General features: G+C 71.2%; 53 protein-coding genes and 1 pseudogene (1 of these 54 only partly in view). 24 read left to right on the forward strand and 30 right to left on the reverse strand.

Annotation, left to right across the window (positions count from 1 at the left end):
- Positions 1–20 precede the first annotated feature (20 nt).
- Genes V6R91_RS34290 through V6R91_RS34300 form a run of 3 tightly spaced genes read right to left on the reverse strand, consistent with a single transcriptional unit; the run spans position 21 to position 2135 of the window.
- On the reverse strand, positions 21–785 hold the full coding sequence (locus V6R91_RS34290; RefSeq protein WP_336399038.1) for an SDR family NAD(P)-dependent oxidoreductase: 765 nt from the start codon (positions 783–785) through the stop codon (positions 21–23).
- 19 nt (positions 786–804) lie between these two features.
- Positions 805–1329 carry a dihydrofolate reductase gene (locus tag V6R91_RS34295; RefSeq protein WP_336399039.1) on the reverse strand — a complete coding sequence of 175 codons (525 nt, stop codon included), beginning with the start codon at positions 1327–1329 and terminating at the stop codon, positions 805–807.
- A complete protein-coding gene (locus V6R91_RS34300) occupies positions 1326–2135 on the reverse strand; it encodes a thymidylate synthase (protein WP_336399040.1) in 810 nt (269 codons plus the stop codon). The genes V6R91_RS34295 and V6R91_RS34300 overlap by 4 nt, the downstream gene beginning before the upstream one ends.
- A 128-nt stretch (positions 2136–2263) precedes the next feature.
- Here V6R91_RS34300 and V6R91_RS34305 point away from each other — a divergent pair, with 128 nt between their 5' ends.
- The 4 genes from V6R91_RS34305 (at position 2264) to V6R91_RS34320 (ending at position 4696) form a co-directional block, all read left to right on the forward strand.
- Entirely contained in the window at positions 2264–2701 is a 438-nt protein-coding gene (locus tag V6R91_RS34305) for a TlpA family protein disulfide reductase (protein WP_336399041.1), read from the forward strand.
- Positions 2694–3236: a DUF4395 domain-containing protein gene (locus tag V6R91_RS34310; RefSeq protein ID WP_336399042.1), complete on the forward strand. Its 543-nt coding sequence runs from the start codon at positions 2694–2696 to the stop codon at positions 3234–3236. The genes V6R91_RS34305 and V6R91_RS34310 overlap by 8 nt, the downstream gene beginning before the upstream one ends.
- A 103-nt stretch (positions 3237–3339) precedes the next feature.
- Positions 3340–3765: an OsmC family peroxiredoxin gene (locus tag V6R91_RS34315; protein WP_336399043.1), complete on the forward strand. Its 426-nt coding sequence runs from the start codon at positions 3340–3342 to the stop codon at positions 3763–3765.
- Positions 3758–4696, forward strand: a complete 939-nt coding sequence (locus V6R91_RS34320; RefSeq protein ID WP_336399044.1) for a TIGR01777 family oxidoreductase — start codon at positions 3758–3760, stop codon at positions 4694–4696. Before V6R91_RS34315 ends, V6R91_RS34320 begins: the two co-directional genes overlap by 8 nt.
- A 15-nt stretch (positions 4697–4711) precedes the next feature.
- Here the strand turns inward: V6R91_RS34320 and V6R91_RS34325 are convergent, their stop codons facing one another.
- Together V6R91_RS34325 and V6R91_RS34330 are read right to left on the reverse strand one after the other, a co-directional pair.
- Positions 4712–5161 (reverse strand): hypothetical protein, encoded by a 450-nt coding sequence (locus V6R91_RS34325; RefSeq protein ID WP_336399045.1) that lies wholly within the window; start codon positions 5159–5161, stop codon positions 4712–4714.
- Complete coding sequence (locus V6R91_RS34330; protein ID WP_336399046.1) at positions 5158–5973, reverse strand: 4-hydroxy-tetrahydrodipicolinate reductase; 816 nt, start codon at positions 5971–5973, stop codon at positions 5158–5160. Before V6R91_RS34330 ends, V6R91_RS34325 begins: the two co-directional genes overlap by 4 nt.
- A 71-nt stretch (positions 5974–6044) precedes the next feature.
- Here V6R91_RS34330 and V6R91_RS34335 point away from each other — a divergent pair, with 71 nt between their 5' ends.
- Positions 6045–6518, forward strand: a complete 474-nt coding sequence (locus V6R91_RS34335) for a GNAT family N-acetyltransferase (RefSeq protein ID WP_336399047.1) — start codon at positions 6045–6047, stop codon at positions 6516–6518.
- Between the two features lie 10 nt (positions 6519–6528).
- On the opposite strand, the gene V6R91_RS34340 is transcribed toward V6R91_RS34335, so the two are convergent.
- The 3 genes from V6R91_RS34340 to V6R91_RS34350 all read right to left on the reverse strand — a co-directional run bounded on the left by V6R91_RS34340 (position 6529) and on the right by V6R91_RS34350 (position 10862).
- Positions 6529–7131: a histidine phosphatase family protein gene (locus V6R91_RS34340; RefSeq protein ID WP_336399048.1), complete on the reverse strand. Its 603-nt coding sequence runs from the start codon at positions 7129–7131 to the stop codon at positions 6529–6531.
- Positions 7132–7253: 122 nt separating this feature from the next.
- Entirely contained in the window at positions 7254–8291 is a 1038-nt protein-coding gene (locus V6R91_RS34345) for an aldo/keto reductase (RefSeq protein WP_336399049.1), read from the reverse strand.
- Positions 8292–8582: 291 nt separating this feature from the next.
- Positions 8583–10862 carry a polyribonucleotide nucleotidyltransferase gene (locus tag V6R91_RS34350; RefSeq protein WP_336399050.1) on the reverse strand — a complete coding sequence of 760 codons (2280 nt, stop codon included), beginning with the start codon at positions 10860–10862 and terminating at the stop codon, positions 8583–8585.
- 331 nt (positions 10863–11193) lie between these two features.
- On the opposite strand from V6R91_RS34350, the gene V6R91_RS34355 reads away from it, so the two are divergent.
- Positions 11194–11376 carry a DUF5302 domain-containing protein gene (locus tag V6R91_RS34355; protein WP_336399051.1) on the forward strand — a complete coding sequence of 61 codons (183 nt, stop codon included), beginning with the start codon at positions 11194–11196 and terminating at the stop codon, positions 11374–11376.
- Positions 11377–11440: 64 nt separating this feature from the next.
- Positions 11441–11626 carry a hypothetical protein gene (locus tag V6R91_RS34360; RefSeq protein ID WP_336399052.1) on the forward strand — a complete coding sequence of 62 codons (186 nt, stop codon included), beginning with the start codon at positions 11441–11443 and terminating at the stop codon, positions 11624–11626.
- A 51-nt stretch (positions 11627–11677) separates the two neighbouring features.
- On the opposite strand, the gene V6R91_RS34365 is transcribed toward V6R91_RS34360, so the two are convergent.
- Positions 11678–13129, reverse strand: a complete 1452-nt coding sequence (locus tag V6R91_RS34365; protein ID WP_336399053.1) for a cation:dicarboxylate symporter family transporter — start codon at positions 13127–13129, stop codon at positions 11678–11680.
- A 182-nt stretch (positions 13130–13311) separates the two neighbouring features.
- Here V6R91_RS34365 and V6R91_RS34370 point away from each other — a divergent pair, with 182 nt between their 5' ends.
- Both V6R91_RS34370 and V6R91_RS34375 read left to right on the forward strand, forming a co-directional pair.
- Positions 13312–14580: a sensor histidine kinase gene (locus V6R91_RS34370; protein ID WP_336399054.1), complete on the forward strand. Its 1269-nt coding sequence runs from the start codon at positions 13312–13314 to the stop codon at positions 14578–14580.
- Entirely contained in the window at positions 14577–15287 is a 711-nt protein-coding gene (locus V6R91_RS34375; RefSeq protein WP_336399055.1) for a response regulator, read from the forward strand. Before V6R91_RS34370 ends, V6R91_RS34375 begins: the two co-directional genes overlap by 4 nt.
- Positions 15288–15296: 9 nt before the next feature.
- Here the strand turns inward: V6R91_RS34375 and V6R91_RS34380 are convergent, their stop codons facing one another.
- Complete coding sequence (locus tag V6R91_RS34380) at positions 15297–16841, reverse strand: GDSL-type esterase/lipase family protein (protein WP_336399056.1); 1545 nt, start codon at positions 16839–16841, stop codon at positions 15297–15299.
- A gap of 139 nt (positions 16842–16980) precedes the next feature.
- On the opposite strand from V6R91_RS34380, the gene V6R91_RS34385 reads away from it, so the two are divergent.
- Together V6R91_RS34385 and V6R91_RS34390 are read left to right on the forward strand one after the other, a co-directional pair.
- A complete protein-coding gene (locus V6R91_RS34385) occupies positions 16981–17589 on the forward strand; it encodes a DedA family protein (RefSeq protein WP_336399057.1) in 609 nt (202 codons plus the stop codon).
- 26 nt (positions 17590–17615) lie between these two features.
- The gene (locus V6R91_RS34390) at positions 17616–18458 is read left to right on the forward strand and encodes a DNA/RNA non-specific endonuclease (protein ID WP_336399058.1); all 843 of its coding nucleotides are present in this window, start codon (positions 17616–17618) and stop codon (positions 18456–18458) included.
- Positions 18459–18467: 9 nt separating this feature from the next.
- On the opposite strand, the gene V6R91_RS34395 is transcribed toward V6R91_RS34390, so the two are convergent.
- From V6R91_RS34395 to V6R91_RS34405, 3 genes are all read right to left on the reverse strand, one after another.
- On the reverse strand, positions 18468–19115 hold the full coding sequence (locus V6R91_RS34395; protein ID WP_336399059.1) for an FMN reductase: 648 nt from the start codon (positions 19113–19115) through the stop codon (positions 18468–18470).
- 1 nt (position 19116) lies between these two features.
- Positions 19117–20328: an LLM class flavin-dependent oxidoreductase gene (locus V6R91_RS34400; RefSeq protein WP_336399102.1), complete on the reverse strand. Its 1212-nt coding sequence runs from the start codon at positions 20326–20328 to the stop codon at positions 19117–19119.
- Between the two features lie 126 nt (positions 20329–20454).
- Positions 20455–21570, reverse strand: a complete 1116-nt coding sequence (locus V6R91_RS34405) for an ROK family transcriptional regulator (protein ID WP_336399060.1) — start codon at positions 21568–21570, stop codon at positions 20455–20457.
- Between the two features lie 126 nt (positions 21571–21696).
- Here V6R91_RS34405 and V6R91_RS34410 point away from each other — a divergent pair, with 126 nt between their 5' ends.
- The 5 genes from V6R91_RS34410 (at position 21697) to V6R91_RS34430 (ending at position 28324) form a co-directional block, all read left to right on the forward strand.
- Positions 21697–23865, forward strand: a complete 2169-nt coding sequence (locus V6R91_RS34410; protein ID WP_336399061.1) for an alpha-galactosidase — start codon at positions 21697–21699, stop codon at positions 23863–23865.
- A gap of 37 nt (positions 23866–23902) precedes the next feature.
- Positions 23903–25189, forward strand: coding sequence for an ABC transporter substrate-binding protein (locus tag V6R91_RS34415; RefSeq protein ID WP_336399062.1), 1287 nt, complete (start codon positions 23903–23905; stop codon positions 25187–25189).
- 1 nt (position 25190) lies between these two features.
- Positions 25191–26126 carry a carbohydrate ABC transporter permease gene (locus V6R91_RS34420; protein WP_336399063.1) on the forward strand — a complete coding sequence of 312 codons (936 nt, stop codon included), beginning with the start codon at positions 25191–25193 and terminating at the stop codon, positions 26124–26126.
- A complete protein-coding gene (locus tag V6R91_RS34425) occupies positions 26126–27043 on the forward strand; it encodes a carbohydrate ABC transporter permease (RefSeq protein ID WP_336399064.1) in 918 nt (305 codons plus the stop codon). The genes V6R91_RS34420 and V6R91_RS34425 overlap by 1 nt, the downstream gene beginning before the upstream one ends.
- 105 nt (positions 27044–27148) lie before the next feature.
- Positions 27149–28324, forward strand: coding sequence for an acyltransferase family protein (locus tag V6R91_RS34430; protein WP_336399065.1), 1176 nt, complete (start codon positions 27149–27151; stop codon positions 28322–28324).
- Positions 28325–28336: 12 nt separating this feature from the next.
- On the opposite strand, the gene V6R91_RS34435 is transcribed toward V6R91_RS34430, so the two are convergent.
- The gene (locus V6R91_RS34435) at positions 28337–29287 is read right to left on the reverse strand and encodes a helix-turn-helix transcriptional regulator (RefSeq protein ID WP_336399066.1); all 951 of its coding nucleotides are present in this window, start codon (positions 29285–29287) and stop codon (positions 28337–28339) included.
- Positions 29288–29356: 69 nt separating this feature from the next.
- Between V6R91_RS34435 and V6R91_RS34440 the strand changes: the two genes are divergently transcribed.
- On the forward strand, positions 29357–30499 hold the full coding sequence (locus tag V6R91_RS34440; RefSeq protein WP_336399067.1) for an epoxide hydrolase family protein: 1143 nt from the start codon (positions 29357–29359) through the stop codon (positions 30497–30499).
- Between the two features lie 71 nt (positions 30500–30570).
- Complete coding sequence (locus V6R91_RS34445) at positions 30571–31590, forward strand: isopenicillin N synthase family dioxygenase (RefSeq protein WP_336399068.1); 1020 nt, start codon at positions 30571–30573, stop codon at positions 31588–31590.
- Between the two features lie 117 nt (positions 31591–31707).
- On the opposite strand, the gene rpsO is transcribed toward V6R91_RS34445, so the two are convergent.
- Positions 31708–31977: a 30S ribosomal protein S15 gene (gene rpsO, locus V6R91_RS34450; RefSeq protein WP_039401864.1), complete on the reverse strand. Its 270-nt coding sequence runs from the start codon at positions 31975–31977 to the stop codon at positions 31708–31710.
- Positions 31978–32154: 177 nt separating this feature from the next.
- On the opposite strand from rpsO, the gene V6R91_RS34455 reads away from it, so the two are divergent.
- Together V6R91_RS34455 and V6R91_RS34460 are read left to right on the forward strand one after the other, a co-directional pair.
- Positions 32155–33468: an MFS transporter gene (locus V6R91_RS34455; RefSeq protein WP_336399069.1), complete on the forward strand. Its 1314-nt coding sequence runs from the start codon at positions 32155–32157 to the stop codon at positions 33466–33468.
- 84 nt (positions 33469–33552) lie between these two features.
- Positions 33553–34488 carry a DMT family transporter gene (locus V6R91_RS34460; RefSeq protein WP_336399070.1) on the forward strand — a complete coding sequence of 312 codons (936 nt, stop codon included), beginning with the start codon at positions 33553–33555 and terminating at the stop codon, positions 34486–34488.
- 97 nt (positions 34489–34585) lie between these two features.
- Here V6R91_RS34460 and V6R91_RS34465 read toward each other — a convergent pair.
- The 3 genes and pseudogenes from V6R91_RS34465 to V6R91_RS34475 all read right to left on the reverse strand — a co-directional run.
- Positions 34586–35134 (reverse strand): annotated as a pseudogene (locus V6R91_RS34465) (YceI family protein); the annotation flags it as partial.
- Between the two features lie 164 nt (positions 35135–35298).
- Complete coding sequence (locus V6R91_RS34470) at positions 35299–35667, reverse strand: FKBP-type peptidyl-prolyl cis-trans isomerase (RefSeq protein ID WP_336399071.1); 369 nt, start codon at positions 35665–35667, stop codon at positions 35299–35301.
- A gap of 170 nt (positions 35668–35837) precedes the next feature.
- A complete protein-coding gene (locus V6R91_RS34475; protein WP_336399072.1) occupies positions 35838–37067 on the reverse strand; it encodes a PrsW family intramembrane metalloprotease in 1230 nt (409 codons plus the stop codon).
- Between the two features lie 85 nt (positions 37068–37152).
- On the opposite strand from V6R91_RS34475, the gene V6R91_RS34480 reads away from it, so the two are divergent.
- Positions 37153–38016 carry a fumarylacetoacetate hydrolase family protein gene (locus tag V6R91_RS34480; protein WP_336399073.1) on the forward strand — a complete coding sequence of 288 codons (864 nt, stop codon included), beginning with the start codon at positions 37153–37155 and terminating at the stop codon, positions 38014–38016.
- A 70-nt stretch (positions 38017–38086) separates the two neighbouring features.
- Here the strand turns inward: V6R91_RS34480 and V6R91_RS34485 are convergent, their stop codons facing one another.
- From V6R91_RS34485 to V6R91_RS34505, 5 genes are all read right to left on the reverse strand, one after another.
- Positions 38087–38563, reverse strand: a complete 477-nt coding sequence (locus V6R91_RS34485; RefSeq protein ID WP_336399074.1) for a DUF4190 domain-containing protein — start codon at positions 38561–38563, stop codon at positions 38087–38089.
- Positions 38564–38624: 61 nt separating this feature from the next.
- Positions 38625–40109 (reverse strand): aspartate ammonia-lyase, encoded by a 1485-nt coding sequence (locus tag V6R91_RS34490; RefSeq protein ID WP_336399075.1) that lies wholly within the window; start codon positions 40107–40109, stop codon positions 38625–38627.
- A 146-nt stretch (positions 40110–40255) separates the two neighbouring features.
- Positions 40256–41161 carry a phosphodiesterase gene (locus V6R91_RS34495; protein WP_336399076.1) on the reverse strand — a complete coding sequence of 302 codons (906 nt, stop codon included), beginning with the start codon at positions 41159–41161 and terminating at the stop codon, positions 40256–40258.
- A gap of 44 nt (positions 41162–41205) precedes the next feature.
- The gene (locus tag V6R91_RS34500) at positions 41206–41535 is read right to left on the reverse strand and encodes a peptidase (protein ID WP_336399077.1); all 330 of its coding nucleotides are present in this window, start codon (positions 41533–41535) and stop codon (positions 41206–41208) included.
- The gene (locus V6R91_RS34505; RefSeq protein WP_336399078.1) at positions 41532–42842 is read right to left on the reverse strand and encodes an inorganic phosphate transporter; all 1311 of its coding nucleotides are present in this window, start codon (positions 42840–42842) and stop codon (positions 41532–41534) included. Before V6R91_RS34505 ends, V6R91_RS34500 begins: the two co-directional genes overlap by 4 nt.
- A 160-nt stretch (positions 42843–43002) precedes the next feature.
- Between V6R91_RS34505 and V6R91_RS34510 the strand changes: the two genes are divergently transcribed.
- Positions 43003–45141, forward strand: a complete 2139-nt coding sequence (locus V6R91_RS34510) for a S9 family peptidase (protein WP_442928214.1) — start codon at positions 43003–43005, stop codon at positions 45139–45141.
- A gap of 265 nt (positions 45142–45406) precedes the next feature.
- Complete coding sequence (locus tag V6R91_RS34515) at positions 45407–46246, forward strand: hypothetical protein (protein ID WP_336399080.1); 840 nt, start codon at positions 45407–45409, stop codon at positions 46244–46246.
- A 343-nt stretch (positions 46247–46589) separates the two neighbouring features.
- Here the strand turns inward: V6R91_RS34515 and V6R91_RS34520 are convergent, their stop codons facing one another.
- From V6R91_RS34520 to coaBC, 5 genes are all read right to left on the reverse strand, one after another.
- Positions 46590–47618, reverse strand: coding sequence for a 6-phosphofructokinase (locus V6R91_RS34520; protein ID WP_336399081.1), 1029 nt, complete (start codon positions 47616–47618; stop codon positions 46590–46592).
- Between the two features lie 144 nt (positions 47619–47762).
- A complete protein-coding gene (locus tag V6R91_RS34525; protein WP_336399082.1) occupies positions 47763–49916 on the reverse strand; it encodes a DEAD/DEAH box helicase in 2154 nt (717 codons plus the stop codon).
- A gap of 202 nt (positions 49917–50118) precedes the next feature.
- Positions 50119–50769, reverse strand: coding sequence for a hypothetical protein (locus V6R91_RS34530; protein ID WP_336399083.1), 651 nt, complete (start codon positions 50767–50769; stop codon positions 50119–50121).
- A 113-nt stretch (positions 50770–50882) separates the two neighbouring features.
- Positions 50883–51779: a glycerophosphodiester phosphodiesterase gene (locus V6R91_RS34535; protein WP_336399084.1), complete on the reverse strand. Its 897-nt coding sequence runs from the start codon at positions 51777–51779 to the stop codon at positions 50883–50885.
- Between the two features lie 80 nt (positions 51780–51859).
- Positions 51860–53083, reverse strand: coding sequence for a bifunctional phosphopantothenoylcysteine decarboxylase/phosphopantothenate--cysteine ligase CoaBC (gene coaBC, locus V6R91_RS34540; RefSeq protein WP_336399085.1), 1224 nt, complete (start codon positions 53081–53083; stop codon positions 51860–51862).
- A gap of 64 nt (positions 53084–53147) precedes the next feature.
- Between coaBC and V6R91_RS34545 the strand changes: the two genes are divergently transcribed.
- Positions 53148–53864 carry an NRDE family protein gene (locus tag V6R91_RS34545; protein ID WP_336399086.1) on the forward strand — a complete coding sequence of 239 codons (717 nt, stop codon included), beginning with the start codon at positions 53148–53150 and terminating at the stop codon, positions 53862–53864.
- A gap of 117 nt (positions 53865–53981) precedes the next feature.
- On the opposite strand, the gene V6R91_RS34550 is transcribed toward V6R91_RS34545, so the two are convergent.
- Both V6R91_RS34550 and V6R91_RS34555 read right to left on the reverse strand, forming a co-directional pair.
- Positions 53982–54845, reverse strand: a complete 864-nt coding sequence (locus tag V6R91_RS34550) for an aldehyde dehydrogenase family protein (RefSeq protein ID WP_336399087.1) — start codon at positions 54843–54845, stop codon at positions 53982–53984.
- Positions 54842–56139, reverse strand: the 3' portion of a protein-coding gene (locus V6R91_RS34555) for an aldehyde dehydrogenase family protein (protein ID WP_336399088.1). 199 nt of this gene lie beyond the right edge of the window; 1298 of the gene's 1497 nt are visible here — the last part of the coding sequence; its start codon lies off the right edge, out of view; it ends in the stop codon at positions 54842–54844. Before V6R91_RS34555 ends, V6R91_RS34550 begins: the two co-directional genes overlap by 4 nt.

Genomic DNA, 56139 nt, shown 5'->3' on the forward strand with positions numbered 1-56139 from the left:
CCCGTGTGGCTCGCGCGCGCTCAGCGCCCGCGCTCGGCGATGCGGGCGGCGAGCGCCGGCGGGGCGAATCGGGCACCCCACACCAGCAGCTTGTACCGCAGGGACGGGATGGAGACGGGCACGCCGCGCGCGGCGTCGCGCAGGGACGCCGCCACGACGTCCCGCGCGTCCAGCCAGAGGGCGTCCGGCACGCCCTCCTGTCCCGGCGGGAGGCCGAGGCGCTCGTGGAAGCTCGTGTGCGTCCAGCCGGGGCAGACGGCGGTCACGGTCACTCCGCGCGGTCCGTAGCGACCGTTCGCCCAGCGGCTGAAGCTGACCAGCCACCCCTTGCACGCGCCGTAGGTCGAGCGCGGGATGAACGCCGCGACCGACGCCACGTTGAGGATGCGGCCCCGGCCGCGCGCCAGCATTCCACCGAGCGCCGCGTGGGTGAGGCGCATGGGCACGTCGACGTGCAGGCGCAGGTGGCTGACCTCGTCGGCGATGTCGTTGCTCTCGAACGCCAGCGGCAGCCCGAACCCCGCGTTGTTGACCAGGATCTCGATCGGGCGGGCTTCGTCGGCCACCCGCTCGATCACGCGGTCCCGCTGCCGGGGCTTCAGCAGGTCCGCGGCCAGCACCTCGACCTCCACGCCGTACACGGCGCGCAGGCGGGACGCGAGGGCCTCGAGCGCGGAGCGGTCGCGCGCCACGAGCACGAGGTCGGCGCCCTTGGCGGCGAGCTGGCGGGCGTACTCGGCGCCGAGGCCCGAGCTCGCGCCGGTGATGAGAGCGGTCTTCGCCACGTCGCCTCGTCCCGCCGCTCTACTGCGCCCGCACGAGCGTCAGGAACCGATAGCGGATGCCGGAGCTCGACGTGTGCCAGCCCTCCGGCGGATCGATCCTCGACGGGATCCACCCCTCGCGCTCGGGCGCGGTGGTGTCGCCGGGCACCTGCAGGTCGAACTCGGTGACCTCCAGGAGATCCGCCTGCCCGATCGCCTCGCGGAACAGCTCCCCGCCGCCGATCACCCAGATCCGGTCGGGGTCGCCCTCCGCCGCCAGCGCGAGCGCGGCCTCGAGCGACCCGGCGGGTTCGGCGCCGGCCTCCGCCCAGTCGTCCCGGCGCGTGACCACGATGTTGCGCCGCCCGGGCAGCGGCCGGAAGCGGGCGGGGAACGACTCCCACGTGCGCCTGCCCATCACCACCGGCGCGCCGAGCGTCGCCGCCTTGAAATGGGCGAGATCCTCGGGGACGTGCCACGGCATGCCCCCCTGCGCGCCGATCACGCGGTCGCGGGCCTCGGCCCAGATCAGGCCGATCGGGCGACGCGGGTCAGCGGCGGTCATACCGCGACCGCGCCGCGGATCGCGGGGTGGTGCTGGTAGTGCTCGAGCACGAAATCCTCGTACCGGTAGTCGAAGATCGAGCCGGGTGTGCGCGCGAGGCGCAGCGTCGGGTACGGGTAGGGGTCGCGGGTCAGCTGCTCGCGCACCTGCTCGAGGTGGTTGTCGTAGATGTGGCAGTCGCCGCCGGTCCACACGAAGTCGCCCGGCTCGAGGCCCGCCTGCTGCGCCACCATGAGGGTCAGCAGCGCGTAGGAGGCGATGTTGAACGGGACGCCGAGGAAGAGGTCGGCGCTGCGCTGGTACAGCTGGCACGACAGCCGGCCGTCGGCGACGTAGAACTGGAACATCGCGTGGCACGGCGCGAGGGCCATGTCGGGGATGTCGGCGGGGTTCCACGCCGAGACGATGAGCCGCCGCGAGTCGGGATTCGCGCGGAGCTGGTCGAGCACGAGCGCGATCTGGTCGATGTGCTCGCCCGACGGCGTCGGCCACGAGCGCCACTGCACCCCGTAGACGGGACCGAGCTCCCCGTCGGCATCGGCCCACTCGTCCCAGATCGTGACGCCGTTCTCCTGCAGCCAGGCGACGTTCGACTCACCGCGGAGGAACCACAGCAGCTCGTAGGCGACCGACTTGAAGTGAACCCGCTTCGTGGTGACGAGGGGGAACCCCTGCGACAGGTCGAAGCGGATCTGACGGCCGAAGGCGCTCGTCGTCCCGGTGCCGGTGCGGTCGTCCTTGTGGGTGCCGTTCTCGAGCACGTCGCGCAGGAGGTCTTCGTACGGAGTCGGGATCGGCGTCGTCACGGCTGCCACGATACCCGCCGCCAGCACGTCCGGCCCGGCAGCCGCGCAGCGCTTCGCGTCACGCCGCGTCGCGTCATCTGAGCGATCGGCGCGTCCTCGGCGGCGGAAAGGGGTTAGCCTGGTCTGCTGTGACCCTCGTCGGCGCCCTCATCGCACTCGCCGTGCTCCTCGCGGCGACGATCGCGCTCGGCGCGTACCTGAACTGGCGCCAGTCGCACGCTCGCCGCAACGTGGCCCACGAAGTCGTCGAGCCCCACCGGCTCGGGGCCGAGGGGCTGGGCGAAGTCGCCACGCTGCTGCAGTTCAGCACCGAGATGTGCGCCCGCTGCCCCGGGGTGCACCGCACGCTCGCGGCCATCGCCGACGATCACGAGGGTGTGCTGCACCTCGACGTCGACCTCACGCATCGCCCCGACATCGCCAAGCACTTCCACGTCCTGCAGACCCCCACCACCCTCGTGCTGGACCGCAACGGGGTGGTGCGGACCCGCTTCGGCGGCACCCCGGGGCGCGATGTGCTCGAGCTCGAGCTGAACCGGCTGAGTGCGGAGGGTGCGAGTGTCTGAGAGAGCGGATGCCGCGACCCCGCGCGGCATCGATCCGCGCGGACCGCGGTTCGTGGCAGGCATCACCGCCGTGCTGCTCCTCGTCGACGTGTTCCTCGGGCTGACGGGCCTGTCCACCGCGCGCACCGCCGACGGCTGGGCGATCGCCTCGGCGACGCCCGGCGAGCGGTTCCTGGACCCTGCCTTCCTCCTCCTCCTCGCGATCGCCGTGCTGTTCGCCTGGGGAGTGGCCTCGCCGCGCACGGCGCCGTGGGGCGCGCTGTACCGCGCGCTCGTCGCGCCCCGCCTCGGCGCCCCGACCGAGCTCGAGGACCCGCGCCCGCCGCGCTTCGCGCAGGGCGTCGGTCTCCTCGTCGCCGTCATCGGACTCGCGCTGCACCTGCTCGGCGTGCCCTGGGGCCTCACCATCGCGGCCGCCGCAGCTTTCGTCGCGGCCTTCCTCAACGCGGTCTTCGGCCTCTGCCTGGGGTGCCAGCTGTACCTGCTGCTGCAGCGCGCGGGCATCGTCGGCCGCGCCCGGCCGGCCTCCGCCTGACACGTCGCGCATCGCCGCGCAACCGTCGCGGCGCGGCATCCGTGTTGATTAGGCTGACGCGAGACGCCTGCGACGCAGGCGCACCGCGAGCGAGGAGGCCCCCATGACCGTCACGAGCGAAGCGACCACCGCCTGGAACGGCGGACTGTTCGACGGCTCCGGAGAGACCACCTTCGTCTCGTCGGGCCTGGGCACGTTCCCGGTCAACTGGAAGGCGCGCAGCGAGGGATCCACCTCGGTCACGACGCCCGAGGAGCTGATCGCCGCCGCGCACTCGTCCTGCTTCAGCATGGCGTTCTCGCTCGCCCTCGCTGAGAACGGCACCCCGCCCGAGTCGATCGACACCACGGCGTCGGTGACCTTCAAGCCCGGCACCGGCATCACCGGCAGCCATCTCAACGTCAACGCCGTCGTCCCGGGCATCGAGCCCGAGGAGTTCGAGCGCATCGCGCAGGAGGCGAAGGCCGGCTGCCCGGTCTCGCAGGCCCTCGCGGGCGTCGAGATCACCATCGAGGCCACGCTTGCCTGATTCCCCGGGCGCCGCCGACGCCCCGGCGACCCCGCGGAAGGTGGTCGTCTCCGGCGCGTCGGGGCTGATCGGAGCGGCCCTCGTCGAGAGCCTGCGGGCCGATGGGATCGAGGTCGTCACACTCGTGCGGCGCCCGCCCGTCGAGGCCGGAGAGATCGAGTGGCTCACGACGGACGAGCCGCTCGACCCCGCGGTGCTCGACGGCGTCGACGCCGTCGTCGGGCTGAACGGCGCGAACATCGGACGGTTCCCGTGGACGCCCTCGTACAAGAGCACGCTGCTGTGGTCGCGCGTCACGCCGACGCGTGCGCTGGCCCGCGCCGTGCGGGAGCGGGGAGCGGATGCCCCGCACTTCGTCGCGGCCTCCGCCGTGGGCTACTACGGCTCGGCCCCGGGGGCCCGGCTGACCGAGGATTCGCCGCGCGGTGACACGTTCCTCGCCGATCTGTGCGGGGAGTGGGAGGCGGCAGCGCTCGGGGCGGGGCCCGATGCCGCGGTGTCATTGCTGCGCACGGCGCCCGTGGTGCACGCGGACGGCGTGCTGAAGCCGCTGCTGCTCCTCACGCGCTTCGGGCTCGGCGGGCCGATCGGCCCCGGCACGCAGGCCTGGCCGTGGATCTCGCTCGAAGACTCGGTGCGCGCGATCCGGCACATCATCGACGCGCGACTGACAGGCCCGGTGAACCTCACGGGCCCGACGCGCGCGACGGCGAACGACCTCGGATTCGCGCTGGCGCTGCGGATGAACCGCCCGTTCCTGCTGCGTGCTCCGGTGTGGGGCATGAAGCTGGTGCTCGGGGCCGACGCCACGGAGGCGATCCTCACCGCCGACGCGCACGTCGTGCCCGCCGCGCTCACGGCATCCGGGTTCGTCTTCGCGCACCCGACCGTCGAGGACGCCGTCGCCGCCGCCGTGCCGGCGCGCGTCTGAGCCCGGCCGTCCGCGTCAGCGGGCTCGCTCGGCCGACTCGAGGCGGATCGCCGTGCGCACCGCCTCGCGCGCGCGCCGACGATCACCGGCGGCGTCGTACGCGAGGCCGAGCCGGAACCACACCCGCCAGTCGTCGGGGTGCGCCTCGGCATCGGCGCGGTAGGCGGGGAACACCGCGTCGCCGTCGGCGCGGACGACCCGGCCGCTCGGCAGCACCGCCACCTCGTCCTCGGGCAGTCCCCCCTCTGCCTCGAGTCGACGCCCCAGCTGCTCGGCGCGCACGCCGAACCACAGCTCGCGCCCCAGCGCCCATGCCGCGATGAGCGGCAGCACCACGAGGGCGATCCCGATCGCGACGCCGACGGCCTCGCCGCTGGTCATCAGGAGCCATGCGCGCTGTCCCACCAGCACGATGTACAGCGCGAGCAGCACCGCCATGACGGCGACGCCGATCCGGGCGGTCATGCGGACGTGGTGCGGGCGACCTGCCCCGTGACGCCGCCCTCGTCCAGCGGGCGCGCTTCGGTGTGCGCCGCGCGCCGGCCGATCCCGATGTCGATCAGGCTGTCCAGGCCGATGGTCACACCCGTGGCGTCGCGCGCGGCCGCCAGTGCCAGCCGGATGCCGGGACCGTACGCCCTCGCCGGCTCGACGGTGTCGTGCACGATCGCGAGGGACTCCCCCGGTCCCGACAGGATCGTCTCCTGCCGGGCGAGGACGCCGGGGCGGCGCAGCGAGTGGATGGGGATGCTCGCGACCTGCTGCCCGCGGGCGCGCTGGTCGACGTGCGGCGATTCGACGGGCCCGACGCCCTCCCGCGCCGCCGCGATCAGCTCCGCCGTGCGCACGGCGGTGCCGCTGGGCGAGTCGATCTTCGTCTCGCGGTGCGCTTCGACGATCTCGATCGAGGGGAAGAACGGGGCGGCGGCGGCGGCCAGCGCGGAGCCCAGCACGGAGCCGATGGAGAAGTTCGGGATGAAGACGGCGCCGGTCGCCGCGGCGTCGACGAGCGGTCGCACCAGCGCGATGCGCTCGGCCGACCAGCCGGACGTGCCGACGAGCACGTTGATCCCGCGCTCGATGGCGGCCCGGACGACGTCGATCGACACGGCAGGCGTGGACGCGTCGACGACGAGGTCGGCGCCGTCGAGGTCGGAGAGGTCCGAACGCGAGGTGAGCACGGCGGTCAGCTCGAAGCCGGGCTCCGCCTCGACCACGTCGCGGATGATGCCGCCGAGCTTCCCGGTGCCGCCGACGATGGCCACGCGTGTCGTCATGCGTCCATCCTAGGCGGGCGCCCTGCACCCGGCCGGGCGGCCGCGGGGTAACCGGCGCCTACGCTGGAGAGGTGGTGACACTGCGCCCCTCCCCCGCTGACGCCCCCGACGCCCACGAGCTGCTCGCCGAGTACTTCCGCGCGCGCACCGAGGGGTTCGCGCTCATGGACGTCTCCTACCGCACCTCCTTCCCCGACCCCGCGGCATTCGTCCCGCCGGCGGGCGTCTTCGTCGTGCTGGACGACGACGAGGGCGTCGCGCAGGGCTGCGGCGGCATCCGTCTCATCCCCCCGGGTGCGCTCGGCATCCGTTACGAGCTCAAGCACCTGTATCTGCGACCGGGCACGCGAGGGCGGGGATGGGGCCGGCTGCTGGTCGAGGACCTCGAGCGCCGGGCGCGCGGGTTCGGGGCCGCCGAGCTCGTGCTGGACACGCACCACTCCCTCGAGGCGGCGGGAGCGCTGTACGCCCGCACCGGCTTCACGCCGATCGATCCCTACAACGACAACCCCAACGCGACGCGGTGGTACGGCAAGACGCTGTGAGCGTCCGGCGTCAGACGGGATAGATCTCGGGCAGACCCGTACGCAGCTCGACCGGCAGGTGCGCCATGTCGTTGTGCGAGAGCATCGTCCACGGCCGGCCCTGCTTCTGCGCGATGACGGTGAGCCCGCAGTGCGCCTGGTTGAGCGTCATCCATCGCCACTCCGGCGCCTGCAGCACCTCGCGCACGAACCAGGCGATCACGAAGTTGTGCGTGATCAGCAGCTCGTGGACGTCGCCGCGCTTGCGGACCAGGTACTCGCTGACGGCGTCGGACATCTGGGCGCGCCCGGCCTCGACCTCGGCCTCGGTGACCGATCCGAAGAACGGCTCGAACACCGCGGGCGTGTCGTCGGTCATCCCCGTCGGCACGCAGTCGAAGAGGAGGGCCGAGGGCTCGGGCGAGACCGACGGCATCCGCTCGGCGACCGCCCGCGCCGTCTGGCTCGCCCGCTCCAGCGGCGAGTGCCACACGGCATCGAACGGCACCCCCGAGAGGCGGTCCGCCAGCAGCGAAGCCTGGCGGCGTCCGCGCGGGGAGAGGGGTCCGTCGATGAGACCGTGCTCGGCATCCTGATGCTCACCATGCCGCACGAGGTAGATGTAGTGCGTCACGCAGCTCACTCCGTCGGGGGTCGCGTGCCGGGGGAAGGCACCCTTCCACCCTACGACACGTGCGCGTGCCGGCCGGCGGGCTGTGGACGCGCCCGTGCAACCGGCCCGGCGGACCGCTGCGGCTACTCCGAGGCGCGTCCGATGTCGGCCAGCTGGGAACGGCTGAGCCGCACCCCGACGCCCTGGACGAGCTCTTCGACATGCTGCGGCGCATAGGCGTTGACGATGGGCGCGGTCACGAGCCGCTGGGACAGGAGCCAGGCGACGGCGACCGCGGCGTCGGGGACGCCGAGGTCCGCGCCGACGGCATCGAGCGCGCGCAGCGTCCGGCTCCCCCGCCGGTTCAGATTGGCCGCCAGCTGCGCTCCGCGCACCGACAGCGCCCCGCGGATCTTCGACCGCTGCCGGCCCGCCAGGAAGCCGTGCTCGAGGGCGTGCGACGGCGTGACCGCCATGCCCTGCGCACCGGCGACGAGGCGCAGGTCGGCATCGAACTCATGGCGCCTCAGCACGTTGAACGGCACGTCGAGCACCGTGATGCGCGGATAGCCCGCGGACGAGAAGATGCGGGCCTCCACCAGCTGCGCCGCGGTGTAGCCGAACGCGCCGAGCGCGCGCACCTTCCCGGTGTCGACGAGCCACTCCGCCGTCGCGAGGGTGTCTTCCAGCGACGATCCGGGGTCGGTCGTCGCGTCGAGGGACAGCACGTCGATCCGGTCGGTGCGCAGCCTCGTCAGAGACGCTTCGACGGCGCGGATCAGGTTCACCGGGCCGAGCCCCGGGTTGTCGGCGTGACCTCCGACCCGGACGGTCAGCACGATGTCGTCGCGGAGCCCGCGCGAGTGCAGCCACTGGCCGATGATGTGCTCGCTGCGCCCGCTGGAGTAGCTGTCGGCGGTGTGCACCGCGTTGCCGCCGAGCTCGGCGTACGTGTCGAGGATCGCGTGGCTGGACTCGAGGTCGACGTTCCACCCGAACTCGGCCGCGCCGAGGATCAGCGGGAACACGTGCGCGCCGCTCTCGCCGAGCGGCACGCGGATGTTGCTGCCCACCGAGGGCCCCTGAACCGGGATGGGTGCCGACGGATGCGGGCCGAGCGCGCCGGTGGCGGCATCCGGGCTCACCGACGGAAGCGTCGAGTCAACGCCGAAGAAAGCCATGTGCCACCCCCTCACTCAGCTCGTCGCCGAACCTTGTGATCAAATGTCCGCACCCCCCGGCGCGTACTTCGAGGGTAGGGCAGTCCGGACAGCACGCCGCGCGCTGAGGCGAACTGTCGATAAACATTGCATAACGGTTTGATCACGAATGGCCGGTCCGGCGAGATCCGCGTCCGCCGGCGCGGCGATGCCGGCGCGCGAGCGAACCGGACGACGGATGCCCGCCCCGGTGTCGGGGCGGGCATCCGCTGCGATGGGCCGGCCGTGCCGGCCGCTCGGGGCTTCGGGCGATCAGCCCTCGGCAGGAGCCTCCGGACCGGGGTTGGCCGCGTCGCGACCCTCCTGGTCGGCGGCCTCCTCGAGCACCGGCTCGAGCGAGAGCTTGCCGCGGTCGTCGATCTTCGTGATCTTGACGAGGAGCTTCTGGCCGACGGAGAGGACGTCGTCGACGTTCTCGACGCGCTTGCCGCCGGCGAGCTTGCGGACCTCGCTGACGTGCAGCAGGCCGTCCTTGCCGGGCAGGAGCGAGATGAACGCGCCGAACGTCGCGATCTTCACGACCGTGCCGAGGAACTGCTCGCCGACCTCCGGGTTGGTGGGGTTGGCGATCGCGTTGACCTGGGCACGGGCGGCCTCGGCCGACGGGCCGTCGACGGCGCCGATGTAGACGGTGCCGTCCTCCTCGATGGAGATGTCGGCGCCGGTCTCGTCCTGGATGGCGTTGATCGTCTTGCCCTTGGGGCCGATGAGCTCGCCGATCTTGTCGACCGGGATCTGCACGCTGATGACGCGCGGGGCCGTCGGAGCCATCTCGTCGGGCGCGTCGATCGCGGCGTTCAGCACGCCCAGGATCGTCAGACGCGCGTCCTTGGCCTGCGTCAGCGCCGCCGAGAGCACCGACGACGGGATGCCGTCGAGCTTCGTGTCGAGCTGGATCGCGGTGACGAACTCGCTCGTGCCGGCGACCTTGAAGTCCATGTCGCCGAGCGCGTCTTCAGCACCCAGGATGTCGGTCAGCGCGGCGTACCGCGTCTGGCCGTCGACCTCGTCGGACACCAGGCCCATGGCGATGCCGGCGACAGGAGCGCGCAGCGGCACACCCGCGTTCAGCAGCGACAGGGTGGAGGCGCACACCGAGCCCATCGACGTCGAGCCGTTCGAGCCGAGAGCCTCGGAGACCTGGCGGATCGCGTAGGGGAACTCCTCGCGTCCGGGCAGCACCGGCACGAGCGCCCGCTCGGCCAGGAAGCCGTGACCGATCTCGCGGCGCTTCGGGCTGCCCACGCGGCCCGTCTCACCCGTCGAGTACGGCGGGAAGTTGTAGTGGTGCATGTAGCGCTTGTGCGTGACGGGCGACAGCGAGTCGATCTGCTGCTCCATCTTGAGCATGTTCAGCGTGGTGACGCCCAGGATCTGGGTCTCGCCGCGCTGGAAGATCGCCGAGCCGTGGACGCGCGGGATGACCTGCACCTCGGCGTCGAGCGGGCGGATGTCGGCGAGGCCTCGACCGTCGATGCGGACGCCCTCGGTGAGGATACGACCGCGCACGATCTTCTTCGTCACCGACTTGTACGCGGCGCTGAATTCCAGCGTCGCCGTGCCGGGCAGCTGCTCGGCCTCGACCGCGGCGATCAGCTCGGCCTTGACGCGGTCCTTGACGGCGTCGTCGGCGTTCTGACGCTCCTGCTTGTCGGCGATCTGGTAGATGCCCACGAGCTCGTCGTACGCGCGACCCGCCACGAAGTCGTAGGTCTCCTGGCTGTACGCCGGGAAGACCGGGTACGACTGGATCTCCTTCGCCGCGGAGCCGGCGACGACGTTCTGCGCGGCGACGAGCTCCTTGATGAAGGGCTTCGAGGCCTCGAGGCCCTGCGCGACGACCTCTTCGCTCGGCTTGGTCGCGCCGCCCTTGATGAGGTTCCAGGAGCCCTCGGTGGCCTCGGCCTCGACCATCATGATCGCGACGTCGCCGTCGTCGAGCACGCGGCCGGCGACGATGAGGTCGAACACGGCCTCCTCGAGCTGCTTCGCGTTGGGGAACGCGACCCACTGGTCGGCGTGCTCGCCGTGGCCGGGGATGAGCGCCAGGCGGACACCCGCGATCGGACCCGAGAACGGCAGACCCGAGATCTGGGTCGACAGCGAGGCGGCGTTGATCGCGAGCGCGTCGTAGAACTCGCCCGGCGCGATCGAGAGCACCGTGACGACGATCTGCACCTCGTTGCGGAGGCCGTCGACGAACGACGGGCGCAGGGGGCGGTCGATCAGACGGCAGACGAGGATCGCCTCGGTCGAGGGGCGGCCCTCACGACGGAAGAACGATCCCGGGATCTTGCCGGCGGCGTACGAGCGCTCCTCGACGTCGACGGTGAGCGGGAAGAAGTCGAAGCCCTCGCGGGGGTGCTTGCCGGCGCTGGTGGCCGACAGGAGCATGGTCTCCTCGTCGAGGTACGCGGCGACGGCACCCTGTGCCTGCTGCGCGAGTCTGCCGGTCTCGAACCGGACGGTGCGGGTGCCGAAGCGGCCGTTGTCGAGGACGGCTTCGGCGGCGGTGATTTCCGGACCTTCCAAGAGGTCCCTCCTTCTTTGTTTAGCCTCGTCCGGCCGTGTGCCGGGCGAGGGTCAATCGAAGGAGCAGGAACAGGCAGATCTCGGCGCGCGGTGATTCCGCGGACTCGCCAGCGCTGGTCACCAGTCGAAGATCACCCGGCGCTTCTCGCGTCGGGGAACCCACCACAGGGGACCAGCTTCCTGCCGGCCTGCTCCACAATGCCCGTCTCGGGCACGGTGCTCATATTGATTTGAGCGGATGCCCAGGGGGCAACCCGCACAAGCCTACCAGCGGGGTCCTCCTTCTCAGGAACCCTGGCGGGCGTCGGATGCCCCGCCTAGGGTGGGGGGCATGAGCACCGACGAGAAGCCGGCGTCCTCGGCATCCGATGAGATGAAGCGCAAGTTCAAGGAGGCTCTCGACAGGAAGAACGCCAACCACCGCCAGGGCGAGTCCCACCTCGACGCGGACTCGGCCATCCACGGCACGCACGGCGCGATGACCAAGCGCGAGTTCCGGCGCAAGAGCGGATAGGAAACATGAGCCTCGGGCCGACCAGAGACCACGCCAGGGCGGCGGGGCACGATCGGGGCGCGCTATGAGCGATTTCCGGGAGCGCGTGCCGGACGACGAGCGCGACGTGCCGATCGACGACGACGTCGAGCTCGAGTTGCCGCCGCCGACCATCGACCCGCTCGAAGCGGTCGAGGAAGACGTCGACGAGCTCGAGTTCGAGGAGCGCGAGTCGGCGATCGAATCGGGCGAGATCGACCCCCACGACTGAGACGCAGGAAGGGAGGGTGCGGCTCCCCGCACCCTCCCTTCCTCGTCCTCCTCAGCGCGAGAGGATGGCGTCGCGCTCGCGGGCGCGCCGCTCCTTGGCCTCGGCCTCGGTGATCGCGGCCTCCTCGAGACCCTGCACGCCGACGGCCTCGGGCGATGCCGACATCCCGTCGTGGTCGTGCCCTGACAGCGTCGTCTCGTCGAACGGCAGCTCTCCGGCGAGGACGCGGCGCGCGCGGCCCGCGTCGAACTCCTTGGTCCAGGTGCCGACGAGCACCGTCGCGACGGCGTTGCCGGTGAAGTTGGTGAGCGCACGCCCCTCCGACATGAAGCGGTCGATGCCGACGATGACGCCCACCCCGTTCACGAGGTCGGGGCGGTAGGCCTGCAGACCGCCTGCGAGGGTCGCCAGGCCTGCGCCCGTCACACCCGCCGCGCCCTTCGAGGCGATGATCATGAAGACGAGCAGGCCGATCTGCTCGCCGATGGACATCGGCGCTCCCATGCCGCTGGCGATGAACAGCGACGCCATCGTGAGGTAGATCGCCGTGCCATCGAGGTTGAACGAGTAGCCCGTCGGCACGGTGATCCCGACGACCGGCTTCGAGACGCCGAGGTGCTCCATCTTCGCGATGAGCCGCGGCAGCGCTGATTCGGACGACGATGTGCCCACGATCAGCAGGTATTCGCGCGCCAGGTACTTCATGAGGCTGAAGAGGTTGACGCGAGCGACGAGGTACAGCAGTGTGCCCAGGATGCCGACGATGAAGACGATGCACGTGATGTAGAAGGCGATCATCAGCGTGCCCAGGGCCCAGATCGCGGCGATGCCCGTGTTGCCGACGACCGCCGCGATGGCTCCGAACGCGCCGATCGGCGCGAGCCACAGGATCATGCCGAGGATGCGGAACACCAGGCTCTGCAGATGCTTGACGGCATTCATGATCGGCGCGCCCTTGTCGCCCATCTGCTGGAGGGCGAAGCCCACCAGCAGCGCGATGAAGAGCACCTGGAGCACGCTCTCCCCGGTGAAGGCCGAGAAGAACGTGGTCGGGATGATGCCGAGGATGAACTCCTGCGTGGTCTTGGCCTCCGCGGTGGACTCGTAGCTCGCGCTGGTCATGTTGAGGCCCTCGCCCGGGTGGAGGAGGTTGCCGACCACGAGGCCGATGGCGAGCGCGAAGGTCGACATCACCATGAAGTACAGCAGCGCGAGCCCGCCGATCCTGCCGACCGTCGCGGCCTTGGCGATGGAGCCCACCCCGACCACGATCGTGCAGAAGATGATGGGTGCGATCATCATCTTGATGAGGGCGACGAAGCCCTCGCCGAGCGGCTTGAGGGCCACGCCGACGTCGGGCCAGACGAGGCCGACGACGGCGCCGAGCACCACCGCGACGATCACGGCGATGTAGAGCCAGGTGTGCTTGTCCCACGCCTGCTTGCCGCGCCTGGCGTTGAAGCCGGGGAGCGTGAACGACGTGGTGCGGGTCGAGAGAGCCATCTTTGCCTCCTGCGGGATGTACGACGGTGTGTCCGCGGTGCCGCACGATCCGGCGGCGTGACCACAGCGTGCGCGCAGGCGCCGGCATGGTCCTACTTGTGGTCGTATTGGTCGCGCCCGGACGCTCGGCGCAGCAGCGCGCAGGCGCGAGGATGGATGCGGCGGCATCGAGGAGGAGAGCCATGTCAGCGAAGACAGAGCGCGGCAGCGCGGCATCCCGCGTCTTCGCCGTGGTCGCGCTCTCTGCCGCGGTCATCGTGGCCGCTCTGGCCGGCGTGCTGGTGCTGGATGCGGAACGGTCCGAGAGGGGCGAGGCCGAGGAGGTGACCCGGGCGGTGGCGGCATCCCTCGCCGTCCTTCCCGAAGTGGGCGCCGCGCTGACGGAGGCGGGGGCCTCGGCGCGACTGCAGCCGGTCGCCGAGGACGTGATGACACGCGCGGGGGTGGACTTCGTGACGATCATGACGCCCGACGGCATCCGCGTGACCCACCGGGACCGGGACCAGATCGGCCGGCACTACCTCGGCACGATCCCCGCAGCGCCGCAAGCGGTCACCGAGGAGTTCACCGGGACGCTCGGCCCCTCCGTCCGCACGATCGTGCCGGTGGAGTCCGCCGGCGAGCTCGTCGGCTGGGTGTCGGTCGGCGTGACGATCGGCAGCATCTGGTCGGACATCGTGCCGCGGCTGCCCTTCGTCGTGTCGATCGCGCTCGCGCTGCTGGCCGCGGGACTGATCGGGGCATGGCTGGCCCGTCGCACCACGCGTCGCCTGGCCGGCGACCTGCCGGCCGGCACGATCCGCGATGCGGTCGCGTCCTACGAGTCGGTGCGCACCCTCGGCGAGGCGCTGCGCGCGCAGACCCACGAGCATGGGAATCGCATGCACACGGCGGTCTCGCTCCTCGAGCTCGGCCGCACGCGCGAGGCGATCGACATCCTCACCGAGACCTCGCGCCAGAGCCAGGAGCTGGTGGATCAGGTCGCCTCCCGCCGGGGCGGCGATCCCACCGTGGGCGCGCTGCTGCTCGGCAAGGCCGCGCAGGCCCGCGAGCGCGGAATCGAGTGGTCGGCCGAGATCGACCCGCAGGCGCCTCGCAGCGCGCTCTCGCCCGTCGACGCGGTGTCGGTCGTCGGGAATCTCATCGACAACGCGATGGATGCCGCAGCCGCCGCTGACGCACCGCGCTGGGTGCGCGTCGCCTTCGGCACCGCGCCCTCGTCGCCGCCCGCGCTGCGCCTGGAGGTGTCCGACAGCGGTCCCGGCGTGCCGGCCGGGGTGCGCGACCGGATCTACGAGCACGGCTTCTCGACGAAGCCGCGAGGCGCGGAGGGGCGCGGTGTGGGATTGGCGCTGGTCCACTCGATCGTGACGGGCGCCGGCGGATCGGTCACCCTGCGGGACCACCCGACGACCTTCGTCGTCACCCTCCCGGCGGGGCCGGACGCATGATCGGCGTCCTGCTCGTCGACGACGACGCGCTCACGCTCGAGCTGCACCGGGAGTACGTCGCGCGCCTGGACGGCTTCCGGGTGGTCGCGGAGTGCACCGGCGCCCGCGCCGCGATCGACGCCGTGCTCACGCGCCACGACGACATCGATCTGGTGCTGCTCGATGTGACCATGCCCGACGGCACGGGGCTCGACGTGCTTCGGCACCTGCGAGCGCGTGGGATCGCCGTGGACGTCATCGCGATCACGGGCGTGCGCGACGCCGAGGTCGTGCGCCAGATGGTCGCGCTCGGGGTCGCCCAGTATCTGGTGAAGCCTTTCGCCTTCGCCGCCTTCCGCGAGCGCCTCGAGCAGTACCGTGAGTTCCGCCGCCGCGCCGTCGAGGCCGCAGGCGCACCCACTCAGGCCGAGATCGATGCGCTGCTGGGGGCGCTTCGCCCCGCCGTGCCGGTGGCGCTGCCGAAGGGGCTCTCCGCCGGTACGCTCGCCCGCATCAGCGACGAGGTCCGCGAGCGCGGTCCGGTCTCGGCCGCGGAGGCGGCGGACCGCCTGGGGATGTCCCGCGTCGCGGCGAGGCGATACCTGGAGCACCTCGTCACGGCCGGCCGAGCGCACCGGGCGCCGCGCTACGGCACCGGCGGCCGCCCCGAGTCGGAGTACGGCTGGGTGCATGACGCCCAGACGCACGGCGGCACCGCGGACGGGTGAGCGGATGCCTCAGCCGGCGCGCTCGGACGCCGCCACGCTCCCCTGCGGGCCGACGAGCACGTACCCGGTGTGCTTGGCGGTGAGCCCGTCACCCGCCGTCGCGCCGCGCAGCATCCGCCACACCCAGGGCAGCGCGTCACGGCGCAGCCACGAGCCCGGCAGCGCCGGATCGTCGTCGGCGTGGAGGCTCGCGTCGAGCTCGCCCAGCGCTTCGGCGTGCGGAACCCCCAGCGCCTCGGCCGCCCGATACGCCAGGAAGCGGTGTCCCCGCGGGCGCAGGTGCACCTTGTCGTCCGCCCAGAGCTCGGGGTCCCCGATGACCGGAAGCGCCTCGAGGTCGAGCAGCACGGAACCCGTCTCGGCGGCGATGCGCCGCAGCTCCGAGGCGTAGACGGCGAAGCGGCGTGCGAACAGCAGCGCGGCGCGGCGCCGCGGGAGGAACGGCGTCACCAGCAGCACGTCGGCGCCCGCGGCCCGCAGCGCGCGGACCGCCTCCTCGAGCCGGGCCGCCACCGCGACAGGGTCGACCCGCGCGCCCACGAGGTCGTTGGCCCCGATGAGGACTGCGGCGAGGTCGGGACGCAGCGCGAGGGCGTGCGGCAGCTGCTCCTCGACCAGGTGCTGCACCCGGCGACTGCGGACCGCGAGGTTCGCATAGCGGAAGGGCGCGCCGGCGCCTGAGGCGTGCGCGAGCAGCTGCGCCAGCCGGTCCGTCCAGCCGCGGTACTGCCCGGCCGGCATGCGGGAGGCATCGCACAGCCCCTCCGTGATCGAGTCGCCCAGCGCGACGAGGCGCGACCACGGCCTGGGCGGCGCGGCGGTCGGACCGGGAGCCGCCGGTCTTGTCGCCGCACGCTGCAGCAGCGCGTCGTCGATGGGGCGCAGCATCCGCGCCTCTTCGTAGTGCTCGACCAGCTGCCGGCAGACCGCGCCCCACGATTTGTCGCTGACCGACGCGCGGGCGGCCGCGGCGAAGGCACGGCGCTTGCCGTCGTCGCCCACGAGGTCCGTCACGCGCGCACGCAGGTCCCGCAGATCGCCGGGGCGGTACAGCCACCCGTCGACGCTCGAGCGGACGAGGTCGAGGGGGCCGCCGCTCCCCGTCGCGACGACGGGCACGCCGCTGGCGAGCGCCTCCTGGATGGTCTGCCCGAAGGTCTCGCTCTCGCCGGGGTGGACGAACACGTCGGAGCTCGCCATCGCCGCGGCCAGCGCATCGCCGGCGAGGTGCCCGGTGAAGACGGCCCCCGGCAGCCAGCCGAGGACGAAGGGCGACGCCAGGTGCACCACGTCGGGGTCGAACGTGCGGAGGATCGAGGCCAGGCGGGCAGCCCGGGCGAACACGACGCGCACCTGCGGATACGACGGCAGCGGCACCGAGCGCAGCAGCTCCGTGCAGGCCCCGTGCAGGTCGGTCGTGATCTCGCCGGCGCGGGGTGCGATGACCAGCGTGTCGTGGCCTTCGGCGGCGAGGTGACGCAGGATCTGGAGCACGGACCCCGTGACCCCGTTCATGTGCGGCAGGAACGATTCGGCGAGGAGTGCGACTCTCACCCCTCCAGCGTGGCGGCGCGGGCACGTCCTGCCGGCGAGAATCGGCCCCTGCAAGGGAGTGTTCACCCGATGCACCGCGGGAGGTCACCGGACGTGCCCTGTTCCGTCGCCGTTCATCACGCCCGGCTATCAAGGAGCCATGGTCGAGGAGCTTCTGACCGAGATCGCGCACAGCCCCTGGGCGCTGCCGCTGCTGTTCGCCCTCGTCCTGGGCGACGCGTTCCTCGTGGTCGTCCCGGGCGAGGCGGCGGTGACGGCGCTCGGCGCGCTGGCCGTGTCGGAGGGCCGCCCGGCGCTCGCCGCGATCGTGCTCGTCGCCGCAGCGGCGGCGCTGGCCGGCGACGGCGCCTGCTATCTCGTGGGCCGGACCATCGGGCTGCAGCGCTGGCGGTGGCTGCGCGCACCCCGCAGCCAGGCCGCCTTCGCGTGGGCGCGGCTCCGGCTCGAGCGACGTGCGGCGCTGGTGCTGTTCACCGCGCGCTTCATCCCGTTCGCCCGGCTCGCGGTCAACCTCACCGCCGGGGCGACGAGGCTTCCGGCGCCGCGCTACCTCGCCGTCGCGGCCCTCGCAGCCCTCGCCTGGGCGCTCTACCAGGCGCTCGTGGGCGCGGTGGTCGCCACGCTCGTGCCGGGAGGTCCCGTCGCGGCGGTGGTCGTGTCCGTCGCGGTCGCCGTCGGACTCGGGCTCGCGGTCGACGCCGTGCTGGCACGCCGGCTCCGTGCCCGGCGCTCACCCGGCGCCGAGTGAGCCTCGCGACAGGTCAGGATGGAGATGTGGCAGACGCGACCCCTGACGGATACGACGGCGGTTTCCTCGGCATCCCGCTCCCCCTCCCGCAGCCGCTCGGCGACGGCGAGGTCCGCGAGCTGACGTACCCGCGCTTCACGGTCCTGCTCGACACGGTCCGCCGCCTCGCCATGGCGACCGCGGTGAACATCGACGGCTCGACGCTGCACGACCTTCCTCGCACCGGCCAGTGGCGGCTGGACCCCCGTGTGCCCGCAGCCCAGCAGGCGGGGCCCGAGGTCTACGCCGCCAACGACCTCGACCGCGGTCACCTGGTGCGCCGCCGTGACCCCGGGTGGGGCACGCCGGCCGAGGCCAGGCGGGCGACCGAGGCGACGTTCGCATACCCGAACGCCGCACCGCAGGCGAGCGGCTTCAACCAGTCGAAGGAGCTGTGGCTCGGCCTCGAGGATCACGTGCTCGAGTTCGCCGACACGACCGACCAGCGCCTCAGCGTCTTCACCGCGCCCGTGCTGGCGCCCGACGACCCGCCGTACCGAGGCATCCGGATCCCGCGTCGCTTCTTCAAGGTCGCCGCGTGGGCGTCGGCGCACGACGAGCGGATGCCGCAGCTCGCGGCGGCCGGATTCGTCCTGGACCAGTCCGCGCTGATCGACGTGAGGCAGGGCGCGCTGGCCGTGCCGGAGCTCGGGGCGTTCCGGACGTTCCAGGTGCCGATCGCCGACATCGAGGAGCTGGCCGGCGTGGATCTCGGACCGCTCGTGGAGGCCGACGTGCTGCCGGCCGTCGACGAGCTCAGGGGCAGGGAGGCGCGCGGAGAGGACGAATGGCGTCCCCTCCGCGCACCCGAGGACATCTGCCTCGGATGAGGCCGGGGGCTACTCCCCCGCCAGCCCGCCGAGCAGGTGCCCGAACGAACGGCCCTCGCCGAGATAGTTCGCCGGGTCGAACGGGTCGGCGTCGGTCGCCGGCTCGCGCCGCGCGACCGCGTCGGCGAGCTCGCGCGCACCGCGCTCGATCCGCTCCGCGAGCGGCGCGACGTTGTCTGCCGACGCACCCCAGTCGCTGGAGGCCGCGAAGACGCCGGTGGACACCGGCTCGGCGTGGAGGTACGTGAACAGCGGCCGGATCGCGTAATCGATCGCCAGCGAGTGACGCGCGGTGCCGGCGTTCGCTCCGATCAGCACCGGCTTGCCGGTGAGCGCGTCGGGGTCGAGCACGTCGATGAACGACTTGAACAGCCCGGAGTAGCTCGTCGAGAAGATCGGCGTCACCGCGATGACCGCGTCGGCCGAGACGACCGCGTTGACCACGGACTCCAGGGCCGGCGGCGCGAAGCCGGTCAGCAGGTTGTTCGTGATGTCGTGCGCGTAGTCGCGCAGCTCGAACACGTCGACCTCGACCTGGATGTCGCGGTCGGTCAGGTGCTCGACGGTCGCGGCGGCGAGCCGGTCGGCCAGCATGCGGGTCGACGACGGGTTCGACAGCCCTGCCGAGACGACGGCGATACGGCGTGCCGTGGTCATGTCAGGCTCCCTTCCGGCCGAGGCCGAACGACGCGCCTGCGGCGGATCCGGCCTTCGAGGCCGCATCCCGGTAAGGGCTCGCACCGACGAGGTTGTCGCCGCGGTTGGCTCCGGGCACCGCCTGGCGCGGCGCCTGGTCGCCGTACGCGGCGGCGACCAGGTTGGCGTGGGTCGGGGCATCCGGGACCTCTGCCGGCCGGTTCTGCTGCAGCTCCCTGCGCAGCACCGGCACCACCTCGCCGCCCAGGATGTCGAGCTGCTCGAGCACCGTCTTCACCGGGAGGCCGGCGTGGTCGATGAGGAACAGCTGGCGCTGGTAGTCGCCGAACGTCTCGCGCATCGCGGCGTACCGGTCGATGACCTGCTGCGGCGAGCCCACGGTCAGCGGCGTCATCTCGCTGAAGTCCTCGAGGGACGGGCCGTGGCCGTACACCGGCGCGTTGTCGAAGTACGGCCGGAACGCGCTGACGGCGTCCTGCGAGTTCTTCGACATGAACACCTGTCCGCCGAGCCCGACGATCGCCTGCTCGGGCGTGCCGTGGCCGTAGTGCGCGAAGCGCTGGCGGTACAGCGCGATCAGACGCTGGTAGTGCTCCTTCGGCCAGAAGATGTTGTTCGCGAAGAACCCGTCGCCGTAGTACGCCGCCTGCTCGGCGATCTCGGGCGTGCGGATCGATCCGTGCCAGACGAACGGCGCGACGCCGTCGAGCGGCCGGGGCGTGGAGGTGAACCCCTGCAGCGGGGTGCGGAACTGACCCTCCCAGTCCACGACGTCTTCGCGCCACAGGCGGTGCAGCAGGTTGTAGTTCTCGATCGCCAGGGGCAGACCCTGGCGGATGTCCTTGCCGAACCACGGATACACCGGGCCGGTGTTGCCGCGGCCGATCATGAGATCGGTGCGACCGTCCGACACGTGCTGGAGCATCGCGTAGTCCTCGGCGATCTTCACCGGGTCGTTGGTGGTGATGAGGGTCGTCGCGGTGGACAGGATCAGGCGCTCGGTCTGCGCGGCGATGTACGCGAGGGTCGTCGTCGGCGACGACGACCAGAACGGCGGGTTGTGGTGCTCGCCCAGCGCGAAGACGTCGAGCCCCACCTCCTCGGCGTGCTTGGCGATCTCGATGGTCGCCTTGATGCGCTCGGCCTCACTGGGGGTGGTGCCGTTCGTCGGGTCCTCGGTGATGTCGCTCACCGTGAAGATTCCGAACTGCATTCCCGACCACGTGGTGCTCTCGCTCACGATCGCTTCTCCGCTCTTTCGCCGTGCGGGTTCTCCGTCGCGGACGAATCTATGCAAATGAATGTATATCGTGCAACGTGTGCAGGTCGAGGTTATTCCCTAATCCAGGCGGAGCCGATCGACCGCCGCCTGAATCGCGACGGCGGCGGCGCCTCGCGCCCAGGCGGTGAACCCCGAGTCGTCGACATAGAGCCGCACCGCGTCCGCCCGCGGATCGCGCCCCGCCGCGATCGCCGCGCGGACGCGCTCCTCGGCGATGTCGAAGAGGGCGATCCCCTCCCCTGCGAGCACCGCCGCGGGCTGGAACGTGAGATTGGCCGCGAGCGCGATGAACCGCCCGAGCGCATCCGCCGCCGCATCGACGACCGCGAGCGCGGCAGGATCGCCCGCGGACGCCAGCTCGAGGACCTGCGGGTAGCCCACCGTGCGCTGGAGCGCCGCGGAGACCTGCGCGGCGATCGAGCCGGACGTCAGCATCGCCTGCGAGCAGCCGCGGTGGCCCGACGGACAGAGCGGGCCGCTGTCGGAGAGCGGGATGTGGCCGCCGAAGCCCAGCCCGGCCTCGGTCGATCGCACGACCTCACCGTCGACGACGAGCCCGTAGCCGACGCCGGCGCCGATGGTGATGACGAAGAAGCCCGGGATGCCGCGCCCGAGCCCGAACCACCTCTCGGCTTCGCTGAGCGCGATGACATCGTTCTCGAGGACGACGGGGACGCCGAGCCCGCGCTGGAGAAGTGCGCCGAAGGGGACGTCCTCCCACTCGAGGAACGGCGCGTAGCGGGCGATCGCGCCGTCGACGGCGCCACCCAGGGCCACGCCGGCACCGATCACGCCGTCCACGCCGATCGCGGCCACCGCATCGGCGATCTGCGCCGCGACCGCCTCGGGCTCGTGCGAGCGCAGGGCCTCGGTGCGCTGCGCGAGCAGGTCCGCACGGACGTCGGTGGCGACGACGTGGATCGCGTCGCCGGTGATCTTGACGCCGATGAACCGCCCCAGCCCGGGCGCGACGTCCAGCGGGCGCACCGGGCGACCGACCGAGCCGTCGGCGAGGTCCTCGAGCTCGACGAGGTATCCGCGGTCGAGGAACGGCTTGGCGAGCCGGGTGAGACTCGCCGGCGACAGGCCGAGGCGGCTCGTCAGGGCGCTGCGGGCGATCGGCCCGTGGATCAGCACGGCCCGTGCGAGCGCGCGTTCACTGTCCGTCAGCATCGGCGATGAACCTCCTCGGTCCGAGCGAAATGCTTCCATTGTGGCACCAATGGGGCGTTCTCCCCAGGAGATCGTCGCTGGAAACGACTCTTGCTCCCTGCATTAGTTCCATGGTAGAACTAACTCATGCACCGCAGCGACTCGCAGCTCGACGCCGAGCAGCCCGTGACCACCTCCGCTCCGCACGTCCTCCACCTGACCCGAGGCGGCACGAGCGTCGTGCTGGACCTGGACGCGTCGCCCGGTCCGTCGATCGTGCACTGGGGCGCCGCGCTGACCGGCTCCACGCCCGCCACCCTGCGGGGGACGGCGATCGCCGCCCGCGCTCAGCGCGTGTCGGGCGGCCTGGACGCGACCCCCGCTCTCTCGCTCGTCCCCGTCGCGGCCGACGGCTGGTTCGGGACGCCCGGGCTCGAGGGACACCGCGACGGCAGCGGTGTCAGCATCCGTCTCGCGACCGTCGACGTGCAGGCCGCCGAGCATCGCGCGAGCATCGCCCTGGCAGACGCCGAAGCCGGCCTCGCGGTCCGGGTGGAGCTGCGGCTCGGACCGAGTGGTCTGCTCCACCAGCGGATCACGGTCCGCAACACCGGCGCCACCGACTACACGCTCCAGTCGCTCCAGACGACGTTTCCCGTCCCCTCCGACGCGACCGAGGTGTTCGACACGACCGGGCACCACCTGCGCGAGCGCTCGCCGCAGCGGCGGCAGCTCGGGATCGCCACGCACGTGCGGGAGAGCCGTCGCGGCCGCACCGGCGCCGATTCCACGATCGTGCTCGCCGCGGGCCGGCCCGGCTTCGGCTTCGAGCGCGGCCGCGTGCACGGCATCCACGTCGCATGGAGCGGCAACCACCGCGTCCTCGCCGAGCGGACCGTGACCGGCGACGCGTTCCTCGCGGGCGGCGAGCTGCTCCTGCCCGGTGAGGTGGTGCTCGCGCCCGGCGCCGCGTACAGCTCGCCGTGGGTGATCGGCTCGTGGGGCGACGGCCTCACGGCGCTGTCGCACCGCTTCCACGACGAGTGGCGCGCCCGCCCCCAGCACCCGCGGCGCCCGCGCCCGGTGACGCTGAACACCTGGGAGGCGGTCTACTTCGATCACTCGCTCGAGCGCCTTACGGCGCTGGCCGATGCGGCGGTCTCCGTCGGCGTGGAGCGCTTCGTCCTCGACGACGGCTGGTTCGAGGGCCGGCGCGACGACACCGCGGGCCTCGGCGACTGGACCGTCGACCGCGAGGTGTGGCCGCACGGCCTGCACCCGCTCATCGACCACGTCCGGGCGCTCGGCATGGAGTTCGGCCTCTGGGTCGAGCCCGAGATGGTCAACCCCGACAGCGAGCTGGCGCGACGGCATCCCGACTGGATCCTCCGTGGGCGGATGTCGCTGCCGCCGTCCGGTCGTCAGCAGCAGGTCCTGGACCTGTCGATCCCCGACGCATACGCCCACATCGCCGCACGCCTGCACGCGCTCCTGGACGAGTACCCCATCGCCTACCTCAAGTGGGACCACAACCGCGACCTCGTCGACGCGGCCGGCGGACCGGCCGGCGCAGCCCGCGTGCACGCCCACACCCTCGCCGTCTACCGCCTGCTGGACGAGCTCAAGGCCGCACACCCGGGACTGGAGATCGAGAGCTGCGCCTCGGGCGGCGCCCGGGTGGACCTCGGCATCCTCGACCGCACCGATCGCGTGTGGACCAGCGACAGCCTCGACCCGCTCGAGCGCCTCGAGAACCAGAAGCACACCGGGCTGGTCGTCCCTCCCGAGATGCTCGGCATGCACCTCACCAGCCCCGTCGTCCACTCGTCCGGCCGCACGGTCTCGCTCGGCCTCAGCGGCGCGGTCGCCCTGTTCGGCCACTTCGGCATCGAGTGGGACCTCACCACGGTCGACGAGCGCAAGCGCGAAGAGATCGCGGAGTGGGTGGCGCTCGCCAAGCGCCTGCGCCCGCTCATCGCGAGCGGGCGCGTGGTGCACGTCGACGGCACGGAGCCCGGCATCGACGTGCGCGGCGTCGTGGCGGCCGACGCCGCCTCCGCCGTCTTCACCGTCGTGCAGACCGCCTCGAGCGCCGCCTACCCGGCGGGACGGGTGCGGATGCCGGGGCTCGACCCCGTCCGCGTCTACCGGGTGCAGGTGCGGATGCGCGACGGCGAGGACGCCGGCCAGTCGCCCCTCGAATGGGCGGGCGCCGAGATCGTGATGACCGGCCTGGAGCTGGCCGAGACCGGCGTCCGTCCTCCCGTGCAGCGTCCGCAGCAGGCGATGGTCATCGAGATCACCGCAGCGGGCTGAACGGACCACCATCCATCCACGCGCAAGGAGGCGCACCATGAGAACCAGTCATCGACGATGGGTCCGGCCGCTCGCGGCTCTGACCGTCGCCGCAGCGGCCGCCGCGATCGGCGGCTGCGCACAGCAGCCCGGCGACGGGGTGACCGAGCTGAACTTCTTCCAGTTCAAGGGCGAGGCCCTCGAGGACTTCAATGAGATCATCGCGGACTTCGAGGCCGAGAACCCCGACATCAGGGTGGTGCAGAACCAGGTCGCCGACGCCGACACGGCGATCCGCACCCTGCTGGTGAAGGACCGCGTCCCCGACGTCATCACGCTCAACGCCAACGGGAACTTCGGCAGGCTGGCGCAGGCCGGCGTGTTCTACGACTTCTCCGATGAGCCGGTGCTCGAGACGATCAACCCGGCGGTGCAGGAGATCCTCGCCGACCTCGGCACCTACGGCGACGAGGTGAACGGGCTCGGCTACGTCAACAACGCCAACGGCGTCATCTACAACCAGGACATCTTCGAGGAGCAGGGGCTCGAGGTGCCCGAGACGTGGGACGAGTTCATCGCCGTGTGCGATGCCCTCGAGGCCGCGGGCATCCAGCCGTTCTACGGCACGCTCGCCGATTCGTGGACCGCCATCCCGTCGTGGAACGCCCTCGGTGCGTATCCCGCGCAGGACGGCTTCTTCGACAAGATGCGCGAACAGGGCGAGGACGTGGGACCGGACTCGGAGGTGTCGTTCCAGAAGGACTTCGCCGAGGTCATGGACCGGCAGTACCAGCTGTACTCGTACATGCAGGAGGGCTACCGCGGCAGGACGTACGACGACGGGAACGCGGCGTTCGCCCGCGGCGAGTCGGCGATGCTCCTGCAGGGCATCTGGGCGACGAATCCGATCACGCAGGTGAACCCCGACATCCGGATGGGCATCTTCCCCTACCCGACCGACGAGCCCGGTGAGAGCCTCCTCGTCTCCGGCGTCGACGTGGTGTTCACGCTCGGCAAGGACAACCCGAAGCACGACGCGGCGATGCGGTTCATCGAGTACGTGTTCCAGCCCGACGTCATCGAGCGCTTCGCCGCGTCGCAGAACATGATCCCTTCGGTCGAGGGCGCCGAGCTGAGCGACGACCCCGCCCTGCAGTCCGTCCGCCCCTACTTCGAGGATCAGCGGATCACCGGCTTCATCGACCACCAGATCCCGCCGTCGATCCCGCTCATCCCCACCGATCAGCAGTTCCTCTTCGACGGCGACGCCGAGGCCGCGCTGAAGACCCTCGACAGCGAGTGGGCCAAGGTGGCCGCCCGCACGATCCCCGTGACGGAGGAGTGACATGACAACCCTCACCCAGGCGGTCCGCTCGAGCTCGACGGGCGCCTCCGGCAAGCGCGCCGCCCGCCTGCGCAGCGACAGCCGCCGCGCACCGTCGACCTACTACTGGATGGTGTGGCCCGCGGTGATCGCCTTCGCCGCCTTCCACACGCTCCCGGTCGTCGTCGGCATCTTCTTCAGCTTCACCAACTACGCCGGGTACGGCGCTTGGAACTTCGTCGGTCTGTCGAACTACCTGAACCTGTTCAAGGACGACCGCGTGCTGCAGGCGTACGGCTTTTCGTTCCTGTTCGCGATCGTGGCGACGATCCTCACGAACGCGTTCTCGCTGGCGATCGCGCTCGGCCTCAACGCCAAGATCAGGGCGCGGAACTTCTTCCGAGGCGTCTACTTCGTCCCCTACATCCTCGCGATCCTGGTGATCGGCTACGTGTTCCAGTTCTTCTTCTCGAACTCGCTGCCGAAGATCCTGTCGGGCATCCCGGTCTTCCGGGACAACATCCTGACGAACGAGACGTGGGCATGGACCGCGATCGTCGCGCTGGCCGTCTGGCAGGCGTGCGCGTTCGCGATCATCATCTACCTGTCGGGTCTGCAGACGATCCCGGCAGAGCTCTACGAGGCGTCGTCGCTGGACGGTGCGTCACCCTGGCGGCAGTTCCGCTCGATCACCTTCCCGCTCATCGGCGCCTTCTTCACCATCAACGTCGTGCTGAGCCTGAAGGGCTTCCTTCAGGTGTTCGACCCGATCGTCGCGCTCACCAACGGCGGACCGGGGACGTCGACCGAATCGGTCACGCTCCTGATCTTCCGCGGCGGCTTCTCCGGCGGGGAGTTCGCCTACCAGACGGCCAACGCGGTGATCTTCTTCATCGTCATCACGGTCGTCTCGCTCTTCCAATTCCGGGTCCTTCAGCGCAGAGAGGCCGATTTCTGATGACCACCATGACCAACACGGCATCGCAGCTCGAGCAGGAGGCCGACGCCGTCACGGCGAACGGCCGCCGGCGACGCCGCACCGAGCCCGACGACGACACGCGCAAGACCAACTGGTGGGCCACGGCTCTCATCGCAATCTGCTCGCTCACGGTCCTGATCCCGCTCTACCTCGCGGTGGTGGTCGCGCTCAAGACGCCCGACCAGCTCAGCGCGGGCACCGGGTTCGAGCTGCCGAACCCGATCCGCTGGGAGAACTTCGCCGACGCGTGGGTGCGCACCAGCTTCCCGCAGGCGCTGCTGAACACGGCGATCATCACCGTCGGGTCGGTGGTGTTCACGCTGCTGACGAGCTCGATCGTGGCCTACGCCCTCGCCCGCAACCTCCACCGGCCGTTCTTCAAGGGTGTGTTCTTCTACCTGCTGGCGGCCCTGTTCATCCCGTTCCCGATCATCATGCTTCCGCTGGTGAAGCAGACCTCGATCCTGGGGCTGGACAACCAGGCCGGCATGATCATCCTCTACACGATCTACGGGCTGTCGCTGAACATCTTCATCTACACCGCGTACATCCGCTCGATCCCGATCGAGCTCGAGGAGGCGGCGAGGGTCGACGGGGCGAGCACGTGGCGGGTGTTCTGGCAGGTCGTCTTCCCGCTGCTCATGCCGATGAACGCCACGGTCGGCATCCTCACGTGCGTGTGGGCGTGGAACGACTTCATCATGCCGCTGGTCGTGCTGACGGAGCCGTCGGCGAGGACCCTGCCACTCGCGCAGTACGTCTTCCAGGGGCAGTTCAACACCGACTACACGGTGGCGTTCGCGTCCTATCTGATGGCGATGGCGCCGCTGCTCATCGTCTACATCTTCAGCCAGCGCTGGGTGATCTCCGGCGTCACCCGGGGCTCCATCAAGTAGCCGATCAGGCGAACGGACGACGGATGCCGCCACCGACGCCGGTGGCGGCATCCGTCGCGTCGTCATCTCACGGATAGTCTGGTTGGGCCCGCGCGAGAGGTGACGATGACCGGCAGCAGCAGCCCACCCACGGCGACCACGCCGACGGGGTCGATCCCCCGGCAGAAGCGGCGCACGCCGTTCTGGGACAACGCGCGATTCGCGTGCATCGTGCTCGTGGTGCTCGGCCACGCGGTGCAGCGCCTGACATACGACTCCGACATCGCGCTGAGCCTGTACCTGCTGATCTACGCGTTCCACATGCCGGCGTTCGCCATCATCTCGGGGTACTTCTCGAAGTCCGACGCCCCGACCCGCCGGCAGATGGCCCGGGTCATCACCGACATCCTCGTGCCGTACGTGGTGTTCGAAGGCCTGTGGACGCTCACGAAGTGGCTCGTCGAGGGGCAGGCCAACCCCAACCTCACTCAGCCGTCGTGGACCCTGTGGTTCCTGCTCGCGCTCGGCATCTTCCGCGTGGTCCTCCCCTATCTCGCGCTGCTGCGCTGGCCGCTCGTGTGGACGGTCGTGATCTCGATCGGTGCGGGCTACCTGCCCAACATCGACTCGACGTTCTCGCTGTCGCGCACTCTGGGACTGCTGCCCTTCTTCACGCTCGGATGGTGGCTGCGCGAGCACGACGTCGTCGCGCGCCTGCGCCTGCTCGACCGTCGCCCCTGGTGGGTGTTCGCGGGCGGACTGGGCCTGTTCGTGCTCGCGGCGTGGGCGGCGTGGTTCTTCGTCGACCAGTGGCGCGAGATGAATCTGCGGGAGTGGCTGTTCTACGACGAGAACTACGCGGCGATCGGCGGCACCCAGTGGTGGGCCGGCGGCGGGCGGCTCGCGCTCATGATCATCGCCGTGCTGCTGTCGGCAGCCTTCTTCGCCCTGGTCCCCCGTGACACCCACTGGTGGACGCACTTCGGCCAGTACACGATGTACGTCTACCTGCTGCACTCGTTCGTGCTCTACCCGTTCCGCGAGAGCGGGGTGCTGCGCAACGCCGAGCCGACGTGGCTATGGCTGCCGCTGGTGATCGTCATGTCGGTGGTCATCGCGCTGGGCCTGGCCACCAGACCCGTCCGCAGGCTGTTCCGCCCGCTGATCGAGCCGCGGCCCGCGTGGCTGTTCGCCGATCGGACGCTCGCAGGCCGGGAGGGACGGCGGAGCGACCCCACGGGTTCGCGTCGGCCGCGCGAACAGCCCAGGACGCCGCGGGCGGATCCGCGCCAGAACGGCTGAGCCGCGCCGCGGTCACCCTGCGGCGCGCAGGTACCGCTCGCCGAGGCGGCGGAGGTGCGGCACCAGCTCGGCGGGCGCGTCGACGGTGAAGTCCATGCCGAGCATGCCGATGTAGGCCGCGATCGTCTCGAGGCTGTCGGCGCCGGTGACCAGGACCGAGGCGGTGGCGTCCACGGCCTCGACGACGCCGACGGTGGGGTTGATGCGTGCGACAACGGCCTCGGCGGGCGCGGCGATCCGGAGGCGCGCGTGGACGTTCCATCCGCCCGCGGCGATCGAGCGGAGCGCGAACGCGGTGAAGTCCCCTCCCGGAACGGGCACCGGCTCGAAGACGCGGCGGGTGGGCATCCTCGGCTCGATCCAGTCCAGCCGGAACGTCTCCCACTCGGCGCTGTCCGGATCGCGCGCCACGAGGTACCAGCGACGCTGCCAGCTGAGGAGCCGGTACGGCTCGACGCGGCGCGGGACCCCGCGGTCGTCGAACCGCAGCCACTCCCGCCCGTGCACGGCCTGCGCGACCGCTCTCAGCACGTGCGGATCGACCTCCGGATCGGGGGCATCCGTCGCGACGTCCTCGGGTCCGCTGTCGACCGTGGCGGCGACCGCGTCGACGGTCGGACGCAACCGCTCGGGCAGCACCTGAAGCAGCTTCGCCAGAGCCCTCGCCCCGGCTTCGTCCACTCCCGCGATCCCGCGCGCCACCCGGAGGCCGATGGCGACGGCGACGGCCTCCTCGTCGTCCAGCAGCAGCGGCGGCAGCTTGCCGCCCGCGGCCAAGCGGTACGAGCCGGCGCGGCCGCGCTCGGCCTCGACAGGATACCCGAGCGATCGGAGGCGCCCCACGTCGTTGCGGACCGTGCGCACCGACACGTCCAGCCGGGCCGCCAGCTCGGGTCCCGGCCAGCGCGGGCGGCTCTGCAGCAGCGCGAGGAGCGAGAGCATGCGGGCGGACGTTGCGGCCATGGATCTCGATTCGAAAAGGCCCGGATAACAGGAAGGAAGCGTACCTGATTCGACCGTAACGTCGGAGACATGAACACCGCAACCACTTCCCCCGCCGGCATCCGCCCCTTCCGCATCGACGTGCCGCAGGCAGCTCTCGACGACCTGAACGGGCGGCTCGCGCGCACCCGTCTCCCGCAGCCGGCGCCCGGCGACGACTGGGAAGCCGGCACCCCCAACCACTACCTGTCCGAGGCGGTCGCCCGCTGGCGCGACGGCTTCGACTGGCGCGCGGTCGAGGCGCGGATGAACAAGCTGCCGCACTACACCACCGACATCGACGGGCAGACCATCCACTTCGTCCACGTCCGCTCCCCTCACCCCGACGCGACGCCGCTCCTGCTGGCCCACACCTACCCCGGGTCGTTCGCCGACTACCTCGACGTGATCGGACCGCTCGTCGACCCCGTCGCCCACGGCGGTCGCCCGGAGGACGCCTTCGACGTCGTCGTCCCCGACGCACCCGGCTTCGGGTTCAGCCAGCCCGTGACGGACGCGGGCTGGACCGTCGCCCGCGTCGCCGCGGCGTACGACACCCTCATGCGCAGGCTCGGCTACGACTCCTACGGGATCCACGGCAGCGACAACGGCGCGATGGTGGCCCGCGAGCTCGGGCTGCTCGATCCCGAGGGCTTCCTGGGACTGCACGTGCTGCAGCTGTTCTCCTTCCCCTCCGGCGATCCGGCCGAGTTCGAGAGGCTCGAGCCGCAGGACTACGCCGGGCTCGAGCACATGCAGTGGTTCCAGTCCGTGGGGGCGTACAACACGATGAATGCCGCCCGGCCGCAGACGATCGCCGCGGCGCTGTCGGACTCGCCGGTCGGTCAGCTCGCGTACTCCGAGCTGTTCAACTCCTTCGGCAACGGGACGGCGCTCGTGCCGCTGGACGCGATCCTCACCGAGGTGAGCGTGGCATGGTTCGCCAACGCCTCGGCCGGCATGAGCCGCGCCTATCGCGACAACGCCCTTCTCGAGTCGGAGCCCCGCGTGAGCGGCGCCCGCACCGGCGTCGCGGTCTTCAAGGACGACTTCCAGACGATCAGGGTGTTCGCCGAGCGCGACAACACGAACATCGCGCACTGGAGCCGCTTCGAGCGCGGCGGGCACTATGCGGCGCTCGAGGTGCCCGAGCTCGTCGTCGAGGATCTCCGCACCTTCTTCGCCCGTCCCTGACTGAACACGGGCGGAAGAAACGGGAGGCAACAAAACGGGCGGATGCCGCGGCATCCGCCTAGCCTCGCCTCATGACCGACCTCAACCTGCCGATCCTCGACCTGTCCCGGCTCGACGCGGGTCCGGAGGCCGCCGCGCGGTTCCGCGACGACCTGCGCGCCGCGACCCACGACGTGGGCTTCTTCTACCTCACCGGCACCGGCGTCACGCCCGAGCTGGAGGGTCGGCTGCATCGCGCGGCCCGCGACTTCTTCGCCCTGCCCGAGGCCGACAAGCTCGCGATCGAGAACGTGAACAGCCCGCACTTCCGTGGGTACACGCGCGTCGGCGGCGAGCGCACGCAGGGCGAGGTCGACTGGCGCGAGCAGATCGACATCGGTCCCGAGCGCGACGCGGTCGCCGACCCGGCGGCCCCCGACTTCGCGCGCCTCATCGGCCCGAACCTGTGGCCCGCGGCGCAGCCGGAGCTCCGCGAGGTCGTCTCGGAGTGGCACGACCACCTCTCAGGCGTCGCCCGCAAGCTGCTGCGGGCGTGGGCGCTCTCGCTCGGCGCCCCAGAGACGTACTTCGACGAGCACTTCGGCGAGCCGTCGACGCTCATCAAGATCGTCCGCTATCCGGGCAAGGACGACCCGGCGCCCCAGCAGGGCGTGGGCGCGCACAAGGACTCCGGCGTGCTGACGCTGCTGTGGGTCGAGCCCGGCAAGGGCGGCCTGCAGGTCGAGCGCGACGGACAGTGGGTCGACGCGCCGCCGGTGCCGGGCGCGTTCGTCGTCAACATCGGCGAGCTGCTCGAGTACGCGACGCAGGGCTACCTCATCGCGACGAAGCACCGGGTCATCTCGCCGCGCTACCCCGACGACCGCATCTCGGTGCCGTTCTTCTTCAACCCCGCGCTCGACAAGCGCCTCCCGCTCATCGAGCTGCCTGCTGACCTCGCCGCCCAGGCTCGCGGCGTCACACAGGATCCGGCCAACCCGATCCACGCCCTCTACGGCGAGAACGCCCTCAAGTCTCGCCTGCGGGCGCACCCCGACGTCGCGGGGATCCACCACGCTGATCTCGTCGCCGCCCGCGCCGCGACGGGGTGAGGCATCCGTCCCCCTCCGCAGCGAGGCCGCCGACCGCTCCCGGCAACGATGAAGGCCTCCCCACACCGTGGGGAGGCCTTCTCAAGAATGTTTTGCGCGATTGAACGCTGGCTGCGATTAGCGGCGGAGTCCGAGACGCTCGATCAGCGACCGGTAACGGTTGATGTCGATGTCCTGGAGGTAGCCGAGCAGACGACGGCGCTGACCGACGAGCAGGAACAGCCCACGACGCGAGTGGTGGTCGTGCTTGTGCTCCTTGAGGTGCTCGGTGAGGTCCTTGATGCGCTGCGTCAGCATCGCGACCTGCACCTCGGGGGATCCGGTGTCACCGGGGTGCGTCGCGTACTCTTCGATGATCGCCTTCTTGACGTCTGCATCCAGTGCCATAGGTGATCCCCTCTCTCCTTGTTGCGCGGTGCCCGTCACCCGATGTGCGAGCTCTCTTTCTCCGCGGCCGATCCAACGGCAACCTGAAGAGTCTACCAGCAGCGGGATGCCACGGCGAACCGGACGACGTGCCCGCGCGGGTACGCTCGAACCCGTGCAGCACGCGGGGGTCAGGGAGTGAGCGCGCCCGGAGAGCATCGCAGCCACTTCATCGATCTGCGGCCGTTCCGCGCCAGTCCCGCGTTCACGCGGATGTGGATCGGGTCGACGCTGGCGGGTCTGGGCGGCCAGCTCACGATCGTCGCGATCATGCTCCAGATGTACGACATCACCGGGTCGACGTTCGCCGTCTCGATGATCGCGGTCGCCGGGCTCGTTCCCATGATCGTCGCCGGCATCTACGGCGGCATGCTGGCCGACGCGTTCGACCGCCGCGCCATCGCGCTGCTCGCCGCCTCCGTGACGTTCGCGTCGACCGCCGTGCTGGCCGTCCTCGCGTGGACGGGCATGGAGACGGTCTGGTGGCTGTACGGCTTGAGCATCGTCAACTCCGCGGCGAACTCGATCGTGCTGGCGACCCGCCAGGCGATCGTGCCGCGGCTGCTCCCCCGCGAGCTGCTGCCGGCGGCATCCGCTCTCGGGGGTATCACGGTGGGCATCATGGTGATGGCCGGTCCTGCCCTCGCCGGTGTGCTCGTGGCCCTCACCGGCTACGCGTGGACGTACACCCTCGACGTGGTGCTGATGCTGTCGCTGTTCCTCGGCCTCTGGACGCTGCCCGCGCTCCGCCCCGAGGGCGCGGTCGTCCGGCCCGGCCTCGAGTCGCTCCGCGACGGGTGGCGGTTCCTCAGGCGCGCGTCCAACATCCGCCTCCAGTTCGTCCTCGACATCATCGCGATGACCTTCGGACAGCCGCTGTCGCTGTTCCCCGCGATCGGCGCCGTCCTCCTCGGCGGAGGACCGATCACGACGGGGCTGCTCACCGCCGCGATCGCCGCGGGCGCGTTCGCGTCGAGCCTGTTCTCGGGCCGCGTCGGCGGCATCCGACGACAGGGTCTGGGCATCGAGCGGGCGATCCTCGTCTACGGCGGCGCCATCGGCGCGCTCGGGCTCGTGCTCGGCGCGGCCGCCCTCGGCTGGTTCGCCCCGGTGGGCGTCGACGCCGACACCCCGAACCTCGTGCTCATCTCGCTCGCGTGCGTCGTGCTCGCCGTCGCGGGAGCGGCCGACAACATCAGCTCCATCTTCCGCAACACCATGGTGCAGGCGGCGGTGCCCGACGCGATCCGCGGCCGCCTGCAGGGGATCTTCATCGTCGTGGTCGCGGGCGGGCCGCGTCTCGGGGCGCTCTACGCGGGAGTGCTCGCGACGCTCACCGCGCTGTGGTTCCCGCCGCTCCTGGGCGGTCTCGTCATCCTCGCCCTCGTCGCCACGCTCGTGCGGCTCAGCCCCCGCTTCCGCGACTACGACGCCGAGAACCCGGTCCCGTAGCCGAACGGCCGCACTTCGGCGGATTTCGGACGTCGCATCCCGCGACGCGCGCCGCGGGACGCGGGCGGTCGTACCGTGGGCTCCATGGTCACGACGCAGACGGCTCCCCCGGTGCGCGCCACCCCCGCGCCCACGGCGCGATGGGTCAGCGCGCAGTTCGTGCTCGCGGGAATCGTCTGGGGCTCGAGCTTCCTGTTCATGAAGGTCTCGCTCACCGGCATCTCCCCCGGCCAGGTGGCCTGGACCCGCATCCTGCTGGGGGCGCTGACGCTCGGCGCCCTCGTGCTGCTGCGCCGCGAGCACCTGTCGCGGAGTCTCCGCGTGTGGGGGCACCTGACGGTGCTGGGACTCACGTTCTGCGTGATCCCGTTCCTGCTCTTCTCCTGGGCCCAGCAGCACGTCACGTCGGGTGTGGCGAGCATCTTCAACGCGACCACTCCGATCATGACGGCGATCATGGCGTGGCTGGTGTTCCGGGTCGAGCGCCTCAACGTGCTGCAGGTGCTGGGCATCGGGGTGGGGATCGTGGGAGCGGTCGTCATCATCGCGCCGTGGGAGGGGATCGCCTTCGACGGCAGCCTCGTCGCCGAGCTCGCGATCCTCGGAGCGACGGCCAGCTACGGCTTCAGCCTCGCCTACATGCGGCGCTTCGCATCCAACACCGGGATGTCCGCCCTCGCCTTCACGTTCGGCTACATCGCCATGGCCGGTGTGGTGATGGCGCTGCTGACGCCGTTCCTCGTGCTCACCCCGGTGCGCCTGGACCCGTCCATCGTCGCGAGCCTGCTGATGCTGGGCTGCCTCGGCACGGGCATCGCCTACGTCTGGAGCCAGAACACGGTGCGGGCGTGGGGACCGACCCGCGCCTCGACGGTCACGTACATCACGCCGGTCGTCGGCGTCCTGCTGGGCATCCTGGTGCTCGGCGAGACGATCACCTGGAACGAGCCGGTCGGCGCGCTCGTCATCTTCCTCGGCATCCTGCTCGCCCAGGACCGCCTCCGCCGCCGCACCGCTTGAGCGCGGGGGCGCAGCGCGGCGGACGGACGTGGACGAACGAGAAGCGGGTGCCGCGCGCCGCGGCCACCGCGGGGGGAAGCGCGCCCGCGGGGGGGGGCGCGCCCTGCAGGTCGAGGGTGATGGTGATGTCCTTGCCGACCAGGACGCCGCCGGTCTCCAGTGCGGCGTTCCAGGTGAGGCCGAACTCCTCGCGGTTGACGACGGTCTTCGCCGTCGCGCCGGCCTTGTAGTTGCCCCACGGGTCGACGCCGAAGCCGCCGAAGTCGAACTCGAACGTGACCGGCTTGGTGATGCCGCGGATGGTCAGGTCGCCGTCGACGAGGAAGTCGCCGGCCTCGACGCGTGCGCCGGTGGAGCGGAACTCCATCGTGGGGTGGTTCTCGACATCGAAGAAGTCCGCCGAGCGCAGGTGGTTGTCGCGCCCCTCGTCCTTGGTGTCGACGGAGGCCACGTCGACGCTGGCCACCACGGTCGCCTCGAGCGGGTTCTCGGGAGCCACGAGCGTCGCGCTCTTCATGCCGAAGGTGCCGCGCACCTTGGAGATCATCATGTGACGCACGCTGAAGGTCACTTCGCTGTGCGCGGGGTCGAGCACCCAGGTGCCCGTCTTGTAGCCGGGGATGTCGATGGCGGTGGCGTCGGTCATATCGGTCCTTCGTCGTGGTTCGCGGGAGCGCCCGCTGCTACGGGCACACGGGGTGGAACGCCGACGAAGGATGGTTCTATTCCCGTGAATAAAAGTTCCCGGTCGCGGAAATGACGGAGGGAGCGGACGCCGCAGCATCCGCTCCCTCCGATCGGGTCGAGACGTCAGCCCACCGAGATGAGGTCGATGACGAAGATCAGCGTCTTGCCGCCGAGGAAGTGGCCGCCGGCGGGACCGTAGGCGAGGTGCGGCGGGATCACGAGCTCGCGGCGACCGCCCTCCTTCATGCCCGGGATGCCGTCCTGCCAGCCCTGGATGAGGCCGCGGAGCGGGAACTGGATGCTCTCGCCGCGGTTCCACGACGAGTCGAACTCCTCGCCGGATTCGTACTCGACGCCCACGTAGTGGACGGTCACGGTGTCGCCGGGCTTCGCCTCGGCGCCCTCGCCCACGACGATGTCGCGGACGACGAGGTCGGCCGGGGCCGGGCCGGCGGGTGCGTCGATCTCGGGCTTGGTGCGGTCGTCAGTCATGACTCCATCCAAGCACGCCTGTCACGGGCGGCGCAGGCGGGTTCACTCCCGGCGTACGCCGGGAGGACGGAAAGACTCAGCGCTCGGTGCCGCGGCGATGCCTGCGTGCCTACCGAGCGCTGAGTTGACCTGATCTCAGCTTGCCGGGGGCCCCGACGCGGTGTCAAGGGCTACGGGGCGAACATGGCCGCCCGTGCCGCGGCGGTCTTGGCCAGCAGATCCCGCTCCTCGGAGGCGGCCAGCGGGTCGCGGCCGGTGATCGCGCGCTGGCGTGTCGCGGCCAGGGCCGTGGCATCCGCTATGAACGTCCTCATCAGCGCCGAGCGGTCGCCGCGCAGGGTGCGCGCCCACGCGAGCGCCGCCTTGCGGCCGGCCGATGTGGCCAGCATGTCGACCTCCTGCGGCGTGAACCACCCCGCAGCGGCGTAGTCGCCCAGCCGACGTCTGGTCAGCCGGGACTCCTCGCGGCGCAGCGCCACGATACCCAGGATGAACCCGATGAACAGGGGCACCTGCAGGGTCAGGTAGAGGAAGAAGAAGTCGCCGAACATCGCCGAGCCGTTCCAGAACGCGTGCAGCGCGACGGCCCCTGCCAGTCCGATGAGCCACGGGCCGATCGCCTGGCCGGTCGACAGTCCGCGGCGCGCCGCGAGGCCCAGCGCGAAGCCCGTCACGCTCGTGAACATCACGTGGGCGAACGGCGAGAGGATCCCGCGCAGGAAGAACGTCGTGGACGTCTCGGCGGGACCGCCTTCGATGAAGCTCACGGCGAAGTACTGGATGTTCTCGGTGAACGCGAAGCCCGCGCCGACGAGCGCGCCGTACACGATCCCGTCGACGGGTCCGTCGAACGCGCGGCGGGCGGTGGCGAAGATGAGGAAGACGCCGATGCCCTTGGCGAGCTCCTCGACCACCGGGGCCTGGACGACGGTGCGCAGCACGTCTCTGGCGGCGGAGTCCGCGTCGCCGAAGGCCACGGTCAGCACGAGGTCCGCGCCGAGCGCGATGCCGACCGCGGCGATCGCCCCCCAGGCCACCGCGAGGATGAGCAGGCCGCGCGGCTCGGGCTCCCAGCGGTCGACGAGGCGGACGGCGAAGAGCACCCCGGCGAGAGGGATCAGCGCGAGCACCATCCCCACGATCGACGCCCCCGGCCCGAGCGCGTTGAGGAAGTAGCCCACCAGCGCGATGAGGACGAGGACGAGGATGCCGACGATCCAGATCGTGGCGGAGCGCCCCCGCCGCGCCACGGCCGGCGCACCGACGAGGACGGGCGAGGGCGACGTGGCCGGAGGCGTGATGGCGGCGGGTGCGGCATGACGGGGCTGCGCGAGCGCGGAGGCGAACTCCGGCGGAGTGAGGGACGGTCGCGGACGGGAGGCGCCGGGGTCGTGCGTCATGCGCACAGCCTATGGCTGCGACCGCGCATCGGACGCGCATCCGGTCGGGACGCGCGCCCGCTCGCCGTATGAGTAGTTTGGGAGGATGCGCTTCGCCCATGTCGTGCCGGCCGAGTCGGGCAGGCCGAGGCTCGCCCTCATCGAGGACGACGAGGCGATCCTCGTGGAGCAGCTCTTCGACGGTGCACCGCGCACCCTCGAGGAGCTCATCGGAGGCGGGGACGAGCTGCTGTCCCGTGTGCGCGACGGCGCGGGCCGAGGGGCGCGTCACGCTCTCGGAGCGATGGGCTTCGCCTCGGCCGTGCTCGATCCCCCGGTGATCCTGGCCATCGGGCTCAACTACGCGGCGCACTCCAGCGAGCTGGGACTCAAGACCGACTCGACGCCCACCGTCTTCGTGCTCTGGCCGAACTCGCTGGCGGGCCACCAGGGCACCACGATCTGGCCGCGGACGCTCAGCGAGTCCGTCGACTACGAGGCCGAGCTGGGCGTGATCATCGGCACCCCCGCCAAGGACGTCGCCCCCGAGGACGCCCTCGACCACGTGTGGGGCTACACCGTCGTCAACGACATCACCGCGCGCGACATCCAGTACTCCGAGGCCCAGTGGTCGCGCTGCAAGTCGTTCGACGGGTTCACCCCCACCGGCCCCTTCGTGGTCACCGCCGACGAGGTCCCCGACCCGCAGCGCCTCCACATCTGGACGGTGCTCGACGGCAGGACGCTGCAGGATGCCTCCACCGCGCAGATGGTGCGGCCGGTCGCCGCGCTGATCTCGCACCTGTCGACGTCGGCGACCCTGCTGCCGGGAACGCTCATCTCGACCGGAAGCCCGGGCGGCGCCGGTTACTCCCGCGACCCGCAGGTGTTCCTGCGCGACCGCTCCACCGTCACGGTGGGCATCGACGGGATCGGGGCGCTCACGACACACTGCCGCATCATCGGCTAAGGCGTCCGCGCCCGCGCTTCGACGGCGAAGGGCGGGCCCGCCGTGCGAGCCCGCCCTTCGTCGGAATGCGTCAGTTGCAGGTGATGGTGCCGCCGCCCTGGAGCTCCCACGTGCCGGGTCCGAGCTCTGCGCACGCCGCCGCCATGCCGCCGGCCACGACGGTCACGATGATGATCGTCACGATGATGCCGATGACGATCAGCACCGAAGAGATGATGATCGCGGCCAGCGCCCAGCCGTTCTTGACGCCCGCCTTGCGGCTCTGCACGAGCGCGACGATGCCGAGGATCAGCGCGACGAGCTGGACGAAGAACGACAGGATGAACGCCACGATGCCGAGCGTCTTGCCGGGGACCGGCTGCTGGTCCGCCGGCGCGCCGTAGGCGGCGGGCGGGGCGGAGCTGTACGCCGGCGCCGCGCCGTAGGCGGGCGGAGGCGCGTCGTACGCCGGTGGCGGCGTCGAGGCGGCGGCGGGGGGCGGAGGCGCAGCCGGCTGCGACGCGGGCTGCTGCGGCTCCGGCGCGGCCGGGTTCTGCGGATCGGTCATTTCTCGCCTTTCGTTCGAGTCTCCCTGACGTTATCGACCGGGAGCCGCCCGCGGCAACAGCTCAGCGCGTGTCTGCCGACGCCTGCTCGGCGACGGTGTCCTCGGGCGCCTGCACCAGCGGGATGGCGGCGGTCACCGTCTCGAGACCCGACAGGCGCGCCGGCGAGAGCTGCTTGGTCACCTCGTCGCGCGACATGAGGCCGGCCTCGACGACGAGGTCCGCGACGTTGCGCCCCGTCAGCAGGGCGGCCTTGGCGAGCGCCGCGGCGGCCGCGTACCCGATGAACGGCGTCAGCGCGGTGATGACGCCGACGCTGGATCCCACCATCGCCCCGAGCCGTTCCCGGTTCGCGGTGATGCCGTCGATGCAGTTGACCCGCAGCGTGTACATGGCGCGGCGCATCCACGTGATCGACTGGAAGATCGAGTGCGCGATCACCGGCTCGAAGGCGTTCAGCTGCAGCTGGCCGCCCTCGACGGCCATCGTGACGGTGAGGTCGGCGCCGGCCACCGCGAAGGCGACCTGGTTGACGACCTCGGGGATGACCGGGTTCACCTTGCCCGGCATGATGCTGGAGCCGGCCTGACGCGCCGGGAGGTTGATCTCGCCGAGTCCTGCCTGGGGTCCCGACGACAGCAGCCGCAGGTCGTTGCAGATCTTCGACAGCTTGATGGCGTTGCGCTTGAGCGACGAGGAGAACGACATGAAGGCGCCGGTGTCGCTGGTGGACTCCACAAGGTCCGTCGCGAGGTCCAGGTCGAGGCCGCTGATCGCGCGCAGATGGCCCAGCACCGCCTGGCTGTACGCGGGATGGGTGGTGATGCCGGTCCCGATGGCCGTCGCGCCCATGTTGATCTCGCAGAGCAGGTACGCGTTCTCCTTGAGACGGCTGTAGTCCTCGCCGAGGGTCGTCGCGAAGCCGTGGAACTCCTGCCCCAGCGTCATCGGCACGGCGTCCTGCAGCTGGGTGCGGCCCACCTTCAGCACGTCGTGGAACTCGACCGCCTTGCTGAGGAACGCCTTGCGCAGGAGATCGAGCTCCTCCAGCAGGGTCAGCAGATCCAGGCCCAGCCCCACCTTGATGGCGGTCGGGTAGACGTCGTTCGTGGACTGGCTGCGGTTGGTGTCGTCGATCGGCGACAGGAAGGCGTAGTCGCCCTTTTCCCGACCGGCGAGCTCGAGCGCGACGTTGGTGATGACCTCGTTCGCGTTCATGTTCGTGGAGGTGCCGGCACCGCCCTGGACGACGCCGACGACGAACTGGTCGTGGTACTGCCCGTCGATCACGAGCTGCGCCGCCTGGTCGATGAGGTCGGCCTTCGACGGATCAAGGACCCCGATCTCCTTGTTCGCACGCGCCGAGGCCTGCTTGACCATGGCGAGGGCCTTCACGAGGTCCTTGTAGACCGAGATCGGCCGCTTGGAGATCGGGAAGTTCTCCAGCGCGCGGGCGGTGTGGATCCCCCAGTACGCATCGGCGGGGATCTCCAGGGATCCCAGGGAATCGGTCTCGGTGCGGGTTCGCATCATTGCGTCCAGAGCCATGTGTGCAGTCCTCGTGGGTCGTTCACAGCGGTGTGGGGGTCGATTCGAGACTACTCGGCGGAGATGCCCGCCCACCTGTACACCGCGTACACCGCGCCCCGGATCTCGATACACCGCGGAGGTACGGCCGCCTCCGAGGCGCCGCGTCACGCTCGTTTGCGGGAGAACTCCTCGAGCCGCTGCTCCGGCGTGAGAAGCGACATCCGCTCGACCCACTCCGCGGAGAACACGTCGGAGGTCGGGGCGTCCACGACGGGCACCACCGCGTGCGTGATCGTGTCGTCGTAGACGTGCACGAGGTGGAAGGACTGGCCGGCGTCCATCCCGTTGACGTCGACCGCCGCGCGGGCGAGGTTCATCGTGTAGCACGTGGCCGCCGCGACGCTGACGGGGACGCCGGCGAACGTGCCGCTGGTGGAGTAGTGCAGGTGACCGGCGAGGATCGCCCTCACGTCGCTGCCGGCGACCACCTCGGCGAAACGGCCCTGGTCGCGCAACTCGAGGATGTCGAACAGGGGCACGTGCGACGGCAGCGGCGGGTGATGGAGCGCCAGGATGGTCCCCAGCGGAGCGGGGGCGGCCAGCACGCCGCGGAGCCACTCCAGCTGGGCGGTGTCGAGGTCGCCGTGGTGCCACCCCGGAACGGACGAGTCCAGCGCGACGAGGCGCAGTCCCCCGAGGTCCCACACGCCGGTGATCGGGTGCTGGCTCTCGTCCTGCCCGAGCAGGGCGCTGCGCATGGCGGGGCGCTCGTCGTGGTTGCCCGCGACCCAGACGACGGGGGCGCCGAGGCGTGCGGCGACCGGCTCGACCGCCTCCCGCAGCGCCTCGTACGCCTCCGGCTCGCCGAGATCGGTCAGGTCACCGGTGAACACGATGGCGTCGGGACGGATGCCGATGGCCTCGGCCGCCTCGAGGGTCCGGGTGAGATTGGCCGCGGTGTCGAAGCGACCGCCGAGCGGACGGTTGCCCGCGAGCAGGTGCGTGTCGCTCAGATGCAGGAGCGTGCGGCGCGCAGGGGGGTACTGACCGAACTGGACGGTGGCGACCATGTGCCCACCCTATTGCGCACGCGCGGCGGCATCGTGGCGCGCGCTCAGTGGTTGAAGACGATCAGGAGCAGACCGCCCAGCACGGCTGCGGCGCACACCGCGAAGCACGCGTACGCGCCGACGAGCGCGAGACGCTTCTGCCCCTCGGTGAGGGGGCTGCGCTTGGCCGCCTTCGCCGCCGCCTTCTCGGCGCGGCGGGCCTCCTTCTCGGTGATCACCGTGATGGCGTCGGTGAACTCGACGGGAGCGACCACGGGCGGGCGCCCGGCGCGCACGAGCAGGCGCAGGCCGAGGGCGTAGAAGCCCACCACGAGGACGGCGGCGGTGAGCGCCGCGGCGAACACCTGCACGAAGGCGAACCAGTCGATGGTCATCGCTCGCCTCCTTCCTTCGAGCCCGATGCCGTCGGCTGCGGCGGCGTGGGCGTCCGGGCGGCCTTGGCCGCCTTCTTCGCCGCGGCGGCCGCCGAGGCCGAGCGTCGCGCCTCCTCACGGGCGAGCGCGCGCTGCCGACGGGTCGGCGGCGGGTTCTTCTTGACCTTGACCGCGCGACCGGACTCGGCCACCTCGCTCATGGCGTTGGAGGCGTTGACCTCGTTGCGCCGCGAGCGCAGGAAGATGAGGAGGATCACGGCGGTGGCCAGCACCGCGTCGATGATGATGCCCCAGAACCCCAGCCACGTGACGATGAGCGCGGCGAGCGCGCCGACGCCGCCCGCGGCGGGAAGGGTCAGCACCCAGCCGATCATGATGCGTCCGGCCGTGCGCCAGCGGACCTGCGATCCCCGCCGGCCCAGTCCCGACCCGATGACGGACCCGGAGGCGACCTGAGTGGTCGACAGCGCGAAGCCGAGCGCGCTGGAGGCGAGGATGGTCGATGCCGTCGAGCTCTCGGCGGCGAAGCCCTGGGCCGGCTTGACCTCGGTCAGCCCCTTGCCGAGCGTGCGGATGATGCGCCAGCCGCCCATGTAGGTGCCGAGCGCGATCGTCACGGCGCAGGCGACGATCACCCACCACTCGGGCTCGGGGTGATCCTGCAGGCCCACCGTGATGAGCAGGAGCGTGATGATCCCCATCGTCTTCTGGGCGTCGTTCGTGCCGTGTGCGAGCGCGACGAGCGACGACGTGAAGATCTGACCCACACGGAACCCGTCCCGGCCGTCCGCCTTGCTGTCGTACCGGCGGGTCGCGGCGTAGGCGATCTTGGTCACCGTGAACGCGATGAGCCCTGCCGTCAGCGGGGCGATGATGGCCGGCAGGATCACCTTGGACATCACGACGCCGAAGTCGATGGCGGTGACGCTCACGCCCACGATGGTCGCGCCGATCAGTCCGCCGAAGAGGGCGTGCGACGACGACGACGGGAGCCCGAGCAGCCACGTGAGCATGTTCCAGGTGATCGCGCCGATCAGGCCCGCCAGGATGACGGCAGGGAAGATGGAGGCCGAGATCTCCTCTTCGCGGATGATTCCGCCCGAGATCGTCTTGGCCACTTCCGTCGACAGGAATGCGCCGACGAGGTTGAGCACGGCGGCGAGCAGGACCGCGGTGCGGGGCTTGAGCGCGCCGGTCGCGATCGGAGTCGCCATGGCGTTGGCGGTGTCGTGGAAGCCGTTCGTGAAGTCGAAGAACAGCGCCAGCGCGATCACCAGCACGGCGGTGATGAGGGTTGCGGTTTCCACCGTTCGCTTTCGGTGAGGGAGTGAGGGAATGGTGCCGACGGGATCGGCGTGACGAACGAAGAGTTCACCAGGAATTCAGGAACCGGCAACCGGCCAGAAGAATCCTACATCGGTCGACCTGCCGGTCAACTCGCCGGGCGACTAGCGTGGAACGGTGACTCTGAGCGACTCCGCATCCGCCCCGTCCACGCCGGATTCCGGCATCCGTCCCCCTGTCGCCGAGCACCGGATCACCGTTCGGTCGCACCACGGCGACGAGGTCGAGGACCGCTACGAGTGGTTCCGCGCGAAGGAGGACGCCGCGGTCATCGCGCACCTCGAGGCCGAGAACGCCTACACCCAGCAGCGCACCGCGCATCTGGAAGGACTGCGCGCGCGCATCTTCGACGAGATCAAGGGGCGCACCCTCGAGACGGACCTGTCGGTGCCGACGCGTCGCGGCCAGTGGTGGTACTACGGCCGCACGGTGGAGGGCCAGCAGTACGGGATCCAGTGCCGCGCTCCCCTCGCCTCCCCCGATGACTGGACCCCGCCCGAGCTGTCGCCGGACGTCGAGGTTCCCGGCGAGCAGGTGCTGCTCGACGGCAACGTCGAGGCCGAGGGCCACGAGTTCTTCTCGCTGGGCAGCTTCGAGGTCAGCACCGACGGTGCGCTGATGCTCTTCGGCGTCGACGTCGCCGGCGACGAGCGCTACACCGTGCGCGTGCGCGACCTGCGCACCGGCGAACAGCTGCCCGACGAGATCCCCGGCACGTTCGCGGGCGCCACCTTCTCGCCGGACGGCCGGTTCATCGTGTACACGACCGTGGACGATGCGTGGCGCCCCGACACGGTGTGGCTGCACGAGCTCGGCACGCCCGTCGAGGACGACACCCGGCTGTTCCACGAGCCCGACGAGAGGTTCTGGGTGGGGGCCGGGTTCACGCGCAGCGACCGCTACCTCGTGATCGGGCTGGGCTCGTCGATCACCTCGGAGGAGTGGCTGCTGGACGCCGACGACCTCCGCGGCGAGCCGCGCGTGGTCTGGCCGCGCGCCGAGGGCGTCGAGTACGACTCCGAGCACGCCGTCATCGACGGCGAGGACGTGCTGTTCATCCTTCACAACGACGACGCCCTGGACTTCGAGCTGGTGCGGGTCGCGGCATCCGACCCGTCAGGCGAACGCTCCGTCGTCATCCCCCACCGTCCCGGCGAGCGCCTGCTGGGCGTTTCGACGTTCCGCGACTGGGGCGTGGTGGCATACCGCCGCGGCGGGCTGGCGCGCCTCGGCATGCTCGACTACGGCACCGGCGACGTCAGCGAGATCGCGTTCGACGAGCCGCTGTACTCGGTGGGCACCGGCGGCAACCCCGAGTGGGCTCCTCCGCTGCTGCGCCTCGGCTACGGCTCCTTCGTCACGCCCGGCACGGTGTACGACCTCGACGTGGCCACGCGCGAGCTGCACCTCCGCAAGCGTCAGCCGGTGCTCGGCGGCTACGACCCCGCCGAATACGCGCAGGAGCGGGTGTGGGCCACCGCCCAGGACGGCGCGCAGATCCCGATCTCGCTGGTGTGGAAGCGCTCGTTCGGCGACGCCGGCGTCGCGCCGCGGCCGGTGCACCTGTACGGCTACGGCTCGTACGAGCACTCGATCGAGCCCGGATTCTCGGTGGCACGGCTGTCGGAGCTCGACCGCGGCGTCGTGTTCGCCGTGGCCCACGTGCGCGGCGGCGGCGAGATGGGGCGGCAGTGGTACGAGGACGGCAAGCTCCTCAGCAAGCGCAACACGTTCACCGACTTCGTCGACAGCGCGCTGCACCTCATCGACAACGGCTACACGTCGCCGTCGCAGCTGGTGGCCGAGGGAGGCTCGGCGGGCGGCCTGCTCATGGGCGCGGTGGCCAACCTCGCCCCCGAGCTGTTCGCCGGGATCCTCGCCGACGTGCCGTTCGTCGACGCGCTGACCACGATCCTCGACCCGTCGCTGCCGCTCACGGTGATCGAGTGGGACGAGTGGGGCGACCCGCTTCACAACCCCGACGTCTACGCCTACATGAAGTCGTACTCGCCGTACGAGAACGTGCGGACGGATGCCTCCTACCCGCGCATCCTCGCCGTGACGTCGCTCAACGACACCCGGGTGCTGTACGTCGAGCCCGCCAAGTGGGTCGCGCGGCTGCGGGAGGTCGGCGCGGACGCGCTGCTGAAGTGCGAGATGGTCGCCGGGCACGGCGGCGTCAGCGGCCGCTACAACGCCTGGCGGGAGCGCGCCTTCGAGCTCGCGTGGCTGCTGGACGTGCTCGGCCTCGCCGACGCCTGAGCGGTGACGGATGCCTCGGGCCCGAGGCATCCGTCTCCGTCGTGCGTGTCTCAGTAGGAGCGCCTCACGCGCGCTCTGGTACCCGCAACCGAGACTCTCCACTCCGCCATGGCACACAAGATGCGGGAGAAGCGAGCGAATGGGCACGTGAAGTGGGACACGTTGGTGGCTTGCGGCTCCTCCCCAGGTCCCGCATGGGGGCCGGCGATGCACACAATCGCCTCTGGGCGACGGATGCCGGTGCGCGAGGCTCCTCAATGGGACTGTGTCCCGCGCGAATCCGCTTCCCGATGTGCTCGCGGGCCGCGCGTTCTCCGTTGCGGAAGCGCGTGGCCACGGCGTCTCCGCGTCGCGCCTCCGCGCGAACGACCTCATCCTCCCGACGCGGGGCGTCCGGGCGCCGCGGGGTGAGGCGACCGAGCCATCGGGCGACGAGACCCATTCGCAGAGACTCGCGCGCCTCCGCGGCGAGCTGTTCGAGCGGGCGGCGCTCTTCGCCCCCGCTCTGACGCCCGACCAGTTCTTCAGCCACGATTGCGGCCTCGCCCTCGCCGGCGCGCCGCTTCCGTTCACGAGGGCCGCAGCACGTGAGCTCCACGTGTCCGCGCGCCGCCCCGCCGGCAAACCGCGCCGCGAGGGGGTCATCGGCCACAGGCTGCAGGCGCGGGAAGCGGCCCGCTGGACCGCTCGCGGCCTGCCGATCGAGCATCCGGCGCGGATGTGGCGACAGGCGGCCGCGCTATGGCATGTCGACGACCTCATCGCAGCGGGTGACTTCCTGGTCCTGCCGCGGAACCGCCTGGTCACCCTCGACGACCTGAGGCGCGAGGTCTCGGAGGCGGGTGACGTCGCAGGCGGGGTGCTGACGCGTGCCCTGCACGCGATACGAGTCGGCGCCGAGACCGCGGAGGAGACCACGCTCCGCCTCGCCATCGTGCGCGCAGGCTTGCCGGAGCCTCAGCTCAACTGGAGTCTGCGAGGCGCCGACGGCGAGTTCGTCGCCCGCTTGGACATGGCCTATCCCGACCTGAAGGTCGCCGTTGAGCACGACGGGCGCACGCACGCGTTCGACGAGGCGCAGTTCGCGCGGGACGCCGACCGGTGAAACCGCATCTCCGCCCTCGGCTGGCGCCTGGTGCGAGTCCTGAGTCACCATCTCCATCCCGATCGAGCCGTCGCGGTGCGCCGTGTGGCGGACGCCCTGGTCGAGGCCGGCTGGCGCCCTGGGGCCCGCTGACCGGTCATCTGCGACGGGCGTGGCCGTCGTGTCACACGAGAATCCGCCTCCGTGAGCCTCAGGCCACCAGATGTGTGACATCCACGGGGAGATCGCGGGCACGGGGAGATCGCGGGCGACGCCCGGGCGGACGCGCGTCGGGCCGAGCGAACACGTCGGGGGCGAACGGATGCCTCGGGGCGAGGCATCCGTCCCTGGCACGTCAGGGGGGTCAGCCGAACAGTGCGGCGGCCTCTTCGTAGCGGTAGAGCGGGACGGTGTTGAGCTCGCCGAGCGCGTCGATGAAGGGCACGCGGACGATGTCGGTGCCCCGGAGCGCGACCATCTGGCCCCACGCGCCGTCGACGACCGCGTCGGCGGCGTGCAGTCCGAGGCGCGTGGCCAGCACACGGTCGAAGCCGGACGGCGAACCGCCGCGCTGGATGTGGCCCAGGACCGTGGCCCGGGTCTCGATGCCGGTGATGCGCTCGATCTCGGGCGCCAGCACCTCGCTGATGCCGCCGAGGCGGGGGCGGTTGAACGCGTCGAGGCCCTTGTCGCTGAAGGCCTCGTCCATTCCCGTGAGCGTGAAGCCCTCCGACACCACGACGAGCGGGGCGCGACCGCGGTCGTGGGCCTTGGAGACCTGGGCGGTGATCTCGTCGATCGAGAGGGGCACCTCGGGGATGCAGATGACGTGGGCGCCGGCGGCGATGCCGGCGTGCAGGGCGATCCAGCCGACGTGGCGCCCCATGACCTCGGCGACCATGCAACGCTGGTGCGAGTCGCCGGTCGTGCGGAGGCGGTCCATCGCGTCGGTGGCGATGTTGACGGCGGTGTCGAAGCCGAACGAGTAGTCGGTGGCCCGCAGATCGTTGTCGATCGTCTTGGGCACGCCGAGCACGTTGATGCCGTCGTTCGAGAGCCGGTTCGCGGCCGCGAGGGTGCCCTCGCCGCCGATCGCGATGATGCCGTCGAGGCGGTGGCCGTACATCGTCTTGGCGATGTTCTCGGCGCCGCCCCGCGGACCCTCGTACGGGTTGGTGCGGCTGGTGCCGAGGATGGTGCCGCCGACCTTCGAGAGACCCTTGACCTCATGACGGGTGAGCGGGAAGAAGTCGCCGTCCACGACACCGCGCCAGCCGTCACGGATGCCGACGAACTCGAGGTCGTAGGTGGTCGTGCCCTTGAGCACGACACCGCGGATGACCGCGTTCAGTCCGGGGCAATCGCCGCCGCTCGTCAGGATGCCGATCTTCATGCTGTGTTCCTCGCAAGTCGGGGATGAGGGACGGCGACGCTGCCTCCCCCGACACTAGTGCCGGAACGGCCGGCCTGCCACACGCGGCGGCGGCACGACGAAGGGGCGGTGCGAACCCGCACCGCCCCTTCGTCCGCAGCTCCGCTACGCCGCGCCGAGCGCCTGCCGCAGCAGGTGCATGAGCGCCGACAGCTGCACCGAGTCGCTCGATTGCGGGTCGACGGCCTCGCCGTCGAGCGCGCGAGCGGCGAGCCCCTGCTTGGAGTCGATGAGCTCGGCGATCTTCGTGTCGATCGTGTGCGCGGCGATGATGCGCCACGCGGTCACCGGCTCGTCCTGGCCGATGCGGTGCACACGGTCGATCGCCTGCGTCTGCTCGGCGGCCGTCCACGAGAGCTCGGCGAGGACGACGTTCGACGAGGCCTGCATGTTGACCCCCACGCCGGCAGCGGTGAGCGAGCAGACGGCGATGCCCACGTCGGGATCGTTGTTGAACTCGTCGATGGCCTGCTGGCGCGCCGTCGTGGCCTGGTCGCCGCGCAGCGACACCGTCTTGAGCCCCGCCGAGGCGAAGTGGGCTTCCGCGGCGTCCATGACGTCGATGTGCTTGGCGAAGAAGACGACCTTGCCCACCGAGCGCTGCAGCTGCACCGCGTAGTCCGCGGCGAGCACGGCCTTGGCCTGACCGATCTTCCGCACCATCGTGAAGACGTTCTCGGACCCGGTGCCTGCGGCCTTCGACTCCTCGAGCTCGTTGTGCGCCACGAGGCGGACGATGTCGGCATCGACCTCGCCGGGCGCGAGCCCGCGGTCGCCGCGCGCCTCGATGATCCGCCGGTACTTCGCCGCGAGCCGCTCGCCCAGCTCGCGCTCGGCCTGGCGGATCGAGCGCCCGAACTCGTCGTCCAGCTCGACGGGGAGGTCGGCGATGAGCTTGTCGGGAAGGTCGGCGGCGACATCCTTCTTCTTGCGTCGCACGATGCCCATCGAGATGACCGCATCGCGGGCCTCGGGGTAGAACGACTTGTCGGCCGGTGTCAGACCGGTCTCGTCGAGCTTCTCCATGAGGAGCGGACCCGGCTTCTCGCCGTTGGTCCAGCCGAGGAATCGCCAGATCGCGTCGAAGTCCTCGACGTCGTTGATGAGCGGCGTGCCGGTGAGGGCGAGCAGCAGCGGGTCGCGCACCTGCTCGCGGATGCGGGTGGCCAGCGCCAGCACGTTCTGCGAGCGCTGCGACGTGAGGTTCTTGATGAAGTGCGCCTCGTCGACGACCATGCCCTTCAGCCCGAGCGAGCTGAGCCATGCGAGGTGACGGTCGAGGATCTCGTAGTTGACGATGAAGACGTCGGCGAACGCGTCGATGCCCTCGCCGTCGCCGTGGATCACCGTGGCGCGCCGCTGCGGCGTCCAGCGCTCCACCTCGCGCGCCCAGTTCATCTTCACGACGTTGGGCACGACCGCCAGCAGCGGGTAGGCGCCGGCGACGGATGCCGCGAGCACCGACTCCGCCGTCTTGCCCAGGCCCGGCTCGTCGGCGAGGAGGAACGTGCGGTGTCCGGCGCGCACCGCCTCGAGGAAGCGCGACTGGTGGGGCATGACCTCCAGGCCCTTGGGTGACAGGCGGTCGAACTCCGGCACGGGCGGAAGCTCCATCGTGGCGCTGCCGCCACCGGCCCCGGTCTCGAAGGCCTTGTACAGCGGGCCCATGAGCTCCCAGCTGTCGAGGCGCCGACGGGGCGTCTCCTTGGGGGCGCGCGCCGACAGGTCCGGCGGCAGGAACGGGTTCGCCTCGCGGCGCGCCTCGACCTGCGGCGGCACCACCTGGCGCTCGGCGAGCGCGGCGGGCACGACGGGGACGGCGAAAGGCGCCACGTCGGTGATGATCAGCTCGTCGGGCGGCAGCTCGGCGCCGGACTCCAGCAGCCAGTCGCGGCGCATGCGCCGGGCGACCGGCGACGTCGCCTGATCGACCTCGAGCAGCTGGATGAGGGAGGTGTCGCGGGCGGCCGTCTTCGCGAGGATCGTCGCCACGCCGTCGAGCCGCTTGAGCAGCTCGGCGCGGGCGGCGTCGGTCACCTCGGTATCGGCCTTCACCCGCGCGCGCTCCTCGCGGACCAGGAACGCGATGACCTGGAACTTGACGCGGTTGGTCGGGCCGAGCTTTCCGCGCTGGGCCTTGGCCTCGACCTCGCGCACCTTGCGCGCGAGGATCGGGATGATGGGTGCCTCGTCGTCGCGGCGCGCGGACGAGGACTTGCGGCGACGCTGCGCCGTCTGGGCGGGTGCCGTGGTCGGCATGCTCCTCCTGAGCGTGAGTGCCGGATCGGGACCGGCGAAGGATCGGATGACACCGATGGTTCTGCGTGCTCCCGCGGGCGGCGTGGTCGCCGTCGCGAACGCGGGATCGGGGATGTGCCGCCGACGGTCGCGGGCACTCGCTTCTGCGAGCTGCGACGTCGTCGGAGGTCTCCCCGCGACTAGTCTACGGGACGCGGGGCCCTCAGCCCCAGAGCGTCGCGACGATGTCCTCCGTGTAGCCCTCCGGCGCGAAGTTGATGTACGCGGTGGTCACCAGCCCGCCCGCGCCGATGTAGTGGGTCTCGCCGCGGAGGTACTCCTCGTCGTCGAGCGTCACGCCGCGCTGCTCGATCCGGCAGACCGTGCCCTCGCCGAGCGTCTCGCATCCGAAGCCGGCCCGCGGAAGGGCCCCGATGGCGGCCTCGGCCTGCTCGGCGGTGACCGCCGTGACATTGGTCGCCAGTCCGTACTCGCTCGGCATCCCCCACGAGCACCGGAGCGTCGGCGCTCCCCCGTGGATGATCTCGAGGAGGTCGGCGTTCTCCGTGGAGAGCATCGTGACGCCGGGGTCGTTGAGCGGCGGGTTCTCGGACTGCAGCTCGCCGAGCATCCCGGCGGAGTAGATCTGCTCGCACGACTCCGGCACCGTGAATCCGCTCTGCGGCTTCTCCGTCTCGATGGGCGTCGCCGAGGGACCCGGCGCCGGGGTCTCCAGGGTCACGGTCGGGCTGCTGGTGGGGCTGCCCGTAGGCGTGCCCGACGACCCCGCGGCGCATCCGGTGAGGACGACGACCGCCACCGCGGCGGCCACGCCGCCGATCGCGACCCGCGTCATCGCCTTCTGCCCGCCCATCGCCCGACACCTCTCGCTCGGCGCCGCCGCCGCGTGCGGGGCGCCCTCCCCCTCACCCTAATGAGCACCACGAGCGGATGCACCGGGGCACGCCGCCCGCCCCCGTGCGCGCGTCACCGACCGGCGTAGGCGGCCTGCCACTCCGACAGCGTATGGGGGTCGTCCGTGACGATGCCGTCGACCCCCAGCGCCGTGACCGCGCCCCACTGCTCGTCGTCGTTGAGGGTGTACACGACCACGCGGGCGCCCGCAGCGTGGAGCTCGTCGACGATCTCGGGTCGTGCGAGCACCGCCTTGCGGCTGACGACCACTCCGCGCGCGCCCGCCTCGGTGACGGCGCTCACCACGTCGGACGGCAGGTGCTTGACGATGAGCAGGCGCGACAGCACCTCGGACTCGGTGGCGGCGAGGGCGAGCGTGCGGGCGTCGAAGCTCGCGAGCACGACACGCCGCTCCAGGCCACGCGCGGACACCTCGGAGACCGCCGCGGCGACGGCGGCGGCATCCCATTCGCCCTTGAGCTCCAGGATCGCGCGCGCGTCGTCGGCCAGGAGCGCATCGAGGAACTCCTGCAGCGTGGGAACGGGGGTTCCCGCGTAGGCCGCGTCGAACCAGGAGCCGGCGTCCAGCGCCCGCACCTCTGCGAGGGTGAGCGCCGACAGCCGGCCGTGTCCGTCGGTGGTGCGATCGACCGTCTTGTCATGCATGAGCACGGGGTGGCCGTCGGCGGTGAGCGCGACGTCGACCTCGACGTACTCGAAGCCGGCTGCAAGGGCGGCCTGGATCGCCGGGAGCGTGTTCTCGGGCGCGTGGGCGGCACCGCCCCGGTGGCTCGCGATGAACGCCGCGTCGCCGGGAGTGCGCGGGTCGCCCAGCAGCTCCTGCGCGGTGACGCGGGACGGCGCGGCGCCCAGCACCGCGACGACGAGGCTCGCGGCCGCGAGCACGCACACGATGAACAGGGCGTGGATCCGGTCGCGGGCGCGGTCGGATGCCGCAGGGTAGGGCATCGGGCATGTCCTCCGAGGGTCGTGCTCCACGTCCTCGTCGACGTGGTGCGGACCACTCTACATGCGCCGTTACTGTTTCGTTACCTTTTCTTCCGGACCGCCAGGACCGCGTCCCACAGCGCGTCGGCGACGTCGCGCTTGCTGCCGCGGCGGGCGGCGACGACCTCTCCGGCGGCGTCGATGATCGTCACCGCGTTGTCGGCGGATTCGAAACCGCGCGACCACCCCACCTCGTTCACCGCGAGCAGGTCGGCCCCCTTGCGCGCGGCCTTGCGCCGACCGCGGTCGAGCAGCGTCTCGCCTTCGCCGGGGGTCTCGGCGGCGAAGCCGACGACCGTCTGCCCGGCCCGCCGCGCGCGGACCAGCCCGGCCAGGATGTCGTCGTTCTCGATCAGATCGAGCGTGATGCCGCCGATCGGGGCGGCCTCCTTCGCGCGCTTGAGGGGCGAGACCTCGGCGACCCGGTAATCGGCGACCGCCGCGGCCATCACCACGACGTCGGCGGCGTCCGCCTCGGCATCGACCGCGGAGCCGAGCTCGGCCGCGGTGCCGGCGCGCACGACCCGCATGCGCCCGCCGGCGGATGCCTCGGCCAGCACGCCGTCGTCGACGTGCGCCGCGACCAGCACGACGTCGGCGCCCCGATCGGCGGCGGCGAGCGCGACGGCCACCCCCTGACGGCCGCTGGAGCGGTTGCCGATGTAGCGCACGGGGTCGATGGGCTCGCGCGTGCCGCCGGCGCTGACCACGACGCGCAGCCCCTCCAGGTCGTCCGCGCCGCCTTCGGCCGCGGCGAGCGCGGCCTCGAGGACGGCCTCCGGCTCGGACATGCGCCCGGGCCCGCTGTCGCCGCCGGTGAGCTCGCCCTCCTCGGGGCCCACGACGATGACGCCCCGCTCGCGGAGCACCCGCATGTTGTGGGTCGTCGCGGGGTGCCGCCACATCTCGGTGTGCATCGCCGGCGCCACGACGACCGGTGCCGTGGTGGCGAGTAGGGTCGTTCCGAGGAGGTCGTCCGCGAGCCCCGCGGTCATCTTCGCCAGGGTGTTCGCCGTCGCGGGCGCCACGATCACGAGATCGGCCGCCTGGCCGAGCGCGACGTGACGGACGCGCGCGACGTCGTCGTGGACGGAGGTCGTCACGGGGTGGCGGCTGATCGCCTCCCAGGTGGGAAGACCCACGAACCGCAGCGCGTCGTCGGTCGGGACGACGTGGACCTCGTGCCCCGCCTTCACCAGGAGGCGCACGAGCTGAACCGTCTTGTAGGCGGCGATGCCACCGGTGACCCCGACCACGACGAACACCCTCCGATCTTGGCACGAGTGCCCGACCCGCCGCCCGCGCGGCCCGAAACCCCGAGGAGCCCCGATGTGCACCGTCGTCATCCGCGTCCCGGAGTCCGCCGCCGAGCCGACCCGCGTGCTCGCGATCCGCGACGAGGACCCCGAGCGCCCGTGGAACCCGCTCGGCCGCTGGTGGCCGGAGCCGCACGACGGCGTCGTCGGCGTGCGCGACGTGCGGGCGGGCGGCGCCTGGCTCGCGGCCGACCCTGAGACGGGGCGCCTGGCCGTGCTCCTCAACCGCGCCGACGAGACGCAGCGCCCGGAGTCCGAGCTGCAGTCGCGGGGCGGCATCGTGCTGGACTCCGTCGCCGGCCACTCCCCCGCCGCCGAGCCGGCGACGCACGGCTTCAACCTCGTCGAGGTCGAGGGCGCCCGCGCCCGCGTGCTCACGTGGGACGGCGCCGCCCTCCGCACGACCGACCTCGCGCCGGGCACGCACATGATCGCGCACGACGACGTCGACGACACCGGCACGCCGCGCATCGCCCGGTGGCTGGGCGAGTTCCAGTCCGCCGCGCCGGCATCGGAAGGACGGTGGTGGATGCCGTGGGTCGAGGTGCTCGAGCGCTCGGCGGAGCTCCCGCCCACCGACGACGGCGCGATCATCCGCGACAACCGCCCGCTCGGCTACCCGACCCTGTCCCTCCTGGCCTGCGTCGCGTCGGTGTCGGCGCACGACGTCGACGTGCACTACGGCGAGCTCCGCGAGCCCGGGCAGTGGGGCGGCCTCCAGCTCGGCTGAGCTCGTCGCCGGCCGCGCACAGGATCGGAGGTTCGGCCCGACCCGCCGAGGAGCGGCATCCGTTCCCCCGCGTGTCGGCGGAAGTCTCCGACGCTGTGCAGCGCCGGAGCCTTCAGCTCACACCAGGCTCTTGGTGTGCCAGATCGTCTTGGTCTCGGTGAACGCGGTGATGCGGGCGAGGCTCGGCGCCGCGGCATCCGACCCGTTCTCGGGCGGGAGCACCCGCGTCAGCGTCTCGGCGGCGGCGATCTCGAGGTCGATCCAGTCGAGGTCCCCGGCGCCGACGAGGTCGAGGGCGTGCACGTCGGGGTGCGAGGCCAGCCACGGCGCGATCTCGGCGGGCGAGCCGGTGAGGACGTTGACCACTCCCCCCGGCACGTCGCTCGTCGCGAGCACCTCGGCGAGCGAGATGGCCGACAGCGGGTAGCGCTGGGATGCCACGACGACGACCGCGTTGCCTGTGACCAGAGCCGGGGCGACAGCCGACACGAGCCCGACGAGCGCGGTGTCCTGCGGCGCGACGACGCCCACGACGCCTGTCGGCTCGGGCACCGAGATGTTGAAGTAGGGACCTGCCACGGGGTTGCCGTTGCCGGCGACCTGGCCGAACTTGTCGCACCAGCCCGCGTACCAGACCCACCGGTCGATCGCCTCGTCGACCTCCGCGGTGGCGGCGGAGGACGACACGCCGGTCTGCTGCACGATCTCGTCGACGAACTGGGCGCGGCGGCCCTCGAGGATCTCGGCGACCCGGTAGAGCACCTGACCGCGGTTGTACGCGGTCGCGCCCGACCAGCCTTTGACGGCGCCGCGGGCGGCGGCGACGGCATCCCTGGCGTCCTTGCGGGAGGCGAGCGCCGCATTGGCGAGGAACCCGCCCTTGGGCGAGGCGACCTCGTAGGTGCGCCCGGACTCGCTGCGCGGGAAGGCGCCGCCGATGTAGAGCTTGTAGGTCTTGGGGATCGTCAGGCGCGTGCTCATGAGGAGACCTCCTTCTTCGCGGCACGGGCGAGCATCCGGGTGGCGCCGCCGGCGGGCGGCGCGCTCCTGAGGTAGGCGGCCAGGCCGTGCCGACCGCCTTCGCGGCCGTAGCCGGACTCCTTGTATCCGCCAAACGGCGATGAGGGGTCGAACCGGTTGAAGGTGTTGGCCCACACCACACCGGCGCGCAGGCGGTCGGCGACCGCCAGGATGCGCGAGCCCTTGTCGCTCCAGATGCCGGCGGACAGCCCGTAGGGCGTGTTGTTGGCCTTCTCGATGGCCTCGGCGGGCGTGCGGAACGTCAGCACCGAGAGCACCGGCCCAAAGATCTCGTCGCGCGCGATGCGGTGGCTGGCCTGCACGTTGGTGAAGATCGTCGGCGCGAACCAGAAGCCGCTGTCGGGGATGGCGCAGTCGGCGCTCCAGCGCTCGGCGCCCTCGTCCTCACCGATGCGGCTGAGCTCGCGGATGCGGTCGAGCTGCTCTCGCGAGTTGATCGCGCCGATGTCGGTGTTCTTGTCGAGCGGGTCACCCAGGCGCAGCGTCGACAGGCGGTTCTTCAGCCGGTCGACGACCTCGTCGTGGATGGACTCCTGCACCAGCAGGCGGCTGCCCGCGCAGCACACGTGACCCTGGTTGAAGAAGATGCCGTTGACGATCCCCTCGACCGCCTGGTCGATCGGCGCATCGTCGAACACGATGTTCGCGGCCTTCCCGCCGAGCTCGAGCGTCAGCTTCTTGTCGGTTCCCGCGACCGCCTTGGCGATCTCGCGGCCGACGGCGGTCGAGCCGGTGAAGGCGACCTTGTTCACATCGGGGTGCCGCACCAGGGCCGCCCCGGTGGCGCCGGCACCCGTCACGATGTTCACCACGCCCGGCGGCAGGTCGGCCTGCTGCAGGATCTCGGCGAAGATGAGCGCCGACAGCGGGGTCGTCTCGGCGGGCTTGAGCACGACGGTGTTCCCCGCGGCGAGGGCGGGAGCGATCTTCCACGCGAGCATGAGCAGCGGGAAGTTCCACGGGATCACCTGGGCGGCGACACCGAGCGAGCGCGGGTCGGCTCCGAGGCCCGCGTAGTCGAGCTTGTCGGCCCAGCCGGCGTAGTAGAAGAACCACGCGGCCACCAGCGGCACGTCGACGTCGCGACTCTCCTTGATCGGCTTGCCGTTGTCGAGGCTCTCGGCGACCGCGAGCTCGCGGGCGCGCTCCTGCACGAGCCGCGCGATCCGGAAGAGGTACTTGCCGCGGTCGCGGCCGCTCATCTTCGACCACGTCTTGTCGTAGGCACGGCGGG

The organism is Microbacterium sp. CCNWLW41 (assembly GCF_037083505.1).

Coding starts and splice junctions, on each gene's coding strand:
- V6R91_RS34295 (WP_336399039.1), bottom strand. CDS start 1,329: ATGACCGCCGCTGACCCGCGTCGCCCGATCGGCCTGATCTGGGCCGAG.
- V6R91_RS34315 (WP_336399043.1), top strand. CDS start 3,340: ATGACCGTCACGAGCGAAGCGACCACCGCCTGGAACGGCGGACTGTTC.
- V6R91_RS34325 (WP_336399045.1), bottom strand. CDS start 5,161: ATGACCGCCCGGATCGGCGTCGCCGTCATGGCGGTGCTGCTCGCGCTG.
- V6R91_RS34330 (WP_336399046.1), bottom strand. CDS start 5,973: ATGACGACACGCGTGGCCATCGTCGGCGGCACCGGGAAGCTCGGCGGC.
- V6R91_RS34345 (WP_336399049.1), bottom strand. CDS start 8,291: ATGGCTTTCTTCGGCGTTGACTCGACGCTTCCGTCGGTGAGCCCGGAT.
- V6R91_RS34355 (WP_336399051.1), top strand. CDS start 11,194: ATGAGCACCGACGAGAAGCCGGCGTCCTCGGCATCCGATGAGATGAAG.
- V6R91_RS34360 (WP_336399052.1), top strand. CDS start 11,441: ATGAGCGATTTCCGGGAGCGCGTGCCGGACGACGAGCGCGACGTGCCG.
- V6R91_RS34365 (WP_336399053.1), bottom strand. CDS start 13,129: ATGGCTCTCTCGACCCGCACCACGTCGTTCACGCTCCCCGGCTTCAAC.
- V6R91_RS34370 (WP_336399054.1), top strand. CDS start 13,312: ATGTCAGCGAAGACAGAGCGCGGCAGCGCGGCATCCCGCGTCTTCGCC.
- V6R91_RS34375 (WP_336399055.1), top strand. CDS start 14,577: ATGATCGGCGTCCTGCTCGTCGACGACGACGCGCTCACGCTCGAGCTG.
- V6R91_RS34385 (WP_336399057.1), top strand. CDS start 16,981: ATGGTCGAGGAGCTTCTGACCGAGATCGCGCACAGCCCCTGGGCGCTG.
- V6R91_RS34395 (WP_336399059.1), bottom strand. CDS start 19,115: ATGACCACGGCACGCCGTATCGCCGTCGTCTCGGCAGGGCTGTCGAAC.
- V6R91_RS34400 (WP_336399102.1), bottom strand. CDS start 20,328: ATGCAGTTCGGAATCTTCACGGTGAGCGACATCACCGAGGACCCGACG.
- V6R91_RS34405 (WP_336399060.1), bottom strand. CDS start 21,570: ATGCTGACGGACAGTGAACGCGCGCTCGCACGGGCCGTGCTGATCCAC.
- V6R91_RS34410 (WP_336399061.1), top strand. CDS start 21,697: ATGCACCGCAGCGACTCGCAGCTCGACGCCGAGCAGCCCGTGACCACC.
- V6R91_RS34415 (WP_336399062.1), top strand. CDS start 23,903: ATGAGAACCAGTCATCGACGATGGGTCCGGCCGCTCGCGGCTCTGACC.
- V6R91_RS34420 (WP_336399063.1), top strand. CDS start 25,191: ATGACAACCCTCACCCAGGCGGTCCGCTCGAGCTCGACGGGCGCCTCC.
- V6R91_RS34425 (WP_336399064.1), top strand. CDS start 26,126: ATGACCACCATGACCAACACGGCATCGCAGCTCGAGCAGGAGGCCGAC.
- V6R91_RS34430 (WP_336399065.1), top strand. CDS start 27,149: ATGACCGGCAGCAGCAGCCCACCCACGGCGACCACGCCGACGGGGTCG.
- V6R91_RS34435 (WP_336399066.1), bottom strand. CDS start 29,287: ATGGCCGCAACGTCCGCCCGCATGCTCTCGCTCCTCGCGCTGCTGCAG.
- V6R91_RS34440 (WP_336399067.1), top strand. CDS start 29,357: ATGAACACCGCAACCACTTCCCCCGCCGGCATCCGCCCCTTCCGCATC.
- V6R91_RS34445 (WP_336399068.1), top strand. CDS start 30,571: ATGACCGACCTCAACCTGCCGATCCTCGACCTGTCCCGGCTCGACGCG.
- rpsO (WP_039401864.1), bottom strand. CDS start 31,977: ATGGCACTGGATGCAGACGTCAAGAAGGCGATCATCGAAGAGTACGCG.
- V6R91_RS34460 (WP_336399070.1), top strand. CDS start 33,553: ATGGTCACGACGCAGACGGCTCCCCCGGTGCGCGCCACCCCCGCGCCC.
- V6R91_RS34470 (WP_336399071.1), bottom strand. CDS start 35,667: ATGACTGACGACCGCACCAAGCCCGAGATCGACGCACCCGCCGGCCCG.
- V6R91_RS34475 (WP_336399072.1), bottom strand. CDS start 37,067: ATGACGCACGACCCCGGCGCCTCCCGTCCGCGACCGTCCCTCACTCCG.
- V6R91_RS34480 (WP_336399073.1), top strand. CDS start 37,153: ATGCGCTTCGCCCATGTCGTGCCGGCCGAGTCGGGCAGGCCGAGGCTC.
- V6R91_RS34485 (WP_336399074.1), bottom strand. CDS start 38,563: ATGACCGATCCGCAGAACCCGGCCGCGCCGGAGCCGCAGCAGCCCGCG.
- V6R91_RS34490 (WP_336399075.1), bottom strand. CDS start 40,109: ATGGCTCTGGACGCAATGATGCGAACCCGCACCGAGACCGATTCCCTG.
- V6R91_RS34495 (WP_336399076.1), bottom strand. CDS start 41,161: ATGGTCGCCACCGTCCAGTTCGGTCAGTACCCCCCTGCGCGCCGCACG.
- V6R91_RS34500 (WP_336399077.1), bottom strand. CDS start 41,535: ATGACCATCGACTGGTTCGCCTTCGTGCAGGTGTTCGCCGCGGCGCTC.
- V6R91_RS34520 (WP_336399081.1), bottom strand. CDS start 47,618: ATGAAGATCGGCATCCTGACGAGCGGCGGCGATTGCCCCGGACTGAAC.
- V6R91_RS34525 (WP_336399082.1), bottom strand. CDS start 49,916: ATGCCGACCACGGCACCCGCCCAGACGGCGCAGCGTCGCCGCAAGTCC.
- V6R91_RS34530 (WP_336399083.1), bottom strand. CDS start 50,769: ATGGGCGGGCAGAAGGCGATGACGCGGGTCGCGATCGGCGGCGTGGCC.
- V6R91_RS34535 (WP_336399084.1), bottom strand. CDS start 51,779: ATGCCCTACCCTGCGGCATCCGACCGCGCCCGCGACCGGATCCACGCC.
- V6R91_RS34545 (WP_336399086.1), top strand. CDS start 53,148: ATGTGCACCGTCGTCATCCGCGTCCCGGAGTCCGCCGCCGAGCCGACC.
- V6R91_RS34550 (WP_336399087.1), bottom strand. CDS start 54,845: ATGAGCACGCGCCTGACGATCCCCAAGACCTACAAGCTCTACATCGGC.